The organism is Kitasatospora sp. NPDC093550 (assembly GCF_044764985.1).
GTDB lineage: Bacteria > Actinomycetota > Actinomycetes > Streptomycetales > Streptomycetaceae > Kitasatospora.
On the sequence record NZ_JBIWJF010000014.1, the window covers coordinates 1 to 57,671 of the forward strand.

General features: G+C 73.6%; 42 protein-coding genes and 1 other RNA gene (1 of these 43 running past the window's edge). 31 read left to right on the plus strand and 12 right to left on the minus strand.

The features are described from left to right. Positions 1-208 precede the first annotated feature (208 nt). Positions 209-616 carry a YciI family protein gene (locus ACIRD3_RS22550; protein ID WP_402219449.1) on the plus strand — a complete coding sequence of 136 codons (408 nt, stop codon included), beginning with the start codon at positions 209-211 and terminating at the stop codon, positions 614-616. Between the two features lie 8 nt (positions 617-624). After that, positions 625-1,782: an RNA polymerase sigma factor gene (locus ACIRD3_RS22555; RefSeq protein WP_402219971.1), complete on the plus strand. Its 1,158-nt coding sequence runs from the start codon at positions 625-627 to the stop codon at positions 1,780-1,782. 23 nt (positions 1,783-1,805) lie between these two features. Here the strand turns inward: ACIRD3_RS22555 and ACIRD3_RS22560 are convergent, their stop codons facing one another. The 5 genes from ACIRD3_RS22560 to ACIRD3_RS22580 all read right to left on the minus strand — a co-directional run bounded on the left by ACIRD3_RS22560 (position 1,806) and on the right by ACIRD3_RS22580 (position 7,386). Further along, positions 1,806-3,116, minus strand: coding sequence for a DUF58 domain-containing protein (locus ACIRD3_RS22560; protein ID WP_402219452.1), 1,311 nt, complete (start codon positions 3,114-3,116; stop codon positions 1,806-1,808). 142 nt (positions 3,117-3,258) lie between these two features. Beyond that, positions 3,259-4,275, minus strand: coding sequence for an AAA family ATPase (locus ACIRD3_RS22565; RefSeq protein WP_402219454.1), 1,017 nt, complete (start codon positions 4,273-4,275; stop codon positions 3,259-3,261). Then, complete coding sequence (locus tag ACIRD3_RS22570) at positions 4,272-5,498, minus strand: DUF4350 domain-containing protein (protein WP_402219457.1); 1,227 nt, start codon at positions 5,496-5,498, stop codon at positions 4,272-4,274. Before ACIRD3_RS22570 ends, ACIRD3_RS22565 begins: the two co-directional genes overlap by 4 nt. Further along, the gene (locus ACIRD3_RS22575; protein ID WP_402219459.1) at positions 5,495-6,211 is read right to left on the minus strand and encodes a DUF4129 domain-containing protein; all 717 of its coding nucleotides are present in this window, start codon (positions 6,209-6,211) and stop codon (positions 5,495-5,497) included. The genes ACIRD3_RS22570 and ACIRD3_RS22575 overlap by 4 nt, the downstream gene beginning before the upstream one ends. Positions 6,212-6,216: 5 nt before the next feature. Next, positions 6,217-7,386 (minus strand): hypothetical protein, encoded by a 1,170-nt coding sequence (locus ACIRD3_RS22580; protein ID WP_402219462.1) that lies wholly within the window; start codon positions 7,384-7,386, stop codon positions 6,217-6,219. Between the two features lie 287 nt (positions 7,387-7,673). Here ACIRD3_RS22580 and mtrA point away from each other — a divergent pair, with 287 nt between their 5' ends. The 3 genes from mtrA to ACIRD3_RS22595 are packed head-to-tail and all read left to right on the plus strand — an operon-like array spanning position 7,674 to position 12,328. Further along, positions 7,674-8,351: an MtrAB system response regulator MtrA gene (gene mtrA, locus ACIRD3_RS22585; protein ID WP_030061806.1), complete on the plus strand. Its 678-nt coding sequence runs from the start codon at positions 7,674-7,676 to the stop codon at positions 8,349-8,351. Position 8,352: 1 nt separating this feature from the next. Beyond that, on the plus strand, positions 8,353-10,458 hold the full coding sequence (mtrB, locus tag ACIRD3_RS22590; RefSeq protein WP_402219466.1) for an MtrAB system histidine kinase MtrB: 2,106 nt from the start codon (positions 8,353-8,355) through the stop codon (positions 10,456-10,458). After that, complete coding sequence (locus ACIRD3_RS22595; RefSeq protein ID WP_402219468.1) at positions 10,433-12,328, plus strand: LpqB family beta-propeller domain-containing protein; 1,896 nt, start codon at positions 10,433-10,435, stop codon at positions 12,326-12,328. The genes mtrB and ACIRD3_RS22595 overlap by 26 nt, the downstream gene beginning before the upstream one ends. Positions 12,329-12,385: 57 nt before the next feature. Here ACIRD3_RS22595 and ACIRD3_RS22600 read toward each other — a convergent pair whose 3' ends face one another. Next, positions 12,386-13,108, minus strand: a complete 723-nt coding sequence (locus ACIRD3_RS22600; RefSeq protein WP_402219470.1) for a ComF family protein — start codon at positions 13,106-13,108, stop codon at positions 12,386-12,388. A 370-nt stretch (positions 13,109-13,478) separates the two neighbouring features. Here ACIRD3_RS22600 and hpf point away from each other — a divergent pair, with 370 nt between their 5' ends. Both hpf and ACIRD3_RS22610 read left to right on the plus strand, forming a co-directional pair. Continuing rightward, positions 13,479-14,174, plus strand: coding sequence for a ribosome hibernation-promoting factor, HPF/YfiA family (hpf, locus tag ACIRD3_RS22605; protein ID WP_402219473.1), 696 nt, complete (start codon positions 13,479-13,481; stop codon positions 14,172-14,174). A gap of 200 nt (positions 14,175-14,374) precedes the next feature. Next, on the plus strand, positions 14,375-15,127 hold the full coding sequence (locus ACIRD3_RS22610) for a response regulator (RefSeq protein ID WP_402219476.1): 753 nt from the start codon (positions 14,375-14,377) through the stop codon (positions 15,125-15,127). A 12-nt stretch (positions 15,128-15,139) separates the two neighbouring features. Here the strand turns inward: ACIRD3_RS22610 and ACIRD3_RS22615 are convergent, their stop codons facing one another. Further along, complete coding sequence (locus ACIRD3_RS22615; RefSeq protein ID WP_402219479.1) at positions 15,140-16,351, minus strand: winged helix-turn-helix domain-containing protein; 1,212 nt, start codon at positions 16,349-16,351, stop codon at positions 15,140-15,142. A 66-nt stretch (positions 16,352-16,417) separates the two neighbouring features. Then, entirely contained in the window at positions 16,418-16,975 is a 558-nt protein-coding gene (locus tag ACIRD3_RS22620; RefSeq protein WP_402219482.1) for a GNAT family N-acetyltransferase, read from the minus strand. A gap of 242 nt (positions 16,976-17,217) precedes the next feature. On the opposite strand from ACIRD3_RS22620, the gene secA reads away from it, so the two are divergent. Beyond that, complete coding sequence (gene secA, locus ACIRD3_RS22625; RefSeq protein WP_402219485.1) at positions 17,218-19,980, plus strand: preprotein translocase subunit SecA; 2,763 nt, start codon at positions 17,218-17,220, stop codon at positions 19,978-19,980. A gap of 119 nt (positions 19,981-20,099) precedes the next feature. On the opposite strand, the gene ACIRD3_RS22630 is transcribed toward secA, so the two are convergent. Next, positions 20,100-20,540, minus strand: a complete 441-nt coding sequence (locus tag ACIRD3_RS22630; RefSeq protein ID WP_402219488.1) for an Rv3235 family protein — start codon at positions 20,538-20,540, stop codon at positions 20,100-20,102. A 338-nt stretch (positions 20,541-20,878) separates the two neighbouring features. Here ACIRD3_RS22630 and ACIRD3_RS22635 point away from each other — a divergent pair, with 338 nt between their 5' ends. From ACIRD3_RS22635 to ACIRD3_RS22660, 6 genes are all read left to right on the plus strand, one after another. Further along, positions 20,879-22,057 carry a patatin-like phospholipase family protein gene (locus tag ACIRD3_RS22635; protein WP_402219491.1) on the plus strand — a complete coding sequence of 393 codons (1,179 nt, stop codon included), beginning with the start codon at positions 20,879-20,881 and terminating at the stop codon, positions 22,055-22,057. A 117-nt stretch (positions 22,058-22,174) separates the two neighbouring features. After that, entirely contained in the window at positions 22,175-22,684 is a 510-nt protein-coding gene (locus tag ACIRD3_RS22640) for a DUF6912 family protein (protein WP_402219492.1), read from the plus strand. Between the two features lie 145 nt (positions 22,685-22,829). After that, complete coding sequence (locus ACIRD3_RS22645; protein ID WP_402219495.1) at positions 22,830-23,486, plus strand: HAD family hydrolase; 657 nt, start codon at positions 22,830-22,832, stop codon at positions 23,484-23,486. Positions 23,487-23,623: 137 nt separating this feature from the next. Beyond that, on the plus strand, positions 23,624-25,249 hold the full coding sequence (pruA, locus tag ACIRD3_RS22650) for an L-glutamate gamma-semialdehyde dehydrogenase (RefSeq protein WP_402219973.1): 1,626 nt from the start codon (positions 23,624-23,626) through the stop codon (positions 25,247-25,249). Between the two features lie 286 nt (positions 25,250-25,535). After that, positions 25,536-30,482 (plus strand): NAD-glutamate dehydrogenase, encoded by a 4,947-nt coding sequence (locus tag ACIRD3_RS22655; protein ID WP_402219496.1) that lies wholly within the window; start codon positions 25,536-25,538, stop codon positions 30,480-30,482. A 151-nt stretch (positions 30,483-30,633) separates the two neighbouring features. Beyond that, complete coding sequence (locus tag ACIRD3_RS22660) at positions 30,634-31,470, plus strand: hypothetical protein (protein ID WP_402219498.1); 837 nt, start codon at positions 30,634-30,636, stop codon at positions 31,468-31,470. 117 nt (positions 31,471-31,587) lie between these two features. Here ACIRD3_RS22660 and ACIRD3_RS22665 read toward each other — a convergent pair whose 3' ends face one another. Continuing rightward, positions 31,588-34,470: an FtsK/SpoIIIE domain-containing protein gene (locus ACIRD3_RS22665; RefSeq protein WP_402219501.1), complete on the minus strand. Its 2,883-nt coding sequence runs from the start codon at positions 34,468-34,470 to the stop codon at positions 31,588-31,590. Positions 34,471-34,881: 411 nt separating this feature from the next. Here ACIRD3_RS22665 and ACIRD3_RS22670 point away from each other — a divergent pair, with 411 nt between their 5' ends. The 3 genes from ACIRD3_RS22670 to prfB all read left to right on the plus strand — a co-directional run bounded on the left by ACIRD3_RS22670 (position 34,882) and on the right by prfB (position 39,454). Next, positions 34,882-36,750: a protein kinase gene (locus tag ACIRD3_RS22670; RefSeq protein WP_402219503.1), complete on the plus strand. Its 1,869-nt coding sequence runs from the start codon at positions 34,882-34,884 to the stop codon at positions 36,748-36,750. A gap of 257 nt (positions 36,751-37,007) precedes the next feature. Then, positions 37,008-38,261: a serine/threonine-protein kinase gene (locus ACIRD3_RS22675; RefSeq protein ID WP_402219506.1), complete on the plus strand. Its 1,254-nt coding sequence runs from the start codon at positions 37,008-37,010 to the stop codon at positions 38,259-38,261. A gap of 80 nt (positions 38,262-38,341) precedes the next feature. After that, positions 38,342-39,454 (plus strand): peptide chain release factor 2, encoded by a 1,113-nt coding sequence (prfB, locus tag ACIRD3_RS22680; protein ID WP_380415783.1) that lies wholly within the window; start codon positions 38,342-38,344, stop codon positions 39,452-39,454. A 125-nt stretch (positions 39,455-39,579) separates the two neighbouring features. Here prfB and ACIRD3_RS22685 read toward each other — a convergent pair whose 3' ends face one another. Beyond that, positions 39,580-39,774, minus strand: coding sequence for a hypothetical protein (locus ACIRD3_RS22685; protein ID WP_329929192.1), 195 nt, complete (start codon positions 39,772-39,774; stop codon positions 39,580-39,582). Positions 39,775-40,123: 349 nt separating this feature from the next. Between ACIRD3_RS22685 and ftsE the strand changes: the two genes are divergently transcribed. The 8 genes from ftsE to ACIRD3_RS22725 all read left to right on the plus strand — a co-directional run bounded on the left by ftsE (position 40,124) and on the right by ACIRD3_RS22725 (position 49,117). Next, the gene (gene ftsE / locus ACIRD3_RS22690; protein ID WP_030059730.1) at positions 40,124-40,813 is read left to right on the plus strand and encodes a cell division ATP-binding protein FtsE; all 690 of its coding nucleotides are present in this window, start codon (positions 40,124-40,126) and stop codon (positions 40,811-40,813) included. 77 nt (positions 40,814-40,890) lie between these two features. Continuing rightward, entirely contained in the window at positions 40,891-41,802 is a 912-nt protein-coding gene (gene ftsX / locus ACIRD3_RS22695; RefSeq protein WP_402219508.1) for a permease-like cell division protein FtsX, read from the plus strand. Between the two features lie 111 nt (positions 41,803-41,913). Further along, positions 41,914-43,053, plus strand: coding sequence for a S41 family peptidase (locus ACIRD3_RS22700; RefSeq protein WP_402219511.1), 1,140 nt, complete (start codon positions 41,914-41,916; stop codon positions 43,051-43,053). 44 nt (positions 43,054-43,097) lie between these two features. Next, positions 43,098-43,574 carry an SsrA-binding protein SmpB gene (gene smpB / locus ACIRD3_RS22705; protein WP_350544683.1) on the plus strand — a complete coding sequence of 159 codons (477 nt, stop codon included), beginning with the start codon at positions 43,098-43,100 and terminating at the stop codon, positions 43,572-43,574. 85 nt (positions 43,575-43,659) lie between these two features. Beyond that, positions 43,660-44,041: a transfer-messenger RNA gene (gene ssrA, locus ACIRD3_RS22710) on the plus strand. Positions 44,042-44,192: 151 nt separating this feature from the next. After that, positions 44,193-46,496, plus strand: a complete 2,304-nt coding sequence (locus ACIRD3_RS22715; RefSeq protein ID WP_402219514.1) for a HelD family protein — start codon at positions 44,193-44,195, stop codon at positions 46,494-46,496. A gap of 359 nt (positions 46,497-46,855) precedes the next feature. After that, positions 46,856-48,328: an NAD-dependent malic enzyme gene (locus ACIRD3_RS22720; RefSeq protein WP_402219517.1), complete on the plus strand. Its 1,473-nt coding sequence runs from the start codon at positions 46,856-46,858 to the stop codon at positions 48,326-48,328. 507 nt (positions 48,329-48,835) lie between these two features. Next, positions 48,836-49,117 carry an HU family DNA-binding protein gene (locus tag ACIRD3_RS22725; protein WP_030059737.1) on the plus strand — a complete coding sequence of 94 codons (282 nt, stop codon included), beginning with the start codon at positions 48,836-48,838 and terminating at the stop codon, positions 49,115-49,117. Positions 49,118-49,193: 76 nt separating this feature from the next. Here the strand turns inward: ACIRD3_RS22725 and murA are convergent, their stop codons facing one another. Then, positions 49,194-50,534, minus strand: a complete 1,341-nt coding sequence (gene murA, locus ACIRD3_RS22730) for a UDP-N-acetylglucosamine 1-carboxyvinyltransferase (RefSeq protein ID WP_402219519.1) — start codon at positions 50,532-50,534, stop codon at positions 49,194-49,196. Positions 50,535-50,835: 301 nt separating this feature from the next. On the opposite strand from murA, the gene ACIRD3_RS22735 reads away from it, so the two are divergent. From ACIRD3_RS22735 to ACIRD3_RS22760, 6 genes are all read left to right on the plus strand, one after another. Continuing rightward, positions 50,836-51,420: a YqgE/AlgH family protein gene (locus ACIRD3_RS22735; protein ID WP_402219521.1), complete on the plus strand. Its 585-nt coding sequence runs from the start codon at positions 50,836-50,838 to the stop codon at positions 51,418-51,420. A 61-nt stretch (positions 51,421-51,481) separates the two neighbouring features. Next, positions 51,482-51,760, plus strand: a complete 279-nt coding sequence (locus ACIRD3_RS22740) for a DUF3039 domain-containing protein (RefSeq protein WP_350521773.1) — start codon at positions 51,482-51,484, stop codon at positions 51,758-51,760. 87 nt (positions 51,761-51,847) lie between these two features. Continuing rightward, positions 51,848-53,458, plus strand: a complete 1,611-nt coding sequence (locus tag ACIRD3_RS22745) for a beta-N-acetylhexosaminidase (protein WP_402219524.1) — start codon at positions 51,848-51,850, stop codon at positions 53,456-53,458. 314 nt (positions 53,459-53,772) lie between these two features. Beyond that, positions 53,773-54,639 carry an FAD binding domain-containing protein gene (locus ACIRD3_RS22750; RefSeq protein WP_402219976.1) on the plus strand — a complete coding sequence of 289 codons (867 nt, stop codon included), beginning with the start codon at positions 53,773-53,775 and terminating at the stop codon, positions 54,637-54,639. Continuing rightward, on the plus strand, positions 54,636-55,835 hold the full coding sequence (locus ACIRD3_RS22755) for a 2Fe-2S iron-sulfur cluster-binding protein (protein WP_402219527.1): 1,200 nt from the start codon (positions 54,636-54,638) through the stop codon (positions 55,833-55,835). The genes ACIRD3_RS22750 and ACIRD3_RS22755 overlap by 4 nt, the downstream gene beginning before the upstream one ends. Then, positions 55,832-57,671, plus strand: the 5' portion of a protein-coding gene (locus ACIRD3_RS22760) for a xanthine dehydrogenase family protein molybdopterin-binding subunit (protein WP_402219530.1). Its footprint extends 488 nt past the window's final position; only the first 1,840 of its 2,328 coding nucleotides appear in the window; its start codon is at positions 55,832-55,834; the stop codon falls past the right edge of the window. Before ACIRD3_RS22755 ends, ACIRD3_RS22760 begins: the two co-directional genes overlap by 4 nt.

Here is a 57,671-nt window from a genome sequence, read left to right on the forward strand (position 1 = left end):
CAGGGGGGACCCTGTGGGAGAGTAGGACGCCGCCGAACAATCATTCACGAAGAACCCCCATCCGGTCACCGGATGGGGGTTCTTCGCATTTCCGGACGAAAAATCATGGAAAAGATCTTGGCCGGCGGTGTCGAGAACGCGTCGACGGCTCCGTCCCTGGGGTGAGCGCGGCCACAATGGGTCGCATCAGCGCCGAAGGAGAAGCACGATGGCCAAGTACCTGCTGCTCAAGCACTACCGGGGCGCCCCGGAAGCGATCAACTGCGTGCCGATGGACCAGTGGACGCCGGAGGAGATCTCCGCCCACATCCGGTACATGCAGGAGTTCGCGGCCCGGCTGGAGAAGACCGGCGAGTTCGTCGACGGTCAGGCGGTCGCCCCCGAGGGGACCTGGGTCCGGTACGACGGCGAGGGTCGTCCGCCGGTCACCGACGGTCCGTTCGCCGAGACCAAGGACCTCATCGCCGGTTGGATGGTGATCGACGTCGACAGCTACGACCGTGCCGTTGAGCTGGCCGGGGAGCTCTCGGCGGCGCCCGGCGCCGGCGGGAAGCCGATCCACGAGTGGCTGGAGCTGCGTCCGTTCCTGGCCGAGCCGCCCACCATCACGGAGTGACGGCTCCGATGAACGAGGCCCTGCTCCGGAGCCTCACACCGAGTGTGCTCGGGATCCTCGTCCGCCGCGGCGCAGAGTTCGCGGCGGCCGAGGACGCCGTGCAGGAGGCCCTGGTCGAGGCGGTCCGCGTCTGGCCGGCCGATCAGCCGCGGGATCCCAAGGGCTGGCTGGTCACCGTGGCCTGGCGCAAGTTCCTCGACGCGGCCCGGTCGGACACGGCTCGCCGTCGGCGTGAGGAGCTGGTGGACCAGGAGCCCGAGGCAGGCCCCGCGGCCGAGGCGGACGACACGCTGCGGCTCTACTTCCTGTGCGCTCACCCGTCGTTGACGCCGTCCTCCGCGGTGGCGCTGACGCTGCGGGCCGTGGGCGGTCTGACCACCCGGCAGATCGCCCGGGCGTACCTGGTGCCCGAGGCGACCATGGCCCAGCGGATCAGCCGGGCCAAGCGCACCGTCTCCGGCGTGCGTTTCGATCGGCCGGGAGACCTCTCCACCGTGTTGCGCGTCCTCTACCTGGTCTTCAACGAGGGCTACTCCGGGGACGTCGACCTGGCCGCCGAGGCGATTCGGCTCACCCGGCAGCTCGCGGCGGCGATCGACCACCCCGAGGTGGCGGGGCTGCTGGCGCTCATGCTGCTGCACCACGCCCGGCGGGCCGGCCGGACGGCGCCCGACGGCAGCCTGGTGCCGCTGGCCGAGCAGGACCGTCGGTCCTGGGACACCGGGTTGATCGCCGAGGGCGTCGGGATCCTCCAGGCGGCCCTCGCCCGCGACCGGCTGGGCGAGTTCCAGGCCCAGGCGGCCGTCGCGGCCCTGCACGCCGACGCGCCCACCGCCGAGGAGACCGACTGGGTGCAGATCGTCGAGTGGTACGACGAGCTCGTGCGGCTGACGGACAGCCCGGTCGTCCGGCTCAACCGGGCGGTGGCGGTGGGCGAGGCGGACGGGCCGCGCGCCGGGCTGGCGGCGCTCGCCGAGCTGGACGACTCGCTGCCCCGGCACACCGCCGTCGCGGCGTACTTCCACGAGCGGGACGGCGACAAGGGGACGGCGGCGCGGCTGTACGTCGAGGCGGCGCAGAAGGCGTCCAGCCTCGCGGAGCGCGATCACCTGACGCGTCAGGCGGCGCGGCTCAACGGTGAGTTGAGGTCCCGTCGGCCCCGGTGAGACCAGCCGTCGGGGTGGAGGGATCAGAGCCGGCCGGCGGCCTTCAGCGCGAGGTAGGTGTCGGCCAGGACGGGGGCGATCTGGGCGGGTGGGGCGTCGAGGACGGTGACGCCGCGCCGGGTGAGGCGGTCGGCGGTGGCGCGGCGGTCGGCGCGGGTCTGCTCGGCGGCCGCCGCGCCGTAGACCGCCTCGACCGTGCCCCGGCCGGTGGCCAGGACGTCCAGCTGGGGGTCGGCGACGGAGGCGAGGACGACCTCGTGGCGCTTGGTGAGCAGGGGCAGCAGCGGGCGCAGGCCGTCCTCGACGGGTGCCGCGTCGAGCCCGGTGAGCAGGACGATCAGCGAGCGCTGCGGCGCCATCGTGAGGGCCGTGGAGACCAGGGAGCGCATGTCGGTCTCCTGCAGCGCGGGCTCCAGGTCGGCCATCGCGTCGGTGAAGGCGGGCAGCACCTCGTGGGCGGAGCAGCCCGCGACGGCGGCGCGCTTGTGGAGGTCGTGGGCGAGCAGGTCGACGCGGTCGCCGGCCCGGGTGGCGAGGGCGGTCAGCAGCAGGGCCGCGTCGAGCGCGGCGTCCAGCCGGGGGGCGTCGCCGACCCGGCCGGCCGAGGTCCGGCCGGTGTCGAGGACGACGAGGATGTGGCGGTCGCGTTCGGGGCGCCAGGTGCGGACGGCGACCGTGTTCCGACGGGCACTGGCGCGCCAGTCGATGGAGCGGACGTCGTCCCCGGGCAGGTACTCGCGCAGGGAGTCGAACTCGGTGCCCTGGCCACGGGTCAACACCGAGGTGCGGCCGTCGAGTTCGCGCAGGCGGGCGAGCCGGGAGGGCAGGTGCTTGCGGCTGGCGAACGGGGGGAGCGCGCGGACCGTCCAGGGGACGAGGTGCGAGCCCTGGCGGGCGGCCAGGCCGAGCGGTCCGAGCGAGCGGACCGTCACCCGGTGGGCCCGGTGGTCGCCGCGGCGGGTCGGGGTGAGCACGGTGAGCACCCGGCGCCGTTCGCCGCCCGGGACGGTGAGGGTGTGCCGGGAGGCAGCCTCGGCGGTGCCGGGGCGCCAGGCGGACGGGGCCCAGGCATCGCGGAGCAGGGCCCGCAGCGGGCGCCCGGACGGGTTGGTGAGGGTCAGTTCGACCGAGGCGGGCTCGCCGAGCCGGACGGTGGTGTCGCCGCCCCGCTCGACTCGCAGGCCCCGGACGGGGGCGGCGAGCACCAGGTCGACCACGGCGGCGAGCAGGACCGCGCCGGTGACCAGCCCGATCCCGGCCGTCGACGGCAGCAGCAAACCCACGACGAGCGCGCCGAGTGCGGCGAGCAGGGCGGTTCGCCCGGTGAGGGCCATGGGGTGCGCTCCTTCGGGTGCCCGGAACGGGCGCGGTGCGGTGGGATCGGCTGTGGGGGCCACGTCGGCGCGGCCGGTGCGGCCGGTTCGGCGGGACCTACTGCGGCGGGACCCGACCCGGCGGGACCCGACCGCGGTGGGATCAGCGGGGTGCGGGCGTCTGGGCGAGGACGGCCTGGATGACGGAGTCGGCCGTGACGCCCTCCATCTCGGCCTCGGCGCGCAGCGCGACCCGGTGCCGCAGGGTGGGCAGGGCGAGCGCCTTGACGTCGTCCGGGGTGACGTAGTCGCGGCCGGCCAGCCAGGCCCAGGCCCGGGAGGCGGCCAGCAGGGCGGTGGCGCCGCGCGGGGAGACGCCGATGGACAGCGACGGGGACTGCCGGGTGGCCCGGCAGAGGTCGACGATGTAGGCGAGGACCTCGGGGGCGACGGTCAGCGCGGCGATCTGCTCGCGGGCGGCGGCGAGGTGCTCGGGTCCGGCGACCGGGCGGACGCCGGCCGCGGCGAGGTCGCGCGGGTCGAAGCCGGCGGCGTGCCGGGCGAGGACCTGGAACTCCTGGTCGCGGTCGGGCAGCGGCAGGATCAGCTTGAGCAGGAAGCGGTCCAGCTGGGCCTCGGGCAGCGGGTAGGTGCCCTCGTACTCGACCGGGTTCTGGGTGGCGGCGACCAGGAACGGCACGGGCAGCGCGCGCGGCTCGCCGTCCACGGTGACCTGGCGCTCCTCCATGGCCTCCAGCAGGGCGGCCTGGGTCTTCGGCGGGGTGCGGTTGATCTCGTCGGCGAGCAGCAGGTTGGTGAAGACCGGGCCGGGCTGGAAGGAGAACTCGGCGGTGCGGGCGTCGTAGACGAGCGAGCCGGTGACGTCGCCGGGCATCAGGTCGGGGGTGAACTGGATGCGCTTGGTCCCCAGGCTGAGCGCCGTGGAGAGGGTGCGGATCAGCAGGGTCTTGGCGACCCCGGGGACGCCCTCCAGCAGGACGTGGCCACCGCACAGGAGCGCGACCACGAGCCCGGTGACGGCGGCGTCCTGGCCGACCACGGCCTTGCCGATCTCGGCGCGCAGGGCGGTCAGCGCCGCGCGCGGGTCGGTGGTGGGGGCGGGGGTGGCGGTCGCCGTGCCGGGGACGGTGCGGAGCTGGGCGGTTGCCTGGTCGGTCACGGGTTCCGGACCTGCCTTTCGAGGGTGTCGAGGTCGTCGGCGAGCCGCAGCAGCGCGGCGTCGTCGGTCGGGGGCGGGCCGTAGAGCAGGGCCCGGACGTCCCCGGCCGGCCGGCCGGGGAGCCGGTCGGCGACGGCCGCGCAGAGTGCGTCGGGGTCGGGCGCGCCGGCCCGGAGCGGGACGCCCAGGGCCGGGGCGAGGCGGTGGGCGGCGGCGCGGCGCAGGGCCTGGGCGGCGTGGCCGCGGGCGTTGGCGCGCCGGTAGAGGCGGGCGCGGCCCTCGGTGGTCTCGGCGGCGCGGACCACCACGGGAAGGTCCTCGCTGACCACCGGGCCGAGTCGGCGGCCGCGCCACAGGGCGGCGAGCACGGCGGCGACGGCCAGCTGGTAGGAGGCCCAGTGCCAGCCCTTCGGGATGAGGTCGTCGAAGGTCTTCTGGCGGGTGCCCCCCGCGAGCGGGGCGGAGTAGTCGGGCAGCTGCCAGGTCAGTCGGGGCTGCGCGCCGAGCAGGCCGAGCGCGAGGGAGGCGTTGCCGTCCTTGGCGAGCTGCTCGTTCTGCAGGAAGGAGCCGCTGCCGAGCACGATGACGTCGCCGCCGGCGGTCGTGGCGCCGACCAGCGGGTAGCCGTGGCCGCGCGGGTAGCAGCCCTGGCCCCGGCTGCCGCTGGTGTAGAGCATGCCGCCCAGGTGGGCGCTGCCGGCCCGGACGGCCTCGGGGAGCGGGCAGCCCGGCTCGGTGTTGCGGGGGGAGGCGTACGGCAGGCCGCCGTCCTCGTCGGACATCCGGATGCCGGGGGCGAGCGCGCTGAGGGCGTCCGGGCCCGGGGCGATCAGGACCAGCCGCCGGTGCCGGGCGGCCGCGAGGGCGCGCAGCTGGTCGGGGCCGAGCAGGTCGGGCTCGGGCAGCACCAGGGTGTCGGCGCCGCCCGGGCCGCCGCCCGGGTCGGTGGTGAACTCGGTCGTGAGGCCCTGGCGTTCGAGCAGCGCGACGACGGCGTGGGCGCCGTCGCGGTCGTACGAGCGGGGGTCGAGCGGTGGGTAGTCGTGGTCCCGGCCCAGGGCGGCCACGATGACGGCGCCGAGCAGCAGGGCGGCGAGGAACGCCAGGTACCAGCGGCCCCGGCGCCACAGGCCGCGCGGGGTGGGGGCGAGGCTGGTCGGGGCGGCGCCGGAGGGCGCCTCGGTGACGGGCGTGGCCGCGGGTGCGGGGACGGTGCCGGTCATGCCGCCCCTCCCGAGGTCGGAGTCGAGGCGGGAGCCGGGATCGGATTCGAGGACGGCGCGGCCGGCCCGAGGACCGGCCGGGTGCGCTCCAGCGTCCGGTCGAGCTCGTGCAGCAGCCGGTACGCGGCCTGGTCGGCGGTGCGCTCGCCGTACGCGATGTCGTCGAAGGCGCGGGCGGCCGCGGCCAGCGCGGCGGCGTGCTCGGGCAGCGCCCGCCCGGCCTCCTCGGCGGCCTCGTCGGCGGTGCGGCCCGGGCGGGCGTCGAGCAGCGTGCGCTCCTCCAGGCCGCGGACCAGGGCGCGCATCTGCTCGCGGACGGCCTCGGCCCAGCGTCCGGCCGCGGCGTGCTCGGCGGCGTCCGCCCGGTACTGCGCGGCGCTGCGCGGGCCCTCGGTGCCGTACACGGCGCCGGTCGTCCGGGCGGCGCGGCGGGGCGCGCCGAGGCGCCACCAGAGGGCGGCGCCGATCAGCACCGCGACGACCAGGAAGAGCACCAGGCCGGTGGTGCCGTCGGTGCCGTCGCCGGAGATGCTGTCGAGGGCGCTGGAGACGTGGCCCCAGAACCAGTCCATCGCCCGCTGCAGGAGCGACGGGTCGTGCTTGTGGTACTCGGCGTCGAGCAGTTCGTCCCGGGCCGCGTCGCGCGCGGGATCGCGCGGGACGGTGACCGGGGCGCCGCCCACGGCGAGGAGCCTGTCCCCCCAATCGGCCATCCGGTTCAGTGCCTCGCCGCGGTCTGGTCGGCCGGCTCGCCCCAGCCGGTGCCGCCGTACTCGGGCAGACCGGCGGCGCGGGCGAGCTCGATGTCCAGGGCCTCGCGGCGGATCCGCTGGTCGACGTAGACCAGGACGCCGACGGCTGCCATGAACGGGGTGGTGAGGGTGCCGGCGATGATCCCGGCGACGGCCATGACGACCACCATGCCGACGCCCTCGGTCGCGGAGGTCAGGGCGCGGCCGTCGAGGCTCTCGAAGCCCAGCAGCACGCCGATGAAGCGGAACGGGACGGCGATGACCACCGCGACGACCATCGACAGCACCTTGCTCACCAGGGTGATGCCGAAGATCCGCCACCAGGCGCCGCGGACCAGCCGGCGCGAGCGCGACAGGGCCGTGACCACGCCCTGCTTCTCCAGCATCAGCGCGGGGGCGGCGAGGCTGAAGCGGACCCACAGCCAGGCGGCGACCGGCAGGCCCAGCAGGGCGACGAGGGACAGCAGTGCCCTGATCGCGGGCTCGTGGGCGCCGCTGGCGCCGTAACCGATCACGGGCGCGAAGCCGAGCAGTGCCACCCCGGGGCCCATCAGGACGGTGAGCACGGTGAGCCCGAGCAGCTGCAGCAGCCGCGGCCGGGCGTCGCGCCAGGCGTCCCCGGCGGTCACGGAGCGGCCGAGGACGGCCCGGCTCACGACGATGGTGAGCAGGGCGGCGGCGAGCACGTCGAGCAGCAGTTGCAGCGGCAGGGCGGCCAGCAGCCGCAGGGCCTGGGTGGCGGTGCCGGTCTTGCCCTTGACCAGCAGGTCCACCAGGACGGCCCCGCCCTGGGCGACCACGGCGATGCCGAGCGAGAGGGCGAGGACCGTCCGCCACTGCCGGCGGACGGTGCCGACGGCGCCGTCGAGCAGCTCGCCGACGCCGAGCGGACGCAGTGGGATGACGCCGGGCTTGGGGCTCTGCGGGGCGCCCCAGCCGTACGGGCTCCGGCCGCCGGGGGGCTGCTGCCCCCACTGCTGCCCGCCGTACCGGGCGTGCGGCCCGTTCCAGCCGGGGGAGGCCTGCGGTGGTGCCGACGGCCCGGGCACGGCGGCGGGCGCGTCGGCCGGGGGCCGGGCGCCGTCGCGGGATGGCTCGGACGAGCCGGGCGAGGCCCAGCCCGGAGTGTCGGTCATCACTGCTCCTCGAAGGGGCGTCGTGGGCGCGGCTCCGAACGGATCTTCCGTCCGCGCGCAGCGCCCATCGTGCCATGGGGCCGGAGCAGGCCCCATGGTGATCCGGTTGCTGATCGGCAACGGGGGCCACCGCCGGGTCGGGTGCCGGGCCGAGGACGGTTCGGAGGTGCTCCGGCCGGGGGCATTCGCCCGGTATGGCCGGAATTCACCGGCTGGGGAGTTGGCCGTTCTGGAGCATTGGCACTGCTGTGCGGCAGGTCACAATCCGGTAATGAGAAGATGGACGCATGAAGGGACGCGTCCTCGTCGTTGATGACGACTCCGCACTGGCCGAGATGCTCGGCATCGTGCTGCGTGGTGAGGGTTTTGAGCCGTTTTTCGTCGCGGATGGGGACAAGGCGCTAGCCGCGTTCCGGGAGACCAAGCCGGACCTGGTCCTGCTGGACCTGATGCTGCCCGGCCGGGACGGCATCGACGTGTGCCGGCAGATCCGGGCCGAGTCCGGCATCCCGATCGTCATGCTGACCGCGAAGACCGACACGGTCGACGTCGTGGTGGGCCTGGAATCGGGCGCCGACGACTACGTCACCAAGCCGTTCAAGCCCAAGGAGCTGGTGGCCCGGGTGCGCGCCCGGCTGCGCCGCGCCGAGGAGCCGACGCCCGAGCAGCTGACCATCGGCGACCTGGTGATCGACGTGGCCGGTCACTCGGTGAAGCGGGACGGCCGGGGCATCCCGCTGACCCCGCTGGAGTTCGACCTGCTGGTCGCGCTCGCCCGCAAGCCCTGGCAGGTGTTCACCCGCGAGGTGCTGCTGGAGCAGGTCTGGGGCTACCGCCACGCGGCGGACACCCGCCTGGTCAACGTCCACGTGCAGCGCCTCCGCTCCAAGATCGAGAAGGACCCGGAGCGCCCCGAGATCGTGGTGACCGTCCGCGGCGTCGGCTACAAGGCCGGACCCAGCTGACGTGACGGACCGGGCTGACGAGACCCCGTCGGGTACCGCGACCGACGGGGCCGGGGCCGTGCGCGGCGACGTGCTGAGTTCGACCACCCGCCGCCGACGCGGCCCTTCCGGCGTGGTCGGACTGGCGAAGCGTCAGCTGCGCCGTCCCGCCCACCGGGTGGCCGCGCTGTACCGGCGGTCGATCCAGCTGCGGGTGGTCGCGGTGTCGCTGCTGGCCTCCATCGCGGTGGTCCTGGTGCTGGGCGTGGTCGTGGTGGCGCAGGTGCGCACCGGCCTGCTCGACACCAAGATGGACGCCGCCCGGGCACAGGCCAGGATCGGCTTCCAGGTCGAGCAGAAGAAGATCGACGAGGCCAAGGACCAGAAGCTGCGGGGCACCGCCGACCCGACCGTCGACGACACCGGCACCTGGCTGCTGCGGCAGGTCAACGACCTGGCCGGGAGCGGGCAGACGGTCTACTCGGTGATCGCGATGGCCCCCGGTTCGGGCCCCGTCGTCCCGGAGACCGCCGGCTTCGCGCCGCGCTACTCGGGCGACATCCAGCCCAGCAGCATCCCGGACTCCCTGCGGGCCAAGCTCGTCTCCGAGCCGAACCAGATGTTCGACCAGCCGACCCGGATCCACCGCTCGCCCGAGGGCGGCGGGAAGTCCGAGCCCGGGCTGGCCCTCGGCATGCAGTTCATCGGGCCGGCCGACAAGAGCTACCAGATGTTCTACGTGTTCTCCTTCGGCCAGGAGACCGACACCCTGAACCTGGTCACCGGCACCCTGGCGACCGCCGGCGTGTTCGTGGTGATCCTCATGGGCGGCATCGCCTGGGTCGTGGTGCGCCAGGTGGTCACCCCGGTCCGGATGGCCGCGGGGATCTCCGAGCGGCTCGCCGACGGGCATCTGGAAGAGCGGATGAAGGTGACCGGGACGGACGACATCGCCCGCCTCGGCGAGTCCTTCAACCGGATGGCCAACGCGCTGCAGGCGCAGATCCGTCAGCTGGAGGAGCTGTCCCGGGTGCAGCGGCGCTTCGTGTCGGACGTCTCGCACGAGCTGCGCACCCCGCTCACCACCGTCCGGATGGCCGCCGACCTCATCTACGACAGCCGCGAGGACCTGGACCCGATGGCGGCCCGCTCGGCGGAGCTGCTGCAGGGCCAGCTGGACCGCTTCGAGTCGCTGCTCGCCGACCTGCTGGAGATCAGCCGCTTCGACGCCGGCGCCGCGATCCTGGACGCCGAGCCGGTCGACCTGCGGGAGATCGTCGGCCGGGTGGTGGAGGCCGCCGAGCCGCTGGCGCAGGCCAAGGGCAGCAGCGTCGTGATCCGCGGCGACGGAGAGCCGGTGCTGGCCGAGGTGGACTCCCGCCGGATCGAGCGCATCCTGCGCAACCTGGTGGTCAACGCGCTGGAGCACGGCGAGGGCCGCGACGTGGTGGTCCGGCTGGGCTCGGCGGACGGCGCGGTCGCGGTCGGCGTGCGCGACTACGGCATCGGCCTCAAGCCGGGCGAGGCGTCCCGGGTGTTCCACCGCTTCTGGCGGGCCGACCCGTCCCGGGTCCGCACCACCGGCGGCACCGGCCTCGGCCTGTCCATCGCGGTCGAGGACGCCCACCTGCACGGCGGTTGGCTGCAGGCCTGGGGCGAGCCCGGCGGCGGCTCGCACTTCCGGCTCACCCTGCCGCGCACCCGGGGCGGCGAGATCTCCCGGGCGCCGTTCCGGCTGGAGCCGGAGGACTCCCGCAACAACCGTGGTCTCGGCGCGTACGGGACGCCGTACCGGCGGGCGATCAGCCCGGTGGGCTCGACGGCGCTGACCGCCGCCGAGGACCAGGCGGAGGCGCCGGACGGCACGGGCGGCGGCCTCGGCAGCGGCCTCGGCGGGGTGCTGAACATCGGACCCGGCCTCGGCCGGAGCCGCCTGCCCGAGGGCCCGCGCTCGGACCCCTCGGACGTGCGGACGGCGGGGGCCGGTTACGGGGTGACCGGCGCGCAGGTCATGGTGGACCCGACGCCCGGACGGCCGTCGGTGGCGCAGCGGACGGCGGAGCCGGAGATGACGGGCGGGACGGACCTGGAGGGGTCGCAGCGTGCGAGGGACGAGCAAGAGGACTGAGCCGCGGCTCGCCGTGGTCGGCGCGCTGTTCGCCCTGCTGGCGAGCGGCTGCGCGGCCATGCCGGACTCCGGCGGCATCACCAAGGTGGAGCTGTCCCAGGGGTCGGCGGACAAGAACCTGCAGGCCAGGGTCTTCCCGGTGGCGCCCGGCAAGGGCGCCAAGCCGCGCCAGCTGCTGACCGGGTTCCTGGACGCGGTGACCGCCGACGAGGGCTACGAGACCGCGCGCAAGTACCTCACCGAGAGCGCCGCCGCGGGCTGGAAGCCGGACGCGGGGATCCAGGTGCTCTCGTCCACCACCATCCCGGGCGGGCAGGACGTCACCGACGCGGACGCCCAGCTCCCGGTGACCGTGACGGTGAGCGGGCAGCTGGTCGGCAGCGTCGACGAGAAGCACTCGTACCAGTTGGTGGCCGGGCAGAACAACAACGTCTCGTCCGACTTCACCTTCGTCCGGGAGAAGGACGGCGAGTGGCGGATCGACAAGCTGCCGGCCGGCGTGATCATGAACGAGACCAACTTCCGGAACAGCTTCCGGCAGGTCGAGCGGTTCTTCTACACCGCGCCGGACCCGTCCGCGGTGGCCTCCGGGAACGCCGGCCAGGAGGTGCTGGTCGCTGACCCGATCTACCTGCGGCGCCGAATAGACCCGCTGACCTCGGCCGCCCGCGCGCTGGTCGACGGACCCTCGACCTGGCTCTCGCCGGTGGTCCGGACGGCCTTCCCGAACGGCGCCAAGGTCGACCGGGTGACCATCGACGACAGCAAGATCGCCCACGTCCAGGTCACCTCGGCCGACGTCGGCGAGCCGATGGCCTGCCGGCGGATGGCCACCCAGCTCTTCTACACCCTCGCCGACCAGGGCAAGGGCCAGGTCGAGCGGCTGGAACTGAAGGGACAGCACGGCTCCTGCACCGCCAGCCGCACCGACCTGCCGGCCACCGGCCCCGGCGCCCTGGCCGGGCCGACGCCCGCGACGCAGTACTACCAGCGCGCCGACGGTGCCCTGGTGGCGACCGACGAGGGGCGCTCCGGCGACCCGGTCCGCGGCGTCCTCGGCAAGCCGCAGTCCGCCACCAAGCCGCCGCTCGGCGCCATCGCCGTCAGCCGGGGCGGCGTCCAGGCCGCCGCGATCAGCGAGGACGGCCACCAGGTCTACTCGGTGCAGCTGACCGACAACGCGGTCAGCCTGGGCGAGCCGGTGCTCAGCTCGCCCGCGAAGTCCGGCGACAAGGAGGACGGCTTCGCCTCGCCCAGCTGGGACGGCCGCGGCGACCTCTGGGTGGTGGACCGCAACCAGCAGGGGCAGCGGGTGGTGATGGTGCGCGGCAACAAGTCGTACACCGTGCCGGTCGAGGGGCTGGCCGGGCAGACCGTGCAGGCCCTCAGGATCTCCTCGGACGGCGTCCGGGTCGCCCTGGTGGTCAAGACCCCGGGCGTGGCCATCCGGTCGCTGATGTTCGGCCTGGTGGTGCACGGCGGGACCCCGCAGGCGCCGACCGTGAAGATCACCGGGCTGCGCCGGGCCGCCCCGACGCTCACCGACGTCGCCTCGGTGTCCTGGGCGGAGACCGACCAGCTGCTAGTGCTCGGCAAGGAGGCGGACCGCACCCAGCAGCTCTACTTCATCAGCACCGACGGATCGCGGAGCACGGACACCCAGCTGCAGAGCGCCGACAGCATGCTGACCGTCGCGGCCTCGGAGTCCCGGGGGGACAGCCTGACCCAGGCGCCGCCGGTGCTCGCGATGGCGGAGGTCAAGCCGGCGGACGGCAAGCCGAGCGAGGACAAGGCCTACCGTCTGGTCAACAACCAGTGGCGGGAGGCCCCGCTGATCGACAAGCCCCGGTCGTTCTTCTACGCGGGCTGAGGGGCCAAGCGGACCGGCGCCCACCGGGGTTGACGCCCGGTCGGGCTCGGCGGCGGATCAGTCCGCCGGACGCGTCGCGGTGGCCGCGACGGTGGCGCCGGCCCGGGCCGGCAGGCCGGCGTCGGCCAGCGCCCGGGCGGCCTCGGCGAGGCTCGCCCCGGTGGTCACCAGGTCGTCCACCAGGACGGGGTGACGGCCGGCCAGACCGGCCCGGGCGCGCGGTAGTACGGTGAGCGCGCCGTGCAGGTTGCGGCGTCGCTCCGCCGCGTTCAGCCCGGTCTGGTCGGCGACCGGACGGGCGTGCCGCAGCAGCGACGCGGCCCGGACGTCGAGGCCGGCCCGGCGCAGCGAGCGGGCGGCGGCCCCGGCCAGCCGCAGCGTCGGATCGTGGCCGCGGGCGCGGACGGCAGCCCGGGCGGAGGGCATCGGCACCAGCAGCAGCGGCGCGGACCCGGCCCGTGACCCCAGGGCGGAGCGCACCGCCCGGCCGAGAGCCTCGCCGAGCGGACCGGCCAGCCGCAGCGCGCCGCGCTCCTTGTGCGCGAGCAGCAACTGCCGGACCGGATCGGCGTACGGGGCCGCGGCGTGCGCCCAGGGCAGCAGGGTGGGACCCGGCCGGGTGGTGGCCAGGACGTGCCGGCAGACCGGGCAGAGCTGGGTGCGCTCGGTGCCGCAGCCCGCGCAGTTCGCGGGGAGCAGGACGTCCAGCAGCCCGGCCAGTGCGTGGCCGAACGGTCCGTGGACGGACGGTGGACGAGTGGGGGCGGGGCAGGGCGGCACGGCTGCTCCTGGCGGCGGCAGGCACGGGGAGTGAGCAAAGGATGCGCCGTATGGGGGGCGTTGTCCAGGTATTTACCCCTACTTCACCCGCGAGAGGGTAGACAGGGTGCAACAGTTTGACCACCCGCCCGCAGTATCGGGTCATACCCACCTTCTCGCCTGGGGAGGCGAAAACCCTCTGTGAGGTGTTCGATAAGGCTCCAGGGGGTTTCAACCGTCCCTGGTGGGGAGGAAGTGAGGTGAGGGCCAGTCGTTTCCCGCCGCTGGCGGCGGGGGCGGGGGGCCGGCAGTGGATGGGCTGGTCCAGCTGGGTCTCAGCCCGATCCGGTAGCACCCGGATCGGCGTCAGCACGAGGGATCGGAGTTCTGCGTGGACATCGTCGTCAAGGGCCGCAAGACCGAGGTGCCCAAGAGGTTCCGCGAGCACGTGGCCGAGAAGCTGGAGAAGGTCCAGAAGTTCGACGGCAAGGTGATCAGCCTCGACGTCGAGGTGTCCAAGGAGCACAACCCGCGGCAGGCCGACCGGTCGGAGCGGGTGGAGATCACTCTCCGTACCCGTGGGCCGGTGATCCGGGCCGAAGCCGCCGCCGGCGACCCGTACGCGGCGCTCGACCTGGCTTCGGCGAAGCTCGACGCGCAGCTGCGCAAGTCCGCAGACCGGCGCCGGGTGCACAAGGGCGGCGCGAACGGCCGCACCCCCATCAGCGTCGCCGAGGCGACCGCGGCCCTGGCCGCGCTGCCCGACACGACGGCGCAGGAGGGCGGGACGAACGGCGCCGTCCGCAAGACCATGATGGGATCCCTGGAAGTGGAGGGCGAAGGCCCGCTGGTGGTCCGGGAGAAGACGCACCCGGCCGCCCCGATGGCGCTGGACCAGGCGCTCTACGAGATGGAGCTGGTCGGCCACGACTTCTACCTCTTCGTGGAGAAGGACAGCGGCCTGCCCAGCGTCGTCTACCGCCGGCACGGCTACCACTACGGTGTCATCCACCTGCAGACGGACCTGCAGGCCGGGCCGGGCAGTGGTGCGGGCGGTGCGATCGGCGCGGGCGACGACGAGGACTGAGCGTCCGAGCGGTGACGGAGGCGTGACCCCGGTGGCAGCGGCCGCCGGGGTCACCGGCGTTTCGGGGCAAGGTGGTTCGAATGCGTCGCGCGCCGGGGCGGGGTCACCCGATGCGGGGGAATCGGCGCCGGAGGGTGACCGGCGCGACGGCCGGGCGTGGAATGATTGGCGCACGACGACCCGCGAAGGGGGAGGAGCGGATGGGGGATCACTTCGGGCTGGGGCCCGCGGCGGGGCCCGGGCTGCCGTTGGGGCAGGAGGACGAGCCCGCCTACGCGCCGCGCCGGGGTGAGCCGATCCGTGTGCTGGTGGTGGACGACCACGCGCTGTTCCGGCGCGGGCTGGAGATCGTCCTCGCGGAGGAGCCGGACATCAAGGTCGTCGGCGAGGCGGGGGACGGCGCCGAGGCCGTCCTGAAGGCCGCCGACCTGCTGCCCGACATCATCCTGATGGACGTCCGGATGCCGCGCCGCAGCGGGATCGAGGCCTGCACGGCGATCAAGGACGTGGCGCCCAGCACCAAGATCATCATGCTGACGATAAGCGACGAGGAGGCCGACCTCTACGAGGCGATCAAGGCGGGGGCCACCGGCTACCTGCTCAAGGAGATCTCCACCGACGAGGTCGCCACCGCGATCCGCGCGGTCGCGGACGGGCAGTCGCAGATCAGCCCCTCGATGGCCTCCAAGCTGCTCACCGAGTTCAAGTCGATGATCCAGCGCCGCTCCGACGACCGGGACCTGGTGCCCGCACCCCGGCTCACCGACCGGGAGTTGGAGGTGCTCAAGCTGGTCGCGACCGGGATGAACAACCGGGAGATCGCCAAGGAGCTGTTCATCAGCGAGAACACCGTGAAGAACCACGTGCGCAACATCCTGGAGAAGCTCCAACTGCACTCCAGGATGGAGGCGGTGGTGTACGCGATGCGGGAGAAGATCCTCGAAATAGGGTGAACCGGGCCGGACTCACCCCTCCGCGAGGAGCTTCTCCAGGGCCGGGCGCAGCCGCTCGTCGTGCAGCGCCTCGACCCGGACGGTGTCGCAGCCGACCCAGGCGGCCGCCTCGCGCAGGGCCGTCGCCAGCGCCTCCAGGTGGCGGGCGGCGCCGGCCCGGCCGCCGTCCAGCGAGACCTGCCGGGCGACCAGGGTGCGGCCCTCGCGGGCCGGGTCGACCCGGCCGACCAGCCGGCCGCCCGCCAGCAGCGGCATCGCGAAGTAGCCGTGGACCCGCTTGTGCTTGGGGGTGTAGGCCTCCAGGCGGTGCGTCATGCCGAAGATCCGCTCGGTGCGCGGGCGGTCCCAGATCAGTGAGTCGAACGGCGAGAGCAGCGTGGTGCGGTGGCGCCCGCGCGGGGCGGTGGCGAGGGCGGCCGGGTCGGCCCAGGCGGGGCCCGCCGTGCCGTCCGGACCCCAGCCGGCCACCTCGACCGGGACGAGCCCGCAGTCCGCGAGCACCGGGTCCAACTGCTCGGCGCGCAGCCGGTGGTAGTCCAGCAGATCGGCCCGGGTGGCCACGCCGAGCGCGGCGCCGGCCTGGGCGACCAGGGTGCGCACGCAGTCCTCGTCCGAGCGCTCCTGGCCGAACAGCGCCGCCGGGATGGCCTGTTCGGCCAGCGCGTAGACGCGCTTCCAGCTGCGGCGCTCGGTGCAGACCACGTCACCGAAGGCCAGTGCCCGCTCGACCGCGATCTTGGTGTCCGACCAGTCCCACCACTCGGCGGTCTTCTTGGCGCCGCCCAGCTCGGTGGAGGTCAACGGCCCCTCGGCGCGCAGCTTGTCGAGCACGGCCCGGTACGTCTCGGGTGAGACCTGGTGGCCCCAGAGGTGGCCGCGGTCGCGGTAGCGGCGGCGCCGGAACGCGAACAGCGGCCACTCCTCGACCGGCAGGACGCAGGCCGCGTGCGACCAGTACTCGAAGCTCGTGCCCCCGCCCCAGTACGCCGCCTCGACGGCCGGGCGGCCGACCGCGCCGAGCCGGGCGTACGGCACCAGCTCGTGCGAGCGGGCCAGCACCGAGATGGTGTCCAGCTGGACGGCGCCCAGGTGCCGCAGCACCCCGCGCACCCCGGCCCGGCGGTCGGGGGCGCCGAGCAGCCCCTGGGCGCGCAGGGCGATCCGGCGGGCGTCGTCGGCGCTCAGGACGGTGACGGGGGCGCTGTGCGGGGCTGCGGCGGTCATGCCGGCGAGCCTAGCCCCGGGCACTGACAGCGGGCCCGGGCCGACGGACCCCGGGGCCGGCGGGGCTCAGGCCAGGTCGGAGGGCAGCAGCGAGGCGACCCAGGAGTCGTGGAAGGTGCCGCGCTGCTCGGCGTACGAGCGCAGCGTGCCCTCGAAGCGGTAGCCGACCTTCTCGGCGACGGCGCGGGAGCCGTCGTTGCCGACGTAGGCGAGCCACTGGAGGCGGCGCAGTCCGAGCTCGGTCAGGGCCCACCGGGCGACCTCGCGGGCGGCCTCGACGGTGTAGCCGCGGCCGCGCTGCTCCTTCACCGTCCACCAGCCGACGGAGGCGGCGCCCGGGTCGGTGGCGAAGCGGGTGACCGCCTGGGCGCCGACCAGCCGTCCGCTCTCCCGCTCGACCACGCACCAGACGAATTCCGCCCCGGTGCGCACGCCCTCGGGGGACAGGGTGCGGACGAAGTACTCGGCGTCCTCGCGGCGGTACGGGACCGGTACCACCGTCCAGCGCTGGATCTCGGCGTCCTGGCAGGCGGCGAGGACCGCGTCGACGTCCGATTCCCGGGGGGCGCGCAGGACGAGCCGTTCGGTGGCGAGGGTGGGGAGTCCGGCGAGTGGTTCTTCCATGGGCGGATTATTCCGCGCCATGGGGAATGCGGGCATCCGATTATGCGGCCAACTCCTCGACCCGCCGACCGTTTTGCCCCGGTGGACGGTGCTATCGGGCCATGTGCTCGCGCGGGTGACACGGGAATACCGTGCTGACGCACCTCCCGGGGCATTGGACTCCTCGCATACGATGGCCCGTGCGGTGGGGTGGACCCGCCGTGCAGTCGTCCAGTGCCAATACAGGCAAGGAGCCCGCTCAAGTGTCCGTCTTCGACAAGATCCTGCGCGCAGGCGAGGGCAAGATCCTTCGCAAGCTGCAGCGGATTGCTGCCCAGGTCAACTCCATCGAAGAGGACTTCGTCAACCTCACCGACGCCGAGCTGCGCGCACTGACCGACGAGTACAAGCAGCGGCTCGTGGACGGCGAGAGCCTGGACGACATCCTCCCCGAGGCGTTCGCCACCGTCCGTGAGGCCGCGAAGCGGGTGCTCGGCCAGCGGCACTACGACGTGCAGCTCATGGGTGGCGCGGCCCTGCACTTCGGGTACGTCGCCGAGATGCGCACCGGTGAGGGCAAGACCCTCGTCGGCACCCTGCCCGCGTACCTGAACGCGCTGACCGGCAAGGGCGTCCACCTGATCACCGTCAACGACTACCTCGCCGAGCGTGACTCGGAGTGGATGGGCCGGGTGCACCGCTTCCTCGGCCTCGAAGTCGGCGTGATCCTGGCGAACATGACGCCCGCCGAGCGCAAGCAGCAGTACGCGATGGACATCACGTATGGCACGAACAACGAGTTCGGCTTCGACTACCTGCGCGACAACATGGCCTGGTCGAAGGACGAACTCGTCCAGCGCGGCCACAACTTCGCGGTCGTCGACGAGGTCGACTCGATCCTCATCGACGAGGCCCGCACCCCGCTGATCATCTCCGGCCCGGCCGACCAGGCGACCAAGTGGTACGCCGACTTCGCCAAGCTGGTGCAGCGCCTGAAGATCGACCGCGACTACGAGGTCGACGAGAAGAAGCGCACCGTCGGGATCCTCGAGGAGGGCGTCTCCCGGGTCGAGGACTACCTCGGCATCGACAACCTCTACGAGTCGGTGAACACCCCGCTGGTCGGCTTCCTGAACAACGCCATCAAGGCGAAGGAGCTGTACAAGGCGGACAAGGACTACGTCGTCATGAACGGCGAAGTCATGATCGTCGACGAGCACACCGGCCGCATCCTGGCCGGCCGCCGCTACAACGAGGGCATGCACCAGGCGATCGAGGCCAAGGAGGGGGTGGAGGTCCAGAACGAGAACCAGACCCTGGCCACCATCACCCTGCAGAACTTCTTCCGCCTGTACGACAAGCTCGCGGGCATGACCGGTACCGGCACCACCGAGGCCGCCGAGTTCCACCAGATCTACAAGCTCGGCGTGGTGCCGATCCCGACCAACAAGACGCCGCTGCGCATCGACCAGCCCGACCTGATCTACAAGTCGGAGCCGGCCAAGTTCGCCGCCGTGGTCGAGGACATCGCCGAGAAGCACGAGAAGGGCCAGCCGGTGCTGGTCGGCACCGTGTCGGTCGAGAAGTCCGAGTACCTCTCGCAGGAGCTGCGCAAGCGCGGCATCCCGCACGAGGTGCTGAACGCCAAGCACCACGAGCGCGAGGCGCAGATCGTCGCGCAGGCCGGCCGCAAGGGCGCCGTGACCGTCGCCACCAACATGGCCGGCCGCGGCACCGACATCATGCTGGGCGGCAACGCCGACCACCTGGCCGCCGCCGAGCTGGCGCAGCGCGGGCTCACCCCGACGGACACCCCGGAGGAGTACGAGGCCGCCTTCCCGGCCGCGCTGGAGAAGGCCAAGGCCTCGGTCAAGGCCGAGCAGGACGAGGTCAAGGAGGCCGGCGGCCTCTACGTCCTCGGCACCGAGCGGCACGAGTCCCGCCGGATCGACAACCAGCTGCGCGGCCGCTCCGGCCGTCAGGGCGACCCGGGCGAGTCCCGCTTCTACCTGTCGCTGGGCGACGACCTGATGCGCCTGTTCAAGGCCGGCATGGTCGAGCGCGTGCTCTCGATGGCCAACGTGCCCGAGGACGTGCCGATCGAGTCCAAGATGGTCACCCGCGCGATCGCCTCCGCGCAGACCCAGGTCGAGCAGCAGAACTTCGAGATCCGCAAGAACGTCCTCAAGTACGACGAGGTGCTGAACCGCCAGCGCGAGGTCATCTACGGCGAGCGCCGCCGCGTGCTGGAGGGCGAGGACCTGCAGGAGCAGGTCGGCCACTTCATGGACGACACCGTCGAGGCCTACGTCAAGGCGGCCACCGGCGAGGGCTTCGAGGACGACTGGGACCTGGACAAGCTCTGGACCGCGCTCAAGCAGCTCTACCCGATCACCCTGGACCTGGCGGAGCTGGAGGAGGAGGTCGGTGGTCCGGCCGGCCTGACCCCCGAGTTCCTCACCAAGGTCATCCAGGAGGACATCCAGGCGCAGTACGGCGCCCGCGAGGACCAGCTGGGCGCGGAGATCATGCGCGAGCTGGAGCGCCGGGTCGTGCTGTCGGTGCTGGACCGCCGCTGGCGCGAGCACCTCTACGAGATGGACTACCTCCAGGAGGGCATCGGCCTGCGGGCCATGGCGCAGCGCGACCCGCTGGTCGAGTACCAGCGCGAGGGCTTCGACATGTTCACCGCGATGATGGAGGGCATCAAGGAGGAGTCCATCGGCTACCTGTTCAACCTGGAGGTCCAGGTCGAGCAGCAGGTCGAGGAGGTCCCGGTCGAGGACGCCCAGGTGGTGCTCGACAAGCTGGAGAAGGACTCCGCCCGCCCGGAGATCAAGGCCAAGGGCCTGGAGGCCCCGAAGCCGCAGCGGCTGCACTACACGGCCCCCTCGGTGGAGGTCGCCGGCGGTGTGGTCGAGGGCGACTTCGAGGACCTCGCGCCCGAGGACGAGGGCGACGGGATGACCCGCGCCGAGCGCCGCAAGGCCGCCAAGTCGGCCAAGGGCCGTCGCCGCAAGGCCTGAGTCGGCCGTACGGTCCGGACGGGCCGTGGGACACCAGGCAGGACGCCGCGCAGGGCGCCGCTCCCGGACGGGGGCGGCGCCCTGCGCCGTTCCTCTGGCCCGGGTGCGGCGGCCGGCGGTCACCGGGCCTCCACCGCGGTGCACTGCCACTGCCCGGCCGGACCGCGCTGCTCCAGCCGGAAGGCGACCATGTGGTGCCGCCGGCCGAGGTCGACCCGGACGCAGGCCTCGACCGCGTCGGGCGAGGGCGAGCGGTCGTGCACCGGGCCGAGCCGGGGCCGGTCGGCGGCCCCGCCGCGGCGCAGGGCGCCGATCCGGACCAGCGAGGCGAGCTGCCCGTAGCCGTCCAGGCTGGTGTGTCGCATCAGCTGCCCGGAGGGCCGCGCGCCGGTGAGCACCTCGACCAGCTGGTGGGCGAACCGGGCGGCCAGGGCGCGGGGGTCGTGCCCGGGGTCGCCGGTGCAGGCGCTGCGCGGGTGCCGGGGCCGGCGCCCGGCCGGGTCACAGCCGCCGGGGGTGTGCGGGCGGCGGTGCGGACGGGCGGAGAGGTGGGCGGTCACGGCGGCTCCTCGACGGGGTGGTGCGGGTGCGGACGGGTCCAGGCTGGCGGTGCCCGCGCGGGGCGGCAACGGGGTTCCGGGGCGGCCCGGGTCCGGCCCCTGATTCACCTATCCGGGTGAGGCGGCCAGGGGAGCGGCGGGCTCTCGCGGGGGTGGGACGGCGTCCGGTTGACGTGCGGGAGCGCGCCGTACGGCCCGAAAGGGGACGTACCGACTGCTCGGACCGGGTGCCGGCGCCCGGCCGCCGCATTGCGCCGCACCGGAGGGGCGCGCACCATCGAGCCTGACCGGGAACCGCGGGGAGCGGGCAGCCGCCCCCACGACGACGGGCGGCCGGCATGACGACACGGGTAGCAGCAGCGGTCCCGACCCCGGCGGCCGCGGGCACCGCCCCGCCCACCGGGGGCGGACCCCGGCGCGGGCTGGTGCTGGGCGGCGGCGGGATGCTCGGCGCGGCCTGGACGGTCGGCGCGCTGTGCGCCGTCGAGGAAGCCACCGGACGGCAGCCGGGCGAGGCCGACGTGCTGCTCGGCACCTCGGCGGGGGCGATCCTCGCCGCGATGCTGTCCGGCGGCGTGCGTCCCGAGCAGCTGCGCGACCACCAGCGGGGCCTGCCGATCACCGAGGGCCCGCTGGCCGGGGTCGCCTTCGACTACGACACCGCCGTCGGCGGCGCGCTGCCGCCCCGCCCCCGGGCCGGCATCGGCTCGCCCGGCCTGCTGCGCGACGCGGTCCGGCACCCGCGGGAGTACCCGCTGCTGACCATGGTCTCGGCGATGGCGCCGCACGGGCGCGGGTCGCTGGCGCCGGTCGGCGAGCTGGTGCGCGGCTTGCTCGGCCCGGGCGGCTGGCCGGAGCCGGAGCGGGAGGGGGATCCGGACGGGGGTGCGGGCGCCGCGCTGCGGGTGGCGGCGGTGGACTACCGCAGTGGCCACCGGGTGGTCTTCGGCGACCCGGACGCCCCGGCGGTCGCCGTCGCCGAGGCCGTGATGGCCTCCTGCGCGATCCCCGGCTGGTTCGCGCCGGTGCGACTGGACGGCTCGGCGTACGTGGACGGCGGCTGCTGGTCGGCCACCAACGCCGATCTGATGCTCGGCCGGGGCCTGGACGAGGTGTACGTGCTGGCCCCGATGGCCCTGCGGCTGGACCCCCGGCCCGAGCAGCGGGCCGGGCGCACCGGGCCGGGTGACCAGGTCGAGCCCGCCGAGCTCCCGGACCGGTCCCGGCCGGTGGAGCGCGGGCGCGACACCCTCGCCGCGCTGCGCGAGTGGCGCGCCCGGGACCGCCCGCGCGGTGTGCTGGCCCAGCTGGTCAGCCGCTACCGCCGCGCCGTCACCCGGCAGCTGCTGCGCGAGGCCGCGCTGCTGCGGGCCGAGGGCGTCCGGGTGCGGCTGCTGGCGCCGACCCTGGCGGACCTCGGCGTGATGGGCCCGAACATGATGGACCCGGCCCGTCGCGGCGCCGTGCTGGAGAGCGCCCTGCGCACCAGCCGGGAGGCGCTGGGGGCCGTGCGGTGAACCGGACCGGTCCCGGCCGGAGGTGATCACGGCAGCCCGGCGGAGCTTATTCTTGGGGCGCTGGAGAATCCGTTCCGCTGGACGAAGCCCGCTGGACCGAACCGGAGAGTGCCACCGATGCGCGTGTACGTGCCCACCACCCTGACCGGCCTGGCGGCGGCGCACGAGGGCGGTGCCCTGGACCAGTCCGCGGCGTACGCCGTGACGCCCGCGCTGCGCGAGTGGTACGTCAGCGACGACATCGAGGAACTGGAGTACGCGGCGCTGAACCGGGCCGCGCAGTCCTCGCTGCGGCTGCTGGCCGCCGATCCGGACGCCCCGCGCCGCCGGGTCGTGGTGGCGCTGGACGTCGCGGACTCCGCGGTGAAGCCCTTCCCCGGCGACGAGTACCAGGACCAGGCCTCGCTCGGCCGGGTGGTGCTGGCCGGCCCGGTGCGGCTGGCCAAGGCCGCCGCGGTGCACGCGGACGTGGCCGACGACGAGGTGGTCACGGACGTCACGGCGGCGGTGGCGGCGGTGGCCGCGGCCGACGCGGGCGACCAGGACGCCCAGTTCACCGTGGACGGCGCGGAGGACCACGACCTGCTCTGGTTCGCGACCCAGGAGATCCCCGCGCTGCTCGCCTGAGCGGGCGCGGCGGGCGGGGCGTGAGCGCCCCGGGAGCCACCCGTGGGCTCCATCCGGGGGCTCGGCCCGTGAGCTCCGCCCGTGAGCTCGGCCCGTGAGCTCCGCCCTACCGGCCTGTCGGCGCTCCGCGTTACCGTTGTGCCCCGTGCGCACTCACATCGTTTGGGACTGGAACGGCACGCTCTTCCACGACATGGAGGCCGTGCTCGGGGCGAGCAACGCCGCTTTCGCGACCATCGGCGTCGGGCCGATGAGCCTGCAGGAGTACCGGGAGCAGTACGAGATCCCGATCCCCCGGTTCTACCAGCGACTGCTCGGCCGGGAGCCCTCCCGGGAGGAGTGGCTGAAGCTGGACGACGCCTTCCACGACCGCTACCGCGAGCTGAGCCCGGCCTGCGGGCTGACCGAGGGCGCGCGCGAGCTGATGGACGGCTGGCGGGCGGCCGGGCACAGCCAGTCCCTGCTGTCGATGTACGTGCACGACAAGCTGGTGCCGCTGGTCGACACCTTCGGCCTGACCGGCCACTTCCTGCGGGTGGACGGGCGCAGCGGCCCGGCCGGCGGGCAGAAGGCGGAGCACCTGGTCCGTCACCTGGCCGCACTCGGCGAGCAGGTGAGCCCGGCCCGTACGGTGCTCATCGGCGACGCGGCGGACGACGCCCTGGCGGCGCTGAGCGTGGGGGCGAACGCGGTGCTGTACACCGGCGGCTCGCACACCCGGGAGAAGCTGGAGCCGGTCGGCGTCCCGGTGGTGGACACTCTGGCCGAGGCGGTCGAGCTGGCGGGCCGGCTGACCGGCTGACCGGCTGAGCGACCGGCCGGCGGGCCGGCAGTGGCGGGCGCCACGTCCACCGTCCGCGTGTCTGAGCGGGCGGATCCGGCCCCCGCTGGTCAGGCTGGTGACACCCGAGCAGCCAGCAGGACGGAGCCGCCATGCCCATCGACGCAGTCACCGAGGTGCCGACGCCGGTCAACGAGCCGGTGCAGGCGTACGCGCCGGGCAGCCCGGAGCGGGAGCGGTTGGTGCGGCGGCTGGACGAGCTCGCGGCCGAGCAGGTCCCGTTGCCGATGACGATCGGCGGCGAGCAGCGCTTCGGCGGCGGGGAGCGGATCGACGTCGTCCAGCCGCACCACCACGCGGCCAAGCTCGGGGTGCTCGGCAACGCCACCCGGGAGGACGCCCGGGCGGCGGTGGACGCGGCGCTGGCCGCCGGACGGCAGTGGCGCTCGCTCTCCTTCGACGACCGCGCGGCTGTCTTCCTGCGCGCCGCCGAACTGCTGGCCGGGCCCTGGCGGGAGACGCTCAACGCGGCCACCATGCTCGGCCAGTCCAAGACCGCGCAGCAGGCCGAGATCGACTCCGCCTGCGAGCTGATCGACTTCTGGCGGTTCAACGTCCACTTCGCCCGGCGGATCCTGGCCGACCAGCCGCTCTCCTCGCCCGGCGTGTGGAACCGCACCGACCACCGCCCGCTGGAAGGTTTCGTCTACGCGATCACCCCGTTCAACTTCACCGCGATCGCCGGCAACCTGCCCACCGCCCCCGCGCTGATGGGCAACACCGTGGTCTGGAAGCCCGCGCCGACCCAGACGCTGGCCGCCCACCACCTGATGCGGCTGCTGGAGGCGGCCGGCCTGCCGCCCGGTGTGATCAACCTGGTGACCGGCGACGGCCTGCAGGTCTCCCCGGTCGCGCTGGCCGACCCGGCGCTGGCCGGGCTGCACTTCACCGGCTCCACCGCCACCTTCCAGTCCCTCTGGCAGACCATCGGCGCCAACATCGGCGGCTACCGCAGCTATCCGAGGATCGTCGGCGAGACCGGCGGCAAGGACTTCCTGCTGGCCCACCGCTCCGCCGACCCGGAGATCCTGAAGACCGCGCTGATCCGCGGTGCCTTCGAGTACCAGGGCCAGAAGTGCTCCGCGCTCTCCCGCGCCTACCTGCCGCGCAGCCTCTGGCAGCGGATCAAGGACGACTTCCTGGCCGCGGTGGACGCGCTCGCGGTGGGCGACGTGACCGACCTGTCCAACTTCATGGGTGCCCTGATCGACCGGCGCGCCTTCGAGAAGAACCGGGACGCCATCGAGCGGGCCAAGGCCGACCCGACGATCGAACTGGCGGCCGGCGGCCAGTACGACGACGCGATCGGCTGGTTCGTCCGGCCGACCGTCCTGGTCTCCTCCGACCACCGGGGCGAGATCTTCCGCACCGAGTACTTCGGCCCGATCCTCGCCGTCCACGTCTACGAGGACTCCCGCTGGGACGACGTGCTGCGCCGGGTCGACGGCGGCGCCCCGTACGGCCTCACCGGCGCGGTGATCGCGCAGGATCGTTACGCCATCGCCCAGGCCGTGGAGGAGCTGCGCTTCACCGCCGGGAACTTCTACATCAACGACAAACCGACCGGCGCCGTCGTCGGCCAGCAGCCCTTCGGCGGGGGCCGGGCCTCCGGCACCAACGATAAGGCCGGGGCCGCGCAGAACCTCCTGCGGTGGACCTCGGCCCGCTCGATCAAGGAGACCTTCGTGCCGCCGATCCGGCACGGCCACCCGCACATGGGCTGAGAGTGAACATCAGCCTCCGGTTTGGACATGGTGTCCAGGACGGACCCGACATCCTGCAGGTTTGCGCCTCCCTGTCCCTGTGCACCTTCGATTGATCCGGTTAGGCTGGCTGGCGTCGTCGGGTGGCTTGCAGGACGAACGTGACGTCCTACCCACTGGGAGGACGTTTCATGCGCGCCATGAGCCCCTTTCAGTCGGATGGTGCGGCAGGATTGCGGCTGACCCGTCGGTGTACATCCACACACCACCGAGTCACGCAACGGCGCGCGACAGGAGCCAAGAAGTCATGCAGACCAAGCTGGACGCAGCCAAGGCCGAACTGCTCAAGAAGGCAGCCGCAGCCGCTGAGAACAGCCAGGTGGGGGGAGCGGCGCCGGGGGAGGGTCTGAGCAACGGCGCTCTGACCGCGTACCTGCACCACTACTACCTCCACACCGCGCCCGAGGACCTGGTCGACCGCGACCCGGTCGACGTCTACGGCGCGGCCGCCTCCCACTACCGCCTGGGCCTCAAGCGCCCGCAGGGCACCGCCGAGGTGCGGGTCCACACCCCCTCGGTCGAGGAGAACGGCTGGTCCTGCGGCCACACGGTGGTCGAGGTGGTCACCGACGACATGCCGTTCCTGGTCGACTCCGTCACCAACGAGCTGTCCCGCCAGGACCGCGCGATCCACATCGTGATCCACCCCCAGCTGCTGGTCCGCCGTGACATCACCGGCAAGCTGCTGGAGATCCTGGACGTCGACGCCTGCTCCCGCAGCCAGGCCTCCGGCACCGACTGGCCGGCCGACGCGACCGTCGAGTCGTGGATGCACATCGAGATCGACCGCGAGACCGACCGCGAGGACCTGCGCACCATCGAGTCCGACCTGCGCCGCGTGCTCGGCGACGTCCGCGAGGTCGTCGAGGACTGGGGCAAGATGCGCGAGAGCGCGCTGCGCCTGGCCGACGAGCTGGCCGAGCAGCCCCCGGCCGGCCTGCCCGAGCAGGAGGTCGGCGAGGCCTGGGAGCTGATGCGCTGGCTCGCCGACGACCACTTCACCTTCCTCGGCTACCGCGAGTACGACCTGGTCGAGCACGAGGGCGAGGAGGTCCTCAAGGCCGTCGCCGGGACGGGCCTGGGCATCCTGCGCTCCGACCCGCACAGCCACGACGACCGCCACCACTCGGTCAGCGAGGCCTTCGGCCGCCTCTCCGCGCCGGTGCGCGCCAAGGCCCACGAGAAGAAGCTGCTCGTCCTCACCAAGGCCAACAGCCGCGCCACCGTGCACCGCCCGGCCTACCTGGACTACGTCGGCGTGAAGAAGTTCAACGCCGCCGGTGAGCCGATCGGCGAGCGCCGCTTCCTCGGCCTGTTCTCCTCCGCGGCCTACACCGAGTCGGTCACCCGCATCCCGGTCGTGCGCCGCAAGGTCCAGGCCGTGCTGGAGGAGTCCGGCTTCTCCAGCGAGAGCCACGACGGCCGCGACCTGCTGCAGATCATGGAGACCTTCCCGCGGGACGAGATCTTCCAGACCCCGGCCTCCGAGCTGCTCTCCATCGCCACCAGCGTGCTCTACCTGCAGGAGCGCCGTAAGCTGCGCCTCTTCCTGCGCCAGGACGAGTACGGGCGCTACTTCTCGGCGTTCATCTACCTGCCGCGCGACCGCTACACCACGCGCATCCGGCTGCTGCTCACCGACATCCTCAAGGAGGAGCTGAACGGCGCCACCATCGACTACACGGTGTACGCCACCGAGTCGGTGCTGACCCGCCTGCACTTCGTGGTCCGGGTCGCCCCGGGCACCGAGCTGCCGCAGCTCACCGACTCCGACATCGAGCGGATCGAGAACCGCCTGGCCGAGGCCGCCCGGTTCTGGATGGACGGCTTCCACGACCAGCTGCACCTCGAACTGGGCGAGGAGAAGGCCGCCGAGCTCGGCCACAAGTACGCCAACGCCTTCCCCGACGGCTACCGCGCCGACTTCCCGCCGCGCACCGCCGTCGCCGACATCAAGCAGATCGAGTCGCTGCACGGCGCGGGCGACTTCCGCCTGAACCTGTACCAGCCGGTCGGCGCCGGCGACGACGAGCGCCGCTTCAAGATCTACCGGGTCGGCGGCCCGATCTCGCTCACCGAGGTCCTGCCGGTCCTCCAGCGCCTGGGCGTCGAGGTCCTCGACGAGCACCCGTACGCGCTGCGCCGCTCCGACGGCACCACCGCGTGGGTGTACGACTTCGGCCTGAGGCTGCGCGAGGCCACCGACCTCACCGACGAGGCCCGCGAGCGCTTCCAGGAGACCTTCGCCGCCACCTGGACCGGCAAGGCCGAGAACGACGGCTTCAACGAGCTGGTGCTGACCGCCGGACTGACCTGGCGCCAGGCGATGATGCTCCGCGCGTACGCCAAGTACCTGCGCCAGGCGGGCTCCACGTTCTCCCAGGACTACATGGAGGACGCGCTCCGCAACAACACCCACACCACCCGCCTGCTGGTCAACCTGTTCGAGGCCCGGCTGAGCCCGAGCCACCGTTCGGGCGCCCTGGAGCTGACCGAGGGCATCCTGGAGGAGCTGACCGGCGCGCTCGACGAGGTCGTCTCGCTGGACGAGGACCGCATCCTGCGCTCCTTCCTGCACCTCATCAAGGCCACCCTGCGGACCAACTTCTTCCAGCACGCCGCCGACGGCGACTGGCACTCCTACGTGTCGATGAAGTTCGACCCGAAGGCCGTCCCGGACCTGCCGGCCCCGCGCCCGGCGTTCGAGATCTGGGTCTACTCGCCGCAGGTCGAGGGCGTGCACCTGCGCTTCGGCAAGGTCGCCCGCGGCGGTCTGCGCTGGTCCGACCGGCGCGAGGACTTCCGCACCGAGATCCTGGGCCTGGTCAAGGCGCAGATGGTCAAGAACACCGTCATCGTGCCGGTCGGCGCCAAGGGCGGCTTCGTCGCCAAGCAGCTGCCGGACCCGTCGGTGGACCGCGACGCCTGGCTGGCCGAGGGCATCTCCTCGTACAAGACCTTCATCTCGGCGCTGCTGGACATCACCGACAACCTGGTCGGCGGCGAGGTCGTGCACCCGGCCGACGTGGTCCGCCACGACGAGGACGACACCTACCTGGTCGTCGCCGCCGACAAGGGCACCGCGACCTTCTCCGACATCGCCAACGGCGTCGCGGAGTCGTACGGCTTCTGGCTGGGCGACGCCTTCGCCTCCGGCGGCTCGGCCGGCTACGACCACAAGGGCATGGGCATCACCGCCCGCGGCGCCTGGGAGTCGGTCAAGCGCAACTTCCGCGAGCTCGGCGTCGACACCCAGACCGAGGACTTCACCGTCATCGGCATCGGCGACATGTCCGGCGACGTCTTCGGCAACGGCATGCTGCTCAGCGAGCACATCCGCCTGGTCGCCGCCTTCGACCACCGCCACATCTTCCTCGACCCGAACCCGGACGCGGCCGTCTCGTACGCCGAGCGCCGCCGCCTGTTCGACCTGCCGCGCAGCTCCTGGGACGACTACGACAAGTCGCTGATCTCGGCCGGCGGCGGGGTCTTCCCCCGGTCGGCGAAGGCGATCCAGCTGACCCCGCAGGTCCGGGCCGCCCTCGGCGTCGAGGCGAGCAAGCTGACCCCGGCCGAGCTGATGAAGGCGATCCTGCAGGCGCCCGTCGACCTGTTCTGGAACGGCGGCATCGGCACCTACGTCAAGGCCTCCACCGAGACCAACGCCGAGGTCGGCGACAAGTCCAACGACGCCATCCGCGTCAACGGCGAGCAGGTCCGGGCCCGGGTCATCGGCGAGGGCGGCAACCTCGGCTGCACCCAGCTCGGCCGCATCGAGTACGCGGCCACCGGCGGCCCGGAGGGCACCGGCGGCTGGATCAACACCGACGCGATCGACAACTCGGCCGGTGTGGACACCTCGGACCACGAGGTCAACATCAAGATCCTGCTCAACCAGGTCGTCGCCGAGGGCGACATGACGGTCAAGCAGCGCAACGCGCTGCTCGCCGAGATGACCGACGAGGTCGGCCGTCTGGTGCTGCGCAACAACTACGCGCAGAACGTGGTGCTGGCCAACGCCGTCGCCCAGGCGCACAGCATGGTCAACGTCCACGCCCGGATGATCAACCGCTTCGAGGCGGCCGGACAGCTCGACCGGGCCCTGGAGTTCCTGCCCACCGAGCGCCAGATCCGTGAGCGCCAGCAGAACGGCCGCGGGCTCTCCCAGCCCGAGATGTCGGTGCTGCTCGCCTACACCAAGATCATCCTGGCCGACGAGCTGCTCGCCACCGACCTGCCGGACGACCCGTACTTCCGCGCCGCGCTGCACGAGTACTTCCCCAGCGCGCTGCGGGCCCGGTTCGCCGACGCGATCGACAGCCACGCGCTGCGCCGCGAGATCATCACCACGCTGATCGTCAACGACACGATCAACCGCGGTGGCTGCACCTTCGCCTTCCGCCTGAAGGAGGAGACCGGCGCGACCTACGAGGAGATCGCCCGGACCCACACCGCCGCGCGGGCCGTGTTCGGCCTGGAGACGATCTGGGGCGAGATCGAGGGCCTGGACAACCAGGTCCCCGCCCGGGTGCAGACCAAGATGCGCCTGCACTCGCGCCGTCTGGTCGAGCGCGCCACCCGGTGGATGCTCAACAACCGCCGCCAGCCGCTCGACATCGCCGGCACCATCGAGTTCTTCCACGACCGGGTCAACCAGGTCTGGGGCTCGCTGCCCAAGCCGCTCCGCGGCGAGGACCTGGCCTGGTACGAGTCGGTGTACAACGAGCTCGCCTCCGCCGGTGTGCCGGAGGAGCTGGCCACCCGGATCGCCGGCCTCTCCTCGGTCTTCCCGACCCTGGACATCACCGAGGTCGCCGACCGCTCCGGCAAGGACGTCGCCGAGGTCGCCGAGCTCTACTACGACCTGGGCGACCGGCTGCAGATCTCGCACCTGCTCGACCGCATCATCGAGCTGCCCCGCACCGACCGCTGGTCCTCGATGGCCCGGGCCGCGATCCGCGAGGACCTCTTCGCGGCGCACGCGGCGCTGACCGCCGACATCCTCGCCTGCGGCCCGGACGGCGCCGCCCCGGAGGAGCGCTACGCCGCCTGGGCGGAGCTCAACGGCACCCTGCTGAACCGCGCCAAGAGCACCCTCGACGACATAAGGGGTTCGGACAACTACGAGCTGTCCAGCCTCTCCGTCGCGATGCGGGTCATCCGCACCCTGCTGCGCACCGGCTCGATGCGCTGACGGACAGCCGTACGGCAGGGGCCCGCGTCCACGGACGCGGGCCCCTTCCGCGTGCGTGGACGCGGTTGCCGGGCGGGGCGGGAATCCGGTTGCGGGTCGTGGGCGGACCTTCGCTACGGTGACCTCGAACAACCAAGTGGGGGTAAAGGACATGGGGAAGAACCGAGCCTCGATCCGCGCCGTGGGCGTGGGCATCTCGGTGGCACTGCTGGTCGCCGGCGCGGCGGCCTGCACGTCCGACGACAAGAAGGACACGGCGAAGGCCGGTGCGGCCACGGCGGGCGCGCCCTCGGCGGCGCCCACGACCAAGGGGCCGGAGGCCTTCACGGCGGCCGGCTACCGCGGCCTGAAGCCGGGGATGGCCAAGGACGCGGGTCTGGCCACCGGTGCGCTGGAGACGGCGCCGGTGTCGCTGCTCGACGGCTGCACGGACTTCGTCTACAAGGGCGGCCCGGCGCCGGACCAGGCGCGGATGACGGCCGAGGCGGCCACCGAGGCCCGCTACAAGGACCTCAACGCCAAGGCGGACGCGGCCGCCGGCAAGACGCCCGCCCCGGCGGGCACCCTGCCGCCGAACGCCTCCGCGAAGGACGCCGCGGCCGCCGCCGCGGGCTCGGCCGCCGCGGCCCAGAACTCGGCCGCCACCGCCAAGCTGATGGCGGACGCGACGCAGTCCATCGTCGACCTGATGGTCGCCCGGGAGACCAAGGAGAAGGCGTACCTGGCCACCGGCCGGGTCTCCTTCGCCGCGGCCGGCCTGCGCGAGCTGGTCGCCCCGGCCGAGGCGAGGACGGCCGAGGGCATCGGCGCCGGCGCCACCCTGGAAGCCCTGCAGCAGGCCTACGGCGCCAAGGGCCTGCAGCTCGCCAAGAGCGGCAAGTACGTGTTCCCGGTGGAGGGGCAGCAGGGCTGGCAGTACGAGTTCACCGTGGACGGCGGCAAGGTCGCCGGGATGGCCGTGGTGAACCGCGACCTGAAGTGCGTCTGACCGCCGTACGGCCGACCGGCTGACCGGCTGACCGGCTGACCGGCTGCGAAGGGCCCCGACGAACCACCCGGTCCGTCGGGGCCCTTCCGCGTCCTCCCGGGTGGGATGGCGCGGGGACTACCGGGCGGCGGCGCGCTGGAGGGCGCTGGCGAGGAGGGCGAGGTCGGTGGGGCCGTTGCCGAGTTCGCGGACCGGGCGGCGGGCGGGCGGGGCGCCGAGCTGGAGCGGGTCTATCGCGACCACGGTGGGTCGCAGGGTGGCGGTGCGCGGGATGCGGCCGCTGATCCGGGCGGTCTGGAAGGCGGTGACGCCGCCGTCCGGCAGCCGGAGGTAGCCGCGCCCGGGGGTGTCCTCGGGGAGGGCGGCCGCGTCGCCGAGGTGGATCAGCAGGTCGGAGTCGGCCGGGTCGTCGGTGCGCAGCGCGATCCGCAGCAGGGCGGCCTCGTCCACCTCGGTGCCGGCGCTCTCCTCCGGGCGTCCGGTGGCGACGGCGAGGTGGACGCCGAGCGGACCGCCGCGGCGGGCGACGTCGGCGAGCGCGCGGGCGAGCGGGCGGCCGGCCGGGGAGGTGGGGGAGAGCAGGGCGTCGTAGTCGTCCACGACGACGACCAGGCGGGCCGGGACGGGCGACGACGGCACCGGCGACGACGGGACGGGCGGCGGAGGGGCGGTCGCCGCGGTGGTCCGGGGGCCCTCCGGGCTGCGCGGCTGGATGATCCGGGCCGACGCGGCCGACACGGCTCCGACGGTGGCGGGCACCGGTACCTGCGGATGGTCCGCGGCCGCCGGCTGCTCCTCCGGGCCGTGCTGGCCCTGCTGGCCGTCCAGGATGCGCGCGGCGTGCCAGGAGGCGAAGTCCAGCCCGTCGAACAGCCGCTCCCGCAGGGCGAGTTCGTCCTCCAACGCCTCGGCCGCGAGCAGCGCGGCACGCGGGTCGCCGGCGGCGTTCACCAGGCCGGTGACGTGCGGCAGCTCGGTGCAGCCGTCCAGGCCGTCCTCGGTGGCCCGGCCCTCGACGATCGTGACGGCCAGCCGCTCGGGGCGCTCGGAGACGGCGAGCGAGGCGACCAGGGTGCGCAGCAGTTCCGTCTTGCCGGAGCCGCGGGCGCCGCCGATCAGCAGGTGCGGGCCGCCCGGGTCGGGGGAGGGGAGGGTGAGCTCGGGGTCGGCCAGGTCGAGCGTGCACAGTTCGTCCCGGGTGGTGCCGAGCAGTGCGGTGGCGGCGCCGATGCCGCCCGCGTGCGCGGCCCAGCGGGCGGACAGCTTGGCCGGGGTGACGGTGTCGAGCTGCAGCAGGTCCAGCAGGCGCAGCGCGTCGGGCAGCGGGCCGCGGGCGGCCGGGGTGGCCTCGCGCAGCGGGGCGAGGACACGGGCCAGCCGCTCGGCCCAGGCGTCGGAGACGGCGTCCAGCGAGACCTCGTGCAGGGTCTCGCGGCCGCGGGCGACCGGGCGGTCCAGCGAGAGCTGGGTGCCGACCTCGCCGGTGATCAGGGCGGTGGCGCCGAGACCCCGGGGGAGCAGCTCGGGCTGCTCGGCGAGGCAGATCGGGAAGATGCCGACCGCCGGGCCCTGGCGCAGCAGCAGGTCGAGCGCCTGCCGGGCGGTGTCGGTGGCCGGGCGCCCGTCGACCACGACGACGGTGGCGGGGTGGCCGCCGAGGCCGCTGGGGCCGCTGAGCCGGGCGGTGAGCTCGGTCAGCCGGGCGGTGGCCTGCTCGGCGTCCAGGCCGAGCAGCAGGCGGCAGTCCTGGCCGTCGAGCGGGCGCAGGTGGGGCAGCCAGAGGGCCCAGGCCCAGGTGTCGGCGCGCTCCTCGGTGGCGCGGGCCGGGTCGGCGTCGACCACGACCAGGCTCAGGCCGGTCGGCGGGTGCAGCGCGGCGAGCTGGGCGACGACGGCGCGGGTGAGCGCGTCCAGGCGTTCGCGCGGGCCGCAGAGGCCGAGGCTGCCGGCGGTCTGCAGGTCGAGGGTGACCGGGACGGCGGGCAGCATCGTGCCGGGCGTGGTGCCGGGGCCGCCGGGGCGGTCGGCGGTGCCGAGCCGCAGGGTGAGCGCGTCGGGGTGGCCGGGGCCGCGCTCCCACAGCCGGGGGCCGGGGCCGACGGCGTTGAGCAGCAGGGTGGCGAGGTCGGGCCAGCGCTCGCGCTGGGCGGCGGCCTGGCGCAGCCGTACGGCGGTGTGGTGGCGTTCGGCGCTCTCCTGGCCGGGGGGTTCGGCGGTGCGGCCGGGCAGCAGGGAGAAGAGGCCGCGGCTGCGGCCGGCGGCGGGCTCGGGGGTGGCGGGCGGCTCGACCACGGGCGGCGCGGGCCGGGCCGGGCCGGGGGCGGCGAGCTGGAGGTGGCCGTGGCCGTCGGGCAGGGCGGCGCGGGCGGCCCCGGCGGTCTCGGCCGGATCGGCGGCGGTCACCTGCAGGGTCGACTCGCCGATCCGCAGCAGGGCGCCGGGCTCCAGGGGGACGGCGGCCTCGGCCGGGGCGGGCGGGACGAGCCGGCCGTCCAGGGTGGTGCCGTTGGTGGAGCCGAGGTCGCGCACGGAGACCCGGCCGTCCTCGGTGAGGTGCAGGGAGAGGTGCAGCCGGGAGACGTCCGGGTCGTCGATCGGGACGTCGGCCTCACCGGAACGGCCGATCCGGATCTCCCGGCCGTGCAGCCGGTGCACGCCGCCGGCGTCCGGACCGCCGACCACGCGCAGTTCGGCGGCGGCCCGGGCGTCGTCGGCGTCGTCCGCGGTGGGGTCGGGCTCGTTGAGGCTGAGGACGGCTCCGTCGAGCAGCGGGGGGTGGCCGAGCAGGGTGTGCTCGTCCACCCGGTGCGCCCCGGCGTACAGGTGCACATGGGTGGCGGCCCGCGGCCCGCGCACGCCCACGGCGCCCGCGAGGGCGCCCGCGATGGCGCCGAGCGCGGTGCCGACGGGCGCGGTGACCAGCACGTCCACGTAGGGGATGGCGGAGCCGGCGGCGGTCGGGCCGCTGCGCGGTCGGAGGACGGTCAGCCGGATCTGCATCTCGCCCGCGGGTCCCTTCTGCTGGTGTGAAGCCTGGTACCCCGGCGCCGTCGCGGACGCACCGGGCGGCCGCGGCGACCCCATTGGGCCACACGAGTGGCGAGTGTCCATCCTGCCATCCGTCACGGACGGTCCGCGCACGGTACCGGATTTGACGATCTTGCGATCATCGCCATGGTGGAGGCGACGGTGGGTCAGGTCAACCACTGCCCCGGCGGCCCCCTGAGCAGGGCCGCCGACTGCTCCGGGTCCTCCCCTAGGGGAAGTCCCCCAACCCTCCTCGGATGGCTCGCCGCTCACCCCGAAAACCCGAACGGACACCGTTAGAGTGGCCGCAGACACGGGCCCGGCAGGCTCACCGCACCGGCGGAGGAGCGCCCCGCGCGGGCGGCACGGCGAGGAGTGCGACAGGTGCGGCCAGTCGGCAGCAAGTATCTGCTGGATGAGACCCTCGGACGGGGTGCGACCGGGACCGTCTGGCGCGGTGTGGTGCGCGAGGACGTCCGGGTGCCGGGCAGCGAGCCGGGCCAGCGGGTGGCGATCAAGGTGCTGCGCGAGGAGCTGGCCGCCGATCCGGACGTCGTGATGCGCTTCCTGCGGGAGCGCTCGCTGCTGCTGCGGCTGACCCACCCCAACATCGTCCGGGTCCGCGACCTGGTCGTCGAGGGCGAGCTGCTGGCCCTGGTGATGGACCTGGTGGAGGGCCCCGACCTGGCCCGCTACCTGCGTGCCAACGGCCCGTTCAGCCCGATCGCGGGCGCGCTGCTGATGGCCCAGGTCGCGGACGCGCTGGCGGCCAGCCACGCGGACGGGATCGTCCACCGCGACCTCAAGCCGGCCAACGTGCTGCTCGCCTCCACCGTGGTCGACGGCGTCGAGCAGATGCACCCGCTGCTGACCGACTTCGGGATCGCCCGCCTCGCCGACTCCCCGGGCGTCACCCGCACCCACGAGTTCGTCGGCACCCCCGCCTACGTCGCGCCGGAGTCCGCCGAAGGCCGTCCGCAGACCTCCGCGGTGGACGTGTACGGCGCCGGGATCATGCTGTACGAGCTGGTCACCGGCCGTCAGCCGTTCCAGGGCGACAGCGCGCTCGCCGTCCTCCAGGCCCACCTGGCGCAGGAGCCCCAGCGGCCCAGCACCATGCCCGAGCCGCTCTGGACGGTGATCGAGCGCTGCCTGCGCAAGGACCCGGCCCAGCGGCCGGGCGCCACCTCGTTGGCCCACGCCCTGCGGGTGGTCGCGGCCGGGGTCGGCGTGCACGCCTCCCCGGCAGCGGTGGACGAGGCGCTGGCGGTCGCCGCCCTGCTGCGGCCGGACCCGCAGCCCACCGTCGTCCCGGGCGCCGTCCCGGCCGTCCCCGGGGTGCCGGCCGGCGCCGAGGACCGCACCCGGGTGCTGCCCCCGAGCGCCCCCGGCGGCCAGCAGTACGACCCGGCCGCGGCGACCCGGGTGATGAGCACCCAGCCGCCGCCCGCGCCCCCGTACGGCGCCCAGGACCGCACCCAGGTGATGCCGCCCGCCGCCGTGCCGCCGCCCCCGCCCGCCGCGCCGCCGGCGCCGCAGGAGGAGGCGCCACACCCGTGGCAGACCCAGCTGCGCGCGGCGCGGGACCGCAACCAGCAGACCCAGGTCGGCTACTTCGGCCCGGAGGACTACGAGGAGTACGGCGAGCCCCAGGTCGCGCCGGCGCCGTACCAGGCCGGACCGGGCGGACAGCCCGGCCAGGGGGCACCGGGCGGACGGCCCGGCTACCAGCCGCAGCCGCCGGGCGGCTACCGGCAGGCCCCGCCGCCGCCCGGTTACGCCCAGCGCCCGCCGGTGGCCCCGCCGCCCTACCAGGCCGGACAGGGGGGCCAGGGCGGACAGGGGGGCCGGCCCGGCGGCCGTCCGCAGCCCCCGGGCGGCTACCGGCAGGCCCCGGCCGGGTACGGCCGGCCGCAGGGCGACTACCCGCCGCCGCCCGCGCCCACCCCGGTGCCGCGCCGGGCCGAGCCGCCCGCGCCGCAGTACCGGGAGGCCCCGCCGCGCCGCGAGGAGCCGCCGCGCGAGCGGGCCCGCCGTGAGCCCGCGCCGGCCCGCGAGCCGCGCCCGCGCAGCCGCAACCGGATGTACATCCCGGGTCTCGGCTGCCTCAAGGGCTGCCTGATGGTGCTGCTGGTGCTGGCGGTGGCCGCGCTGGCGCTGTGGAACTTCACGCCGCTGCCGCACTACTGGGACAACGTCGTGGGCTGGTTCGACTCGGCGCGGGACTGGGTGAACAGCCTCGTCGGCAAGTAGCGCCGTCCGGGCTGCGGTCCCGGGCGGTCCGGGCGGGGGCCGCGGGCCCGGGCGGGCCGCCCGGGCTCTCCGGCCCCTGCCGGAGGCGAGATTGACGCTTTGTCGACAATTCACGAGATTTCCCGCCCGAGACTCCCGCTCCGGGCCCCTCAGGCGGCCCCCGCGGGGCCTCCGGGCGCGTAGGTTGGTCGCTGTTGTCCCGCCCCACCGAGCGAACCGGACCCCCGGAGCGCTCCCGCGCCGCCCACGGAGCAGCATTGGCACGCAAGATCGGCAGCCGGTACACCGTCCACCAGGTGATCGGCCGGGGTTCGGCCGGGACGGTCTGGCTCGGTGAGGGGCCCGACGGCCCGGTGGCGGTCAAGCTGCTGCGCGAGGACCTGGCCTCGGACCAGGTGCTGGTCGGCCGCTTCGTCCAGGAGCGCACCGCGCTGACCAGCCTCGACCACCCCCGGGTGGTCGGCGTGCGCGACATGGTCGTGGACGGCAGCGACCTCGCCCTGGTGATGGAGCTGGTCCAGGGCACCGACCTGCGCTCCCGGCTGGAGCGGGACGGCGCGCTGCCGCCGCAGACCGCCGCCTCGATCATCGCCGACGTCGCCGACGGCCTGGCCGCCGCGCACGCCGCCGGGATCGTCCACCGCGACGTCAAGCCGGAGAACGTCCTGCTCGACCTCGCCGCCGCCCCCGGCCCCGGCGGCGCCCCGCGCGCCAAGCTCACCGACTTCGGCGTGGCCCGCCTGGTCGACGCCCCGCGCCGCACCCGGGCCACCCGGATCATCGGCACCCCCGACTACCTGGCCCCCGAGATCATCGAGGGCCTGGAGCCGCGCGCCGCCGTCGACATCTACGCCCTCGCCACCGTCCTGTACGAGCTGCTGGCCGGCTTCACCCCGTTCGGCGGCGGCCACACCGGCGCCGTGCTGCGCCGTCACGTCACCGAGCAGGTGCCGCCGATCCCCGGCCTGCCGGACGGGCTGTGGCGGATCATCTCCGAATGCCTGGCCAAGGCCCCCGCCTCCCGGCTGCGCGCCGCCGAGCTGGCCGCCCGGCTGCGCGAGCAGCTGCCCTCGCTGGCCGGCCTGCCGGTGCTCGTCGTGCCCACCCAGGGCCGCGCCCCGGCCGAGGAGCAGCTGACCCCCGGCGAGGCCGTCTACGCCGAGGTCGACGCCGGCCCCGGCCTGCACAAGCGCCGCCGCGGCCCGGCCGTCCCGCTGGTGCCCGGCGCCGCGCCGGACTCCACCCGGGACACCCACACCAGCCTGCGCCGCCCGTCCGCCGAGGAGCTGGCCGCGTACGCCGCCGAGTCCCGCGCCCAGCGCACCGCCCCGGGCCACCGCAGGGACCGCCAGGCGCTGCTGCGCCGCCGCCGGCTGCTGGCCGTCCTGCTGGCCACCGTGCTGCTGCTGGCGGGCGCCGCCGCGGCCTGGACGGCCTTCGCGGCCACCGGCCCGGACGCCGGCCACCCGGCCCGTCCGGCCGTGCACGGCACCGCCCCGCGAGCGCCGTAGCGCGGCCGTGAACCGGGCCGTGAGCCCGGGGGAACCGGGGGTGTCGTCATGACCACCCCCGGAACCATTACCCTGGGGGCGTGGCAGCCGTCGATCCTTCCGAAGAGCTCAAGAACCTCGATACGACCATGGGGTCGATCGAGGCCGTCCTCGACCTGGACAAGATCCGGGCCGACATCGCGGTCCTGGAGGAGGAGGCAGCCGCCCCCACCCTGTGGGACGACGTCGCGAACGCGCAGAAGGTGACCAGTCGGCTCTCCTTCCTCCAGGGCGAACTGCGCCGGGTCGAGGGCCTGCGCGGCCGCATCGACGACCTGGGCGTGCTGTTCGAGCTGGCCGAGGCCGAGGACGACGCGGACACCCGCGCCGAGGCCGAGGCCGAGCTGGTCTCCCTCCAGAAGGCCGTCGAGGAGCTGGAGGTCCGCACCCTCCTGTCCGGCGAGTACGACGCCCGCGAGGCGCTGATCAACATCCGTGCCGAGGCCGGTGGCGTGGACGCCGCCGACTTCGCCGAGCAGCTGATGCGCATGTACCTGCGCTGGGCCGAGCGGCACGGGTACCCCACCGAGGTGTACGACACCTCGTACGCCGAAGAGGCCGGCATCAAGTCCGCGACCTTCACCGTGAAGGCGCCGTACGCCTACGGCACCCTCTCGGTCGAGCAGGGCACCCACCGTCTGGTCCGCATCTCGCCGTTCGACAACCAGGGCCGCCGGCAGACCTCCTTCGCCGGCGTCGAGGTCCTCCCGGTCGTCGAGCAGTCCGACCACGTCGACATCGACGAGGGCGACCTGCGCGTGGACGTCTACCGCGCCTCCGGCCCCGGCGGCCAGGGCGTCAACACCACCGACTCGGCGGTGCGCATCACGCACCTCCCGACCGGCATCGTGGTCTCCTGCCAGAACGAGCGCTCGCAGATCCAGAACAAGGCGTCCGCGATGAACGTCCTCCAGGCCAAGCTGCTGGAGCGGCGCCGCCAGGAGGAGAAGGCGGCGATGGACGCGCTCAAGGACAGCGGCAGCTCCTGGGGCAACCAGATGCGCTCCTACGTGCTGCACCCGTACCAGATGGTCAAGGACGTGCGCACCGCGTACGAGGCCGGCAACCCGCAGGCCGTGCTGGACGGCGACATCGACGGCTTCATCGAGGCCGGCATCCGCTGGCGCAAGCAGCGCGAGACCAGCGCCGAGTAACCGGCACGACGTGCGAGAGGGCCCCGACCGCAGTGGTCGGGGCCCTCTCGCACGTCCTCGCGCGTTCTCGTGCACGTCCTCGGGCGTCCACGGACGTCTTCGGTACGTCCCGGCTCCGGGAAAACTCAGGCCAGCGCCTGCCGGGCGATCAACGCCACCGCGAGCAGCCCGGCCAGCAGGGCCAGCAGCATCGCGGGCGAGAGCGCCGCGAACGGCCCCTGCTGCTCCTGCAGCCGGGCCCGGTTGGCGCGGCAGACCGGGCAACGCCCCTCGCTGACGCGGCCGTTGCAGTTGGCGCACACCAGATGGTCGCAGGTCATGCGATCTCCTCCTCGCTGCTTGGCCAACGCACCGGACGGGGCTTTGGTTCCATTTCTTGCCCTGTACGGGGGAGCGGCCGGAAGCGGTCGCCACCTCCCACTCTGCCAGGTTCCGGCGGTTCCGGCTCCCGGGCTGTGAGATGGCTCGCAATATTCAGGGCATAAGCGGACATTCTCCACCAGATTCCGGGGACTGTCCCGGGACGGCCCTGCGGGCCGGTTGCCGATTCGCGTATGGTCCCAGACCGGGAGCGGCCCTCTGCGCTCCTTTCGCCCGCCCCCGGACCGGGCCTCCGGGGCGGACCGACCGAGGACTGGCGCCGCCTAGGATGGCCTCCGTGATGCAGCCGTGATCAGATTCGACAACGTCTCCAAGACCTATCCCAAGCAGAACCGTCCCGCCCTGGACAACGTCTCGCTGGAGATCGAGAAGGGTGAGTTCGTCTTCCTGGTCGGCTCGTCCGGCTCGGGGAAGTCCACCTTCCTGCGCCTGTGCCTGCGCGAGGAGCGTCCCAGCACGGGCGCCGTGCACGTCCTGGGCAAGGACCTGGGCAAGCTGTCCAACTGGAAGGTGCCGCACATGCGCCGCCAGCTGGGCACCGTCTTCCAGGACTTCCGTCTCCTGCCCAACAAGACGGTCGCGCAGAACGTGGCCTTCGCCCTCGAGGTGATCGGCAAGCCCAAGAGCGCCATCAACAAGGTGGTGCCCGAGGTGCTGGAGCTGGTCGGCCTCGGCGGCAAGGAGGACCGCATGCCCGGCGAGCTGTCCGGTGGTGAGCAGCAGCGCGTGGCGATCGCCCGCGCCTTCGTGAACCGCCCGATGCTGCTGATCGCGGACGAGCCCACCGGCAACCTCGACCCGCAGAACTCGGTCGGCATCATGAAGCTGCTCGACCGCATCAACCGCACCGGCACCACGGTGCTGATGGCCACCCACGACCAGGCGATCGTCGACCAGATGCGCAAGCGCGTCATCGAGCTCGACAAGGGGCTGCTCGTCCGCGACCAGGCCCGCGGCGTCTACGGGTACCAGCACTGACCCACCAGCGCTGACCCGTGGGGCCGCCGGCCCGAACCGCCCGACCCCGCAGTACCGACCCTGGAGTTGTTTCCCGCATGCGTGCCCAGTTCGTCCTGTCGGAGATCGGTGTGGGTCTCCGACGCAACCTGACCATGACCATCGCGGTCGTGGTCAGCGTCGCGCTCTCCCTCGCCCTCGCCGGTTCCTCGCTCCTGGTCCGCGACCAGGTGAACTCCATGAAGGGGTACTGGTACGACAAGGTCGAGGTGAGCATCTACTTCTGCACCAAGGCGGACGCCCGGAACTCGCCCCAGTGCGACAAGGGCGCGGCCACCGACCAGCAGGTCCAGGACATCAAGGACCAGCTGGACAAGATGACCTCGGTGGTCCAGTCGTCCACCTACGAGAGCTCCCCGGAGGCGTACAAGCACTGGAAGGAGATGAACCCGGACAACCCGCTCATCTCCGTCCTGGGCCCGGACGCCATGCCGCAGTCCTGGCGGGTCAAGCTCAACGACCCGACCAAGTACGACGTGATCCAGAGCGCCTTCGCCGGAAAGCCCGGCGTGAAGTCGGTCGAGGACCAGCGGAAGATCCTGGAGAACCTCTTCGGCCTGCTCAACGGCCTCCAGACGGCAGCCTTCGTGATCATGGTGCTGATGCTCTTCGTGGCACTGCTGCTGATCGTCAACACCGTCCGGGTGTCGGCGTACAGCAGGCGGCGCGAGACCGGCATCATGCGCCTGGTGGGTGCCTCGAACTTCTACGTCCAGATGCCGTTCATCGCCGAGGCCGCGTTCGCCGCGCTGCTCGGTGCGGCGATGGCCTCCGGACTGCTGATCGGCGGGCACTTCTTCGTCCAGAACTGGCTGGCCGACCGGGTGCAGTTCATCCACTTCATCGGCCTCGGCTCGGTGCTCGCGGTGATACCGCTGCTGATCGTGGTCGGTATGGGCATGGCCGGCATCGCGGCGTTCTTCACGCTGCGCAAGTACCTCAAGGTCTGATCCCGGACGCCTCGACGGCCCCGGACGGCACTGCGCCGTCCGGGGCCGTCGCCGTTCCGCGCTCGCCCGTTCCGGCCCGCCGCGCGCGGCGCGGTGTCTACACTCCGGTCCATGCTGCAAACTCCGCGCAGGGCACGTCAGGTGGCCGCCCTCAGCCTGGTGTTCGGTGCCGTCCTGCTGGCCGGCGCGGCGACCGGAGCCTGGGGCGACCCGAGCGACCTGCCGCCCCGCCCCTCCGCCGACGCCGCCCGGGCCACGGGCGGCGGGCTCCCGGCGGACCCGGCCGGCACCGCCCTGTCCGAGCAGCAGGCCGAGCACCTGCTCGGGGCGAACGGCGACCGCTGGGGCGCGTACTACAGCGCGCAGGAGTACGCCGAGTTCAGCCAGGGCCTGGACGGCCGCTACCTGGGCGTCGGCCTCTCGGTCGGCCGCGGCGAGGACGGCGTGACCGAGGTCTCCCAGGTCGCGCCCGACGGCCCGGCCGCCGCGGCCGGGATCGCCCCCGGCGACCGGCTGTTGCGGGTCGACGCGGACCAGGCCGACCACCTGCCGGTGACCGAGGTGGTCGCCCGGCTGCGCGGCCAGGGCGACGGGCGCAGGGCGGGCTCCGAGGTCACCCTGGAGATCCGGCGCGGCGAGGGCGAGGTGCGCGAACTGCGGCTGCGGCGCGCGCTGCTGGACAGCCAGCAGGTCGCCGCGGAGCACCTGGACAAGGGCGTGCTGCGGATCACCGTGCGGGCCTTCACCAGCGGCGTGACCGACCGGGTGCGCGCCGCGCTGCGCGCCCCGCACACCGGTGTGGTGCTCGATCTGCGCGGCAACTCCGGCGGGTTGGTCGACGAGGCGGCCGGCACCGCCGGGATCTTCCTCGACGGCGGGCCGGTCGGCTCGTACCAGGAGCGCGGCGAGACCCGGGAGTTGACCGCCCCGCGCGGCGGTGACCAGCGCACCCCGCTGGTGGTGCTGGTGGACGGCGGCACGATGAGCGCCGCCGAACTGCTCGCCGGCGCCCTGCAGGACCGCAGCCGCGCCGTGGTGGTGGGCACCCGGACCTTCGGCAAGGGCACCGTCCAGCAGCCCAGCCGGCTCGCCGACGGCGCGGTGCTGGAGATGACCGTCGGCCGCTACTTCACCCCGGCCGGCCGCTCCCTCGACGGCACCGGCCTCGCCCCCGACGTCCCGGCGGCCACCGGCGAGGACGCCGACGCGCTCGCCCTGCGGGTGCTGGCCGGGCTCGGCACCCGCGCCTAAAGCAGCTGCCCGACCGCGCCCCGGGGTGCGAGAATGGCCGCGCTATGGCAAAGGAAACGGGACACAAGCTGATCGCGCAGAACAAGAAGGCGCGGCACGAGTACACGATCCTCGACACCTACGAGTGCGGCCTCGTACTCACCGGCACCGAGGTCAAGTCACTGCGCGAGGGGCGGGCCAACCTGGTCGACGGCTACGCCTACATCCAGAACCACGAGGCGTGGATCGACAACGTCTTCATCCCCGAGTACACCCAGGGGACGTGGACCAACCACGCGGCCCGGCGCAAGCGCAAGCTGCTGCTGCACAAGCTGGAGATCCGCAAGATCGAGACCAAGGTCCGCGACGCGGGCCACACCCTGGTCCCGCTCTCGCTGTACTTCAAGGACGGCCGGGTCAAGCTGGAGCTCGCCCTCGCCGTCGGCAAGAAGTTGTACGACAAGCGCCAGACGCTCCGCGAGAAGCAGGACACCCGCGAGACGGCACGCGCCGTGGCGGCCGCCCGGCGGCGCCAGCGTTAATCCGCTGGACCCTCGCCCGTCGCCTCGCGTACTATGGCGCAAGCAACACGGACGGTCACCGTCCGGCTGTTTCTCAACAAAACATGGGGATGATCGGTTTCGACAGGGGATGTTGAAACAGGGGAAGCGAGCCGAGGAACGCGGCAATGATCTCGTAAACCACGTGTCGCAAAAAAATAATCGCCAACTCTAAGCGCGATTCCCAGCAGTTCGCTCTCGCTGCCTAATAAGCACCGATAGCGCTTGGGTGTCAGACCGGGGAGTTCCCGACCCGGACCCTGGCATAATCTAGGGAACTCAACCGTCCGCCCGGGCTGCGGGGGCGGATGGGAAATCAAACAGCAGCTGGGCCTGTTGGCGGCTTGTCCGTGTGACCGCCAGGGCCGAGAAAAGCACAGCGGACTGCGCTCGGAGAAGCCCTGAATTGACTCCACTGGACCCGGGTTCGATTCCCGGCATCTCCACCACCCCATGTTCACATCGAAGGCCGCCCACCGCTCCGCGGAGGGCGGCCTTCGATTTTTGTACGTTCCGGAGCAGCGCGTCCCGGGGGTCGCGGCGTAGGATCATCCGTCCGCTCGTTTTCCGGAGCCGGATTCCGCCGCAACCACCGAGGCCATGCAGAGCAACACGGACACCACCCCCACCGCCGATCACGAGACCGTCCGCGCGCGCGAGATCGCCGGTGAGCAGCAGCACCTCGACACCGTCTACCACCGGTTGGAGGAGAAGCTCGCCGAGGCCGAATACATCCTGGAGGACGCCGCCAAGCGGGTCCACGTCGGCACCCCCGGCGCACTCGCCGAGCGCGACGCCCAGGTCTACCGGGCCGGCGCGCACCTCCAGCGCCTCAACAACGAGTTCGAGGACTTCCTGTTCGGCCGGATCGACCTCCAGCGGGCGGACGCCCCGGAGGAGCACGGCATCCCCTCGAACACCCCGCTCGACCCGGCCGACCCGGCCGTCGCCGAGACCCTCCACATCGGCCGGCTGGGCGTGCTGGACGCCGAGTACGGCCCGCTGGTGATCGACTGGCGGGCCCCCGCCGCCGCCCCGTTCTACCGCGCCACCCCGGTCGAGCCCGGCCGGGTCATCCGCCGCCGGGTGATCCGCTCCAAGGGCCGCAAGGTGATCGGCGTCGAGGACGACCTGCTGCGCCCCGACCTCACCCCGACCCTGGACGGCGAGGAGCTGGCCGTGGTCGGCGACGGCGCGCTGATGGCCTCGCTGGGCCGTGCCCGCAGCCACTCGATGCGCGACATCGTCTCCTCGATCCAGAAGGAGCAGGACGAGGTGATCCGCGCCGCCGCCGCGGGCGCCACCCTGGTCACCGGCGGCCCGGGCACCGGCAAGACCGCCGTCGCCCTGCACCGCGCCGCGTACCTGCTCTACCAGGACCGCCGCCGCTACGCCGGGGGCATCCTGGTGGTCTCGCCGACCCCGCTGCTGGTGTCCTACACCGAGGGCGTGCTGCCCGCGCTCGGCGAGGAGGGCCAGGTCGCCATCCGGGCCGTCGGCTCGCTGGTGGACGGCATCGAGGCCACGACCTACGACACCCCCGAGGCGGCCCGGGTCAAGGGATCGGCCCGGATGGTGCAGCTGCTGCGCCGGGCCGCCCGCGCGGCCCTGGAGCTGGGCGCGCCGCAGGAGCTCAAGGTGGTCGCCCGCGGCGAGGTGCTGAAGCTGGACGCGGGGCGCCTGAAGGCCGTGCGCGGCAACGTGGTGGGCTCCGGCGGCACCCCGCTGAACCTGCTGCGCCCGCGCGCCCGCAGGCTGCTGCTGGACGCCCTGTGGCAGGAGGTCGTCAAGGACCTGCCGAAGCCCACCGACCACTACGCCCGGGAGCAGCGCCAGGAGGAGAAGGAGAGCTTCGACGAGTACGTCTCGGACGAGGCGCCGTTCCTGGACTTCCTGGACGCCTGGTGGCCCGCCCTGACCCCGCGCAAGGTGCTCGGCACGCTCAGGCAGCACCGCCACACCAACCGGATCGCCCGCCGCGCCGTCACCCCGGACGAGGCCCGGCTGCTGGCCGCCTCCTGGCGCCACCTGTCGCCGGCGGGCGAGGGCGCGCTGTCCGCGCACGACGTCGCGCTGATCGACGAGCTGCAGCTGCTGCTGGGCGAGCCGGCCCGGCCGAAGGTCCGCGAGGTGGACGCGATGGACCTGCTGACCGGCCTGGAGGAGGTCACCACCTTCGCCGACCGCAGCACCCGCCAGCGCGAGCGCCAGCCGGTGGAGCGCAAGGAGTACGCCCACGTGATCGTGGACGAGGCGCAGGACCTCACCCCGATGCAGTGGCGGATGATCGGCCGCCGCTCCCGGATGGCCACCTGGACGATCGTCGGGGACCCGGCGCAGTCCTCCTGGCCCTTCCCGCAGGAGGCCCAGGCCGCGCTGGACGAGGTGCTGTCGGGCAAGCCGCGCCGCCGCTTCACGCTGACCGTGAACTACCGCAACCCGGCCGAGATCGCCGAGGTCGCGGCGAAGGTGCTGGCCCTGGCGGCGCCGGGTACGCCCTCGCCGAGCGCGGTGCGCCACGTCGGCGTGGAGCCGCGCTTCGCGGCCGTCACCGACCCCTCGCCGGAGGCCTTCGGCCGGGCCGCCAGGGCCGAGCTGGACCGGCTGCTGGGCGAGGTGGACGGCACCGTGGCGATCGTGGTGCCGATGGACCGCCGGGCCGAGGCGGCCGGGTGGGCCGAGGGCCTGGGCGAGCGCGTGGTGGTGCTGGGCAGCCTGGAGGCCAAGGGCCTGGAGTACGACGCGACCGTGGTGGCCGATCCGACCGGCATCGCCGGCGAGTCGGAGGCCGGCCTGCGGGTGCTGTACGTCGCGCTCACCCGGGCGACCCAGCGGCTGACCGTGCTGTCGGGCCCGGACGACCTGCCGGACGCGGCCGGCGTGCCCGCGCTGCTGCACGGCTGACGGACCGTACGGGACCCACGGAAGAAGGCCCCTCACCGGGTGGTGAGGGGCCTTCAGACGTTTGGTACACCGACCCGCCATGCTCGCCTCGCGGCAAGTGGTCCCTCGAAGGGACGAAGGTTGGGCCCGGGGGCTTGGATCGGGCCGGTGCCTGTCCAATGTAACGCATCGGCCCGCTGAGGCAAGGAGTCGGCGGCGGAAGGTCGGCGCGGGGCCGACCCGATTGTCGGATCCACACACTCAATGAACGTTATTTCTGGCTACCCCTTGGAAGGTGCGACGATCGAGGTCTAGCATGCGCAGGCGATGCCTTCAACAAAATGTTGAGCCTGCGGGACAGACGGAAGAAGGAAGCGTCGATGGCGACGGTGCCCAGTGTCTCCAACTCGATCACGGTACGGCTGGAGGTCCCGGCCCGGGGCAACGCCGTCAGTGCGATCACCACGGCCGTGGAGTCCTCCGGCGGGTCGGTGACCGGTCTCGACGTCACCGCCTCCGGCCTGGAGGCGCTGCGGATCGACGTCACGGTGGCGGCCTCCTCGGTCGCGCACGGCGAGGAGATCGTCGAGAAGCTCCGGGCGATCGACGGCGTGTCGATCGGCAAGGTCTCGGACCGCACCTTCCTGATGCACCTCGGCGGCAAGATCGAGATGTCGTCCAAGCTGCCGATCCGCAACCGTGACGACCTCAGCATGATCTACACCCCGGGTGTCGCCCGGGTCTGCATGGCGATCGCCGAGAACCCCGAGGACGCCCGCCGCCTGACCATCAAGCGCAACAGCGTCGCCGTGGTCACCGACGGCTCGGCCGTGCTGGGCCTGGGCAACATCGGCCCGGAGGCCGCGCTGCCGGTCATGGAGGGCAAGGCGGCCCTCTTCAAGCGCTTCGCGGGCATCGACGCCTGGCCGATCTGCCTGGACACCCAGGACACCGACGAGATCGTCGCCATCGTCAAGGCGATCGCCCCGGGCTTCGCCGGGATCAACCTGGAGGACATCTCCGCGCCGCGCTGCTTCGAGATCGAGGCCCGGCTGCGCGAGGCCCTGGACATCCCGGTCTTCCACGACGACCAGCACGGCACCGCGATCGTGGTGCTGGCCGCCCTCACCAACGCGCTGAAGGTGGTCGGCAAGGAGATCGGCGAGATCCGCGTGGTGATGTCGGGCGCCGGCGCCGCCGGCACCGCGATCCTGAAGCTGCTGATGGCCGCCGGCGTCGAGCACGCCACCGTGGCGGACGTCCACGGCGTGGTCCACCAGGGCCGCGGGGACCTCAACGAGAACCTGCGCTGGATCGCCGACCACACCAACCGTTCGGGCCGCACCGGCAGCCTCAAGGAGGCCGTGGCGGGCGCCGACGTGTTCATCGGCGTCTCGGCCCCGAACCTGCTGGACGGCGACGACCTGGCCACCATGGCCGAGGACGCGATCGTCTTCGCGCTGGCCAACCCGGACCCGGAGGTCGACCCGAACGTCGCCCGGCAGACCGCCGCCGTGGTGGCCACCGGCCGCAGCGACTTCCCGAACCAGATCAACAACGTGCTGGTCTTCCCCGGCGTCTTCCGCGGCCTGCTGGACGCCCAGAGCCGGACGGTCAACACCGAGATGATGATCGCCGCCGCCCGGGCGCTGGCCACCACCGTCGCCGACGACGAGCTGAACGCGAACTACATCATCCCGAGCGTCTTCCACAAGGACGTCGCCAAGACCGTCGCCGCCGCCGTGCGAGAGGCGGCCCTCGCGGGCGCTCAGGAGGCCCCCGCGCCGTCCCGTCCGACCCCCGGCATCGTCGGCACCCTGGACACCTCCGCCTTCCCCACCGTCAAGCTCTGACGGCCGCCCGGCGGACGCGTCGCCGATCGCTCGAATGTGCGAATAGCGGTCATACCCGCCCAGTCCGCCCCGAACCCTTGCGACACAAGGGCGAGGGGCGTGTTTGGGCTTGTCAGTCGTAGGGCGTACGGTAGCCCTGCACGGGGCAGGCGTGTCCGACAAGTACGGAACGTCCCCCTGGTCTTCCGGCGAGTCGTCCCGACCGCCGCTCGCGCCCGGTCCGCCGGAGCCGACGGAGCGTCACACCTCCGACGGGCGGGCGATGTTCGGGTGGCTCGGCCGGGGCCCGATTGGCTTTCTCGGGGCCGGTCGGGGCAGGATTCGTATCCAGGCAGGCGGGCGGGCCTTCGAAGGCTCCGGCGCGCGGCATCGGGTACGGACCCGGCCTGCGACCACGCATTGCCGGCATGAGCACAGTGTGCGGACCTGCGGCCTATCCGGGTGCCCCCCGGTGGGAGCACCGATGGGCCCCCGCACACCGCAAGCGAACAGACCACAGGAGTACACATGAACCGCAGTGAGCTGGTGGCCGCGCTGTCCGAGCGCGCCGAGGTGACCCGCAAGGACGCCGACGCCGTTCTGGCCGCCTTCGCCGAGATCGTCGGCGAGGTCGTCGCCAAGGGCGACGAGAAGGTCACCATCCCCGGTTTCCTGACCTTCGAGCGCACCCACCGCGCCGCCCGCACCGCCCGCAACCCGCAGACCGGCGAGCCGATCCAGATCGCGGCCGGCTACAGCGCCAAGGTGAGCGCCGGCTCCAAGCTGAAGGAAGCCGCCAAGGGCGCCTGAGGCACCCCTTGAACGCCCGAGAGGCCGGGCTCCCCGCTGGGGAGCCCGGCCTCTCGCCGTGTCAGCTGCCGGTCGGTCAGGCGTCGACCAGCTGCTCGTTGGGCAGCTCGACGTGGGCGCCCAGGTCGCGCAGCTTCTCCATGAAGTTCTCGTAGCCGCGGTTGATCAGGTCGATGCCGTGAACCGTGGAGGTGCCCTCGGCCGCCAGCGCCGCGATCAGGTACGAGAAGCCGCCGCGCAGGTCCGGGATGACCAGCTCGGAGCCGATCAGCTTGGACGGGCCGGAGACCACCGCGGAGTGCAGGAAGTTGCGGGCGCCGAAGCGGCAGGGGGTGGCGCCCAGGCACTCGCGGTAGAGCTGGATGTGCGCGCCCATCTGGTTCAGCGCGCCGGTGAAGCCGAGCCGCGACTCGTACACCGTCTCGTGGACGATGGACAGGCCGGTGGCCTGGGTCAGCGCGACGACCAGCGGCTGCTGCCAGTCGGTCTGGAAGCCCGGGTGCACGTCGGTCTCCAGGGCGATCGCCTTGAGCTCGCCGCCCGGGTGCCAGAAGCGGATGCCCTCGTCGTCCACCTCGAAGGCGCCGCCGACCTTCCGGAAGGTGTTGAGGAAGGTCATCATCTCCAGCTGGCGGGCACCGCGGACGTAGATGTCGCCCTTGGTGGCGAGCGCCGCGCAGGCCCAGGAGGCGGCCTCCAGGCGGTCCGGCAGCGCGCGGTGGTTGTAGCCGTTCAGCTCGTCCACACCGGTGATCAGGATGGTCCGGTCGGTGCCCAGCGTGATGATCGCGCCCATCTTCTGCAGGACGCAGATCAGGTCGACGATCTCCGGCTCGATGGCCGCGTTGCGCAGCTCGGTGACGCCCTCGGCGAGGACGGCCGTGAGCAGCACCTGCTCGGTCGCGCCGACCGACGGGTAGGGCAGCTCGATCTTGGTGCCGCGCAGGCGCTGCGGGGCCACCAGGTAGGTGCCCTGCGGGTGCTTCTCGATGGTGGCGCCGAACTGGCGCAGCACCTCGAAGTGGAAGTCGACCGGCCGGCCGCCGATGTCGCAGCCGCCCAGGCCGGGGATGAAGGCGTGGCCGAGGCGGTGCAGCAGCGGACCGCAGAACAGGATCGGGATCCGCGAGGAGCCGGCGTGGGCGTCGATGTCGGCCACGTTGGCGCTCTCGACGTGCGAGGGGTCGAGGATCAGCTCGCCGTCCTCGTCACCGGTGCGCACGGTCACGCCGTGCAGCTGCAGCAGGCCGCGGACCACCTTGACGTCGCGGATGTCCGGGACGTTGCGCAGTCTGCTGGGGCCCTGGCCGAGCAGGGCGGCGACCATGGCCTTGGGGACCAGGTTCTTCGCACCGCGGACGCGAATCTCGCCTTCGAGCGGGTTACCGCCATGGACCAGCAGGACGTCGTCGGTCATCGTTCTCGCAATCCGGGGTGCCAGAGGAGTGTGGGGAGGGGCTCCGGGAGAGAGCCGGTGGTGGACCGGTCGTACGGGCGCGTTCGGGCCCCCGGCGAAACCGAGTCGGCACCGTATAAGGGCGTCCACCAGACGTAGATGGTAATGGGCGCGCCGTTGGTTCCCGTGAGCCTCTCCCGTGATGGTGCTCTCTCCGGGGGTACGGGGCCCGCCGGTGCCGCCGTACGGGTGTTCGTCCGGCGTGGCGGGGTTTCGCGCGTTGCGCTGTCCGACCGGTCTCCTCTGCGGGATCATGTGAGGCATGACGGCGGCCCATTCGCACGGAGGCCGGTCCCACACCGGCCGTCTGCTCGTCGCGACGCCCCTGCTCACCGATCCGAACTTCGCGCGGGCGGTGGTGCTCCTCCTCGACCACGACGCCGAGGGGGCGCTCGGCGTGGTCCTCAACCGGCCGACCCCGGTCGAGGTGGGCAGCGTGCTGGACGGCTGGGGCAGGCTCGTCGGGCAGCCGGCCGTGGTGTTCCAGGGCGGGCCGGTGTCGTTGGACTCGGCGCTCGGCCTCGCGGTGGCACCGGGGGAGCCGGGCACCGGCGAGCCGCTGGGCTGGCGGCGGGTGCACGGCGCGATCGGACTGGTGGACCTGGAGGCGCCGCCCGAGGTGCTGGCCGGCGAGCTGGGCAGCCTGCGGATCTTCGCCGGGTACGCCGGCTGGTCCCCGGGGCAGCTGGAGGCCGAGCTGGAGAGCGGAGCCTGGTACCTGGTGGACTGCGAGCCCGGGGACGTCTCCAGCCCCGAGCCGGAGCGGCTGTGGCGCGCCGTGCTGCGCCGCCAGCGCGGTCCGCTCGCCCTGCTGGCGACCTACCCGGACGACCCGACGATGAACTGAGCGGCGGGCCCGCAGCGCGACACTGGCCCGGTTTCCCGGGGCGCCCATAGACTTGGCACCCATGAGCACTCTTGAGCCCGAGCGCGGCCTCGGCACCGGCACCCTGGTCGAGCCCGTCCCGCAGGTGTCCAACGGGGACGGCGACCACGAGCGCTTCGCGCACTACGTCCAGAAGGACAAGATCATGGAGAGCGCGCTCTCCGGGTCTCCCGTGGTGGCGCTCTGCGGCAAGGTGTGGGTGCCCGGGCGCGACCCGAAGAAGTACCCGGTCTGCCCGATGTGCAAGGAGATCTACGACGGCATCGGCAAGCCGCAGGGCGGCGACGGCGACGACAAGTAGTCCGCCGCCGCGCGGTGCCGTCGTGCAGGGCACCGCGTTCCGCAGGTGGTCTATGCCAATCGTTCCGGGCGCGGGCAGGATGTCGGAATGGACCTCATTCCCGCACCTTCGAGTGCCGCCCGCCGCCCGGGCGAGGACTTCCCGCTCGACGCCGCCACCACGCTGACCGCACCGCCCGCACTGGCCGACGCCGAGCGCTGGCTGCGCGGCACGCTGTCCGCCGCCACCGGGCTGCCGTTCGGCCCGGGCCGGGCGGGCACCGGCATCGAACTGGTCCAGGACGGGGCGCTCGCCGCCGAGGCGTACCGGATCACGGTGCGCCCCGGCCACGCACTGCTCGCCGCGGGCGGGCCGGCCGGTGCGCTGTGGGGGGCCCAGACCCTGCGGCAGCTGCTCGGGCCGGACGCCTACCGCCGCTCGCCGCTGCGCCACGAGGGCTGGGTGCTGCCCGGCGCCGACATCGAGGACGCCCCCCGGTTCGGCTGGCGCGGCGCGCTGCTCGACGTCGCCCGCCACTTCCTGCCCAAGTCGGACGTGCTGCGCTTCGTCGACCTGCTGGCCGCGCACAAGCTCAACGTGCTGCACCTGCACCTGACCGACGACCAGGGCTGGCGGGTGGAGATCAAGCGCTACCCGAGGCTGACCGGGCGCGGCGCCTGGCGGGACCGCTCGATGGTCGGCTACCGGTCCGGGCAGCGCCGCGACGACCGCCCGCACGGCGGCTACTACACCCAGGACGACCTGCGCGAGATCGTCGCCTACGCGGCCGCGCGCGGGGTCACCGTCGTCCCGGAGATCGACCTGCCGGGCCACACCCAGGCCGCCGTCGCGGCCTATCCGGAGCTGGGCAACACCGACGTGGTGGACACCGCCGCGCTCGGCGTCTGGACGGACTGGGGGGTGAGCCACCACGTGCTCAACGCCTCCGAGGAGACCCTGCGCTTCTTCGAGGGGGTCCTGGAGGAGGTCCTGGAGCTCTTCCCGTCCGAGTTCATCCACCTCGGCGGCGACGAGTGCCCCAAGGAGCAGTGGAAGGACAGCGCCGCCGCCCAGGCCCGGATCCGCGAGCTGGGCCTGGCCAACGAGGACGAGCTGCAGAGCCACGTCATCCGGCACTTCGACCGCTGGCTGGCCGCGCGGGGCCGCCGGCTGATCGGCTGGGACGAGATCCTGGAGGGCGGACTCGCCCCGGGCGCCGCGGTGTCGTCCTGGCGCGGGTTCGGCGGGGGGATCGCCGCGGCGAAGGCCGGGCACGACGTGGTGATGTGCCCCGAGCAGCACGTGTACTTCGACCACCGGCAGGCGGACGGGCCGGACGAGCCGATCCCGGTCGGCTTCGTGCGCACGCTGGAGGACGTCTACCGCTTCGAGCCGGTGCCGGCACAGCTGGACGGGGCCGCGGCGCGGCACGTGATCGGCACCCAGGCCAACCTGTGGAGCGAGTTCATGGACAGCGCCCGGGACATCGACTACCGGGCCTTCCCCCGGCTGGTCGCCTTCGCCGAGGTCGCCTGGTCCGCGCTGCCCGCCGAGCCGGCCGCGCGCGACTTCGCCGGCTTCGAGCGGCGGCTGGCGGCGCACCTGGGGATCCTCGACGCGCTCGGCGTCGAGTACCGCCCGGCCGACGGCCCGCACCCCTGGCAGCGGTGGCCCGGGGTGGCCGGCCGCCCGATCGACGGGCCGCCGCCGGCGCGGTGACGGTCACGTCCGCAGAAGGGGGCCGGGGAACTTCTGAGCGGTCGTCGGACGTCAAGAACAGATGAACATCTGCCCTGGCCCGGTACGGGTCGGGGCAGATACCGCCCGGTATCCGTCCCAATCGGGCAGTCCCGTTCACCGGCCCCGAAGTGATCATCGAGCATTGTGTGCCAGAGTTGCCCAACCCGGCCCGATCGCCCGTACCCTACGGGCCAGGCCGGACTGCTGACGCGGACACCACGGCCGAAGGCCGCGGGCGGCAGGCGATCGATGAGCAAGTGGAGCACGGTGGGACCCAGGTGAACCGGACGATCATGCTGCCGGCCTCGCTCGACGAGGCCGTCGACGCGCTGGCCGCCGCCCCGGCCGCGGTACCGGTGGCCGGAGCCACCGACCTCATGGAAGCCGTCAACGCCGGACGGCTGCGCCCCGCCGCCCTGGTCGGCCTCGGCCGGATCACCGAACTGCGCGGCTGGCGCTACGAGGACGGCGGCACGGCCGTGCTCGGTGCCGGACTCACCCACGCCCGGATGGACCGCCCCGACTTCGCCGCGCTCATCCCCGCGCTCGCCGACGCCGCCCGCACCGCCGGCCCGCCGCAGGTCCGCAACGTCGGCACGCTCGGCGGCAACATCGTCTCCGCCGCCCCGGCCGGCGACACCCTTCCGGTGCTCGCCGCCCTGGAGGCCACCGTCACCCTGGCCCGGGCCGGCTCCAGCCGCGAGGTCCCGGTCAGCCACCTGCTCACCGGCCTCGACCCGGTGCGCCCCGGCGAACTGCTCACCTGGGTGCGCGTCCCGCTGCTGCACGCCCCGCAGGTCTTCCTCAAGGCCACCGGGCGCAGCGGCCCGGCCCGCGCCACCGCCTCCGTCGCCCTCGTCCTCGACCCGGCCCGCCGCTCGGTGCGCTGCGCCGTCGGCGCCGTCGCGCCGGTGCCGCTGCGCCCGCTGGAGGCCGAGGCCTGGGTGGCCGGCTGCATCGACTGGGACGGCAGCCGGGAGATCGACCCGGCCGCGAACGCCGCCTTCGGCGAGTACGTGGCCACCGCCTGCGTCCCCGACAACTACGGTGCCGAGGGCGCCTGGGAGGCCGTGACCGAGGGGCCGACCGCGGCGGCCGTTCGGCTGCGGCGTACCGTAGCGGTGCTGGCCCGACGGGCACTGGGAAGGGCGCTGAAGTGACCACAGACCCCATCGAGACCCTCGACGCCGACCCGCTCGGCCTCTCCCCGCAGGTCAGCCGCGAGCTGCGCCCGTGCGCCTCCTACACGCTGCGGGTCAACGGTTTCGAACGGCCCGTCACCGACGCCTGGATCGGCGAGAGCCTGCTCTACGTGCTGCGCGAGCGGCTCGGCCTGGCCGGTGCCAAGGACGGCTGCGAGCAGGGCGAGTGCGGGGCCTGCTCGGTGCAGGTGGACGGCCAGCTGGTGGCCGGCTGCCTGGTGCCCGCCGCGCTCGCCGCGGACAGCGAGATCAACACCGTCGAGGGCCTGTCGGCGGGCGGCGGCGCGAGCGACGTCCAGCAGGCGCTGGCCGCCTCCGGGGCCGTGCAGTGCGGCTACTGCACCCCCGGCATGGCGATGGCCGTGCACGACCTGCTGCAGCGCAACCACCGGCCCACCGAGGTCGAGGCCCGGCAGGCGCTGTGCGGCAACCTCTGCCGCTGCACCGGCTACAAGGGCGTGCTGGCGGCCGTTCAGACCGTCGCGGACGCCCGCGCGCTGGAGGCCGAGGAGGCGGAGGAGGCCGCGGCGCTCGCCGGGGCCGCCGCTCCCGCCCAGGAGGCCGCCGGGCCGTCCGCCGAGGCGGTCGCCGAGGCTCCGCCCGTGGCCGTCGAGCCCGAGCCGGTCGTCGAGCCGCCGGTCTACACCGACGCCGAGGCCTGGATCGAGCACGTCCCGCAGCAGCCCGTCGAGCACCAGCCCTACGAGGCCCAGCCCGTCGAGCACCAGCCCGCTCCGCAGCAGCCGGGGGCGCCGTACGGGGACGGGGCGGGCGGCTACGACACCGGCGTGTACGACACCACCGCCCTGGCCCAGGTCCAGGGAGCCATCCCCGCCCAGGCCGCCGACGACCAGGTCTACTACCCGCCGCAGGGCTACCCGGAGCAGCCGTACCAGGGCACCCCCGCGCACGGGACCTACCTGCCCTACCCGGACGGCCACCAGCAGACCGGCTACGACACCGGGTACGACGCCCCGGTCTACGAGCCGACCCCCGCGCACGGCACCCCGCTGCCCGGCGCGGCCTTCGACGGCACCGGCTTCGACGGCACGCCGCCGCACGGCACCCCGTACGCCGCCCCGGCCGAGGGCGTCCCGTACAGTGCCACCCCCGCTCACGGCATCCGGCTCCCCGAGGACGACCACGCATCATGACGTCGCCTACCGACATCGGCGCAGCACTCCAGCAGGACGGCGGCGAGGGCGGCGCAACCGAGCCGTTCGGCCTGGGCAGCTCACCGCTGCGCAGCGACGCGCTGCCCAAGGCGCTCGGCATCTACCCGTACGCGGCCGACCTGTGGGCCGAGGGGCTGCTGTGGGGCGCGGTGCTGCGCTCGCCGCACCCGCACGCCCGGATCCGCGGCATCGACACCTCGGCCGCGCTCGCGCTGCCCGGCGTGCACGCCGTGGTCACCGCCGCCGACCTGCCGCCCGGCCCGGAGGGCACCCCCGACGGCGCCCCGGCCGGCCCGGTCGTCGCCGACCGGCCGGTGCTGGCCGCCGGCGTGGTGCGCCACCACGGCGAGCCGATCGCCGCGGTGGCCGCCGACCACCCGGACACCGCCCGGCTGGCGGTCGGTCTGATCGCGGTCGACTACGAGCCCTTGGAGGCCGTGACCGACCCCGAGCAGTCCTTCACCGCGCCGCCGCTGCACCCGGACGGCAACCTGTTCCGCCACCTGCCGCTGCGCACCGGGGACCCGGACGCGGTGGGCGAGATCGTCGTCGAGGGCCTCTACCAGGTCGGCCGGCAGGACCCGGCGCCGCTCGGCGCCGAGGCCGGGCTGGCCGTGCCGCGCCCGGACGGCGGCGTGGAACTGCACCTGTCCTCCACCGATCCGCACGGCGACCGCGACCGCACCGCCGCCTGCCTCGGCCTGGAGCCGGACCGGGTCCGGCTGGTGGTCACCGGCGTGCCCGGTGCCACCACCGACCGCGAGGACCTCTCCTTCCAGGTCACCCTGGCGCTGCTGGCACTGCGCACCGGCCGCCCGGTGAAGATGACCCTCACCCGTGAGGAGTCCTTCCAGACCCACACCTCGCGCCACCCCGCGCTGCTGCGCTACCGCCACCACGCCGACGCCGAGGGCACCCTGGTGAAGGTCGAGGCGCAGATCCTGCTGGACGGCGGCGCCTACGCGGACGTCTCCGCCGAGGCGCTGGCGGCCGCGACGGCGTTCTCGGTCGGTCCGTACGTCTGCCCGAACGTCTTCGTGGACGCCTGGGCGGTGCGCACCAACAACCCGCCGGCCGGGCGGATGCGCGGCGAAGGCGCGCTGCAGGCCTGCTTCGCGTACGAGTCGCAGCTGGACCAGCTGGCCGCCCGGGTGGGCGTGGACCCGGTGGAGATCCGCCGGCGCAACGCGATGTCCACCGGCGACCCGCTGCCCACCGGGCAGGCCGTCACCTGCCCGGCGCCGGTGAAGGCGCTGCTGGACGCCGTCGCGGACGAGCCGCTGCCGGCCCTGCCGGTGGACGACCCGGACGCCGAGTGGCTGCTGCCCGGCGGCCCCGGCGGCGCGGGCGACCCGGTGGCGGTGCGGCGCGGCATCGGCTACGCCGTCGGCATGGTGCACATGCTCGGCGCCGAGGGCGAGGACGAGGTGTCCACCGCGACCGTCCGGGTCAGCGGCGACCACGCCACCGTGATCTGCGCGGCGGTCGACGCCGGGCAGGGCTTCGCCACGCTGGCCCGGCAGATCGTGCAGACCGTGCTGGGCGTCAGCGAGGTCTACATCGCGCCGGCCGACAGCGACCAGTCGATCGCCGGGCCCTCCGCCCGCGGCCGGCACACCTGGGTCTCCGGCGGCGCCGTCGAGCGGGCCGCGCTGATGGTCCGCCACCAGCTGCTGCAGCCGATCGCGGCGAACTTCGGGATGTCCTCGGAGCTGCTGCAGATCGCCGACGGCAAGATCACCTCGTACGACGGGGTGCTCGGCATGCCGGTGGCGGAGGCGCTGGAGGGCAAGGAGCTCTGGGCCACCGCGCAGT

What these genes read in the sequence shown, in the direction of transcription:
- ACIRD3_RS22725 (WP_030059737.1), top strand. Translation starts at nt 48,836, where the DNA reads ATGAACCGCAGTGAGCTGGTGGCCGCGCTGTCCGAGCGCGCCGAGGTG.
- ACIRD3_RS22665 (WP_402219501.1), bottom strand. Translation starts at nt 34,470, where the DNA reads ATGCAGATCCGGCTGACCGTCCTCCGACCGCGCAGCGGCCCGACCGCC.
- ACIRD3_RS22655 (WP_402219496.1), top strand. Translation starts at nt 25,536, where the DNA reads ATGCAGACCAAGCTGGACGCAGCCAAGGCCGAACTGCTCAAGAAGGCA.
- ACIRD3_RS22750 (WP_402219976.1), top strand. Translation starts at nt 53,773, where the DNA reads ATGCTGCCGGCCTCGCTCGACGAGGCCGTCGACGCGCTGGCCGCCGCC.
- ACIRD3_RS22575 (WP_402219459.1), bottom strand. Translation starts at nt 6,211, where the DNA reads ATGGCCGATTGGGGGGACAGGCTCCTCGCCGTGGGCGGCGCCCCGGTC.
- ACIRD3_RS22715 (WP_402219514.1), top strand. Translation starts at nt 44,193, where the DNA reads ATGCAGAGCAACACGGACACCACCCCCACCGCCGATCACGAGACCGTC.
- ACIRD3_RS22635 (WP_402219491.1), top strand. Translation starts at nt 20,879, where the DNA reads ATGACGACACGGGTAGCAGCAGCGGTCCCGACCCCGGCGGCCGCGGGC.
- ftsX (WP_402219508.1), top strand. Translation starts at nt 40,891, where the DNA reads ATGCGTGCCCAGTTCGTCCTGTCGGAGATCGGTGTGGGTCTCCGACGC.
- ACIRD3_RS22685 (WP_329929192.1), bottom strand. Translation starts at nt 39,774, where the DNA reads ATGACCTGCGACCATCTGGTGTGCGCCAACTGCAACGGCCGCGTCAGC.
- ACIRD3_RS22570 (WP_402219457.1), bottom strand. Translation starts at nt 5,498, where the DNA reads ATGACCGGCACCGTCCCCGCACCCGCGGCCACGCCCGTCACCGAGGCG.
- ACIRD3_RS22555 (WP_402219971.1), top strand. Translation starts at nt 625, where the DNA reads ATGAACGAGGCCCTGCTCCGGAGCCTCACACCGAGTGTGCTCGGGATC.
- ACIRD3_RS22735 (WP_402219521.1), top strand. Translation starts at nt 50,836, where the DNA reads ATGACGGCGGCCCATTCGCACGGAGGCCGGTCCCACACCGGCCGTCTG.
- murA (WP_402219519.1), bottom strand. Translation starts at nt 50,534, where the DNA reads ATGACCGACGACGTCCTGCTGGTCCATGGCGGTAACCCGCTCGAAGGC.
- ACIRD3_RS22560 (WP_402219452.1), bottom strand. Translation starts at nt 3,116, where the DNA reads ATGGCCCTCACCGGGCGAACCGCCCTGCTCGCCGCACTCGGCGCGCTC.
- ACIRD3_RS22580 (WP_402219462.1), bottom strand. Translation starts at nt 7,386, where the DNA reads ATGACCGACACTCCGGGCTGGGCCTCGCCCGGCTCGTCCGAGCCATCC.
- ACIRD3_RS22615 (WP_402219479.1), bottom strand. Translation starts at nt 16,351, where the DNA reads ATGACCGCCGCAGCCCCGCACAGCGCCCCCGTCACCGTCCTGAGCGCC.
- smpB (WP_350544683.1), top strand. Translation starts at nt 43,098, where the DNA reads ATGGCAAAGGAAACGGGACACAAGCTGATCGCGCAGAACAAGAAGGCG.
- ACIRD3_RS22620 (WP_402219482.1), bottom strand. Translation starts at nt 16,975, where the DNA reads ATGGAAGAACCACTCGCCGGACTCCCCACCCTCGCCACCGAACGGCTC.
- ACIRD3_RS22740 (WP_350521773.1), top strand. Translation starts at nt 51,482, where the DNA reads ATGAGCACTCTTGAGCCCGAGCGCGGCCTCGGCACCGGCACCCTGGTC.
- ACIRD3_RS22745 (WP_402219524.1), top strand. Translation starts at nt 51,848, where the DNA reads ATGGACCTCATTCCCGCACCTTCGAGTGCCGCCCGCCGCCCGGGCGAG.
- mtrA (WP_030061806.1), top strand. Translation starts at nt 7,674, where the DNA reads ATGAAGGGACGCGTCCTCGTCGTTGATGACGACTCCGCACTGGCCGAG.
- ACIRD3_RS22720 (WP_402219517.1), top strand. Translation starts at nt 46,856, where the DNA reads ATGGCGACGGTGCCCAGTGTCTCCAACTCGATCACGGTACGGCTGGAG.
- ACIRD3_RS22660 (WP_402219498.1), top strand. Translation starts at nt 30,634, where the DNA reads ATGGGGAAGAACCGAGCCTCGATCCGCGCCGTGGGCGTGGGCATCTCG.
- ACIRD3_RS22550 (WP_402219449.1), top strand. Translation starts at nt 209, where the DNA reads ATGGCCAAGTACCTGCTGCTCAAGCACTACCGGGGCGCCCCGGAAGCG.
- ACIRD3_RS22640 (WP_402219492.1), top strand. Translation starts at nt 22,175, where the DNA reads ATGCGCGTGTACGTGCCCACCACCCTGACCGGCCTGGCGGCGGCGCAC.
- ACIRD3_RS22700 (WP_402219511.1), top strand. Translation starts at nt 41,914, where the DNA reads ATGCTGCAAACTCCGCGCAGGGCACGTCAGGTGGCCGCCCTCAGCCTG.
- ACIRD3_RS22610 (WP_402219476.1), top strand. Translation starts at nt 14,375, where the DNA reads ATGGGGGATCACTTCGGGCTGGGGCCCGCGGCGGGGCCCGGGCTGCCG.